This is a genomic window from Flavobacterium zhoui, from assembly GCF_042787235.1.
Classification (GTDB): Bacteria; Bacteroidota; Bacteroidia; order Flavobacteriales; family Flavobacteriaceae; genus Flavobacterium; species Flavobacterium zhoui.
Genome location: NZ_JBHZPY010000008.1, coordinates 1 through 57,671, shown reverse-complemented (window position 1 = coordinate 57,671; position 57,671 = coordinate 1). Strand labels below are relative to the sequence as shown.

Genomic DNA, 57,671 nt, shown 5'->3' with positions numbered 1-57,671 from the left:
TATTTGTGCTCAGCTAAACATTAATATAGACTTTAAAGCCTTCCTTTAAGTGAACTAAATACCCAAGCATTAGCTAAAAATCCAACACCAACGGCAGCAAATCCCCATCCTGAAACATCGCTGTAACGGAAAGCTCCTAATCCTATTAAGAGTAATCCCATCAGAATCATTATTAAAGTTGCCCAACCTAAAACAGTGTTTTTATTCATTCCCATAATTGTGGTATTTTATTTTTTTATCGCCGACTCTGAAACGTCGGAACCCAAATGCAAATATCGGGATTTTTTACACTTTAATTAAATATTTTATAAAGCATTTCTCTTAATAAATCCGATTGAGATAAGGCATTAGCCCCGACACCTTTACTTTTTACATCAATATCTCTTAAAGCTCCCACAATTTGACTTACTTTTTTCATTGGGTAATTTTTTAGAGCTACATCATATTCCTTTAAAAAAAAAGGATTAACGCCTAATACAGCCGCCACGTTTTTAGGATTTCTATCTCTTAATCCGTGGTATTTCAATAACTGAATAAAAAAACCAAAAACCAAACTCGTAGTGACCACCATGGGATTATCTTTAGGATTTTGCGCAAAATTTTCGGCAATGGTGTAGGCTTTCAATTGGTTGCGTTCTCCCAAAGCTTTTCGCAATTCGAAAACATTAAAATCTTTACTGAACCCTATATTTTCCTCAATATGCTTAGGAGTTATTGTACTTCCAGCGGGTAGGATAATTTGTAATTTTTCGAGTTCGTTGTTTATCTTACTCAGATCTGTTCCAAGAAATTCCACTAACATGGCATTTGCTTTAGGTTCAATCAAATACTTCTTACCTGATAAAACACGTTTAATCCAGTCGCCAACTTGGTTTTCATATAATTTTTTACTTTCGTAAACGACACCCGATTTAGCTAAAAGTTTGGTTAATTTTTTACGTTTATCCAACGTTTTATATTTGTAACAAAAAACTAAAACGGTTGTTGGCATTGGGTTTTCAGCATAACTTTCCAGTTTATCTATCGTCCGAATTAAATCTTGTGCTTCTTTTACAATAACCACTTGACGTTCCGCCATCATCGGATAACGCTTGGCGGTCGAAATAATGTCTTCTATCGAAACATCTCTTCCGTATAAAACGGTTTGATTAAAACCTTTTTCCTCCTCGGTTAGTACTTTTTCTTCTATATAATCAGATAATTTATCTATATAATAAGGTTCTTCTCCCATCAAAAAATAGATGGGTTTAATGTTACCGCTTTTTATATCATTTACAATTTTTACAACCTCGTCCATTTCTTTTTGTTTAAAGTTTGAATTTTAAAGTCTGTAGCTTCCAATGAAACTTTAAACCTTAAATTTTAAACTTATTTAATACTTTTGCTTTATGCAAAAACTAAATTTTCAACTTTATAACTTTCGGTTCAAAAATAGCGAAAATAAAGTATCCATTTTTGATGAAATCAGGAAAAAATTTATCATTCTCACACCCGAAGAATGGGTTCGACAGCACGTAGTTCAGTATTTATTGGATGAAAAAAAATATCCTAAATCATTAATAAATGTTGAAAAAGTTCTAAAAGTCAATGGTTTGCGAAAAAGATACGATGTTGTTGTTTTCAATCCTGATGGTTCTATTTTTATTTTAATCGAATGCAAAGCGCCAGAAATAAAAATTGCACAAGCTACATTCGACCAAATTGCACGGTACAATATGACTATGCAGTCCCAATTTTTGATGGTGACCAATGGTTTGAATCATTACTTTTGTCAAATGGATTATGAAAACGAGAAATATACTTTCCTGGAAAATCTGCCGAATTATAATAGCTAGATTATTAAACTTCTTAGATTTTAAGAATCTAAAATGTCGAAAAATCTATAAATCTAAAAGTCAAAATGAAAATAGCTGTTGTCATACTCAATTGGAACGGAGTACAATTATTAGAACAATTTTTACCATCAGTGGTAGAATACTCGCTTGAAGCTACAATTTATCTTGCCGATAATGCTTCAACAGATGATTCCATTTCATTTGTAATGGCTAATTTTCCTTCGGTTAAAATAGTTAAAAATGATTCCAATTCAGGTTTCGCTGGCGGATACAATAAAGCATTAAAGCATATTGATGCCGAAGTATATGCTTTGGTAAACTCAGATATCGAAGTTACCAAAAATTGGCTGCAACCCATTATTAAAGCATTCGAAAATGAATCTCAAACGGCTATAATTCAGCCTAAAATATTAGATTTTAAACGTAAAGAATATTTTGAATATGCTGGTGCTGCCGGAGGATTTATTGATAAATATGGCTATCCATATTGTAGAGGTCGCATTTTTGATACTTTAGAAAAAGACAACGGTCAATATAATGATAACTGCGAAATATTTTGGGCATCGGGCGCTTGCTTTTTTATACGAAGTTCTGTTTATAACGAATTGAAAGGTTTTGACGCTGACTTTTTTGCGCATCAGGAAGAAATTGATCTCTGTTGGCGCGCTTTTAATAAAGGCCATCAAATAAAATACATTTCGGAATCAGTGGTTTTTCATGTTGGCGGCGCTACATTAAAACAGGGAAATCCAAAAAAAACGTATCTGAATTTTAGAAATTCATTATTAATGTTGAGCAAAAATTTACCTAAAGATAAATTATATTGGATATTATTTTGTCGAATGGTATTGGATGCAATTGCAGGATTACAATTTCTTTCACAAGGAAAATTCAATCATTTTTTAGCGATATTAAAGGCACATGGTTCGTTTTATCTATTGTTTTTAAGTAATTTAAAAAAAAGAGATAAATTTCAATCAAAAAAATACTACAATACAAAAAGCATCGTTTACTCGTATTACATTAACAATGGCAAGGTTTTTGTGAAATAATTTTAACATTAATTTAGGTATAATTTCTAATTTAAAAACTAATTTTACAAATCAAATTTAAAAAAAATTTATGAGAAAAATCGTAATCGCCTTATCCGTATTAGCACTTTTAACTTCTTGTGTTTCTAAAAAGAAATATACCGATCTAGAAGCAAGAAATAAAGAAACTCAAGATTTATTAAATTCTGCCACCGTAAAATTGAATTCTTGTTTAGAAGAAAAAGCTGGACTTACAGCTACTGTAGCAGGTTTAAAAGAGCAAAATACAGGATTAATCAGTACTTCCAAAGACATGACTATATTGTCTACAAAAGGTGCTGAAAACATTGAGAAAGCTTTAGAATCAATTAAAGAGAAAGATTTAAAAATTAGCAGAATGCAAGACGCATTAACTAAAAAAGACAGTGTAACACTTGCTGTTGTAACTAGTTTGAAAAGTGCTGTTGGAATTTCTGACCCGGATATTGAAATCAATGTTGAAAAAGGAGTGGTATTCATATCTATTGCGGACAAATTGTTGTTTAAAACTGGAAGCTACGATGTAACGGACAGAGCAAAAGCAGTATTAGCGAAAGTAGCTAAAGTTGTGAACGACAAACCTGATTTTGAATGTATGGTTGAAGGACATACAGACAGCGTTCCTTATATTGGAAACGGTGTTTTATTGGACAACTGGGATTTAAGTGTGAAACGTTCTACTTCAATAATTCGTGTATTAACTAATCAGTTAGGTGTTAAACCCGAACAATTAATTGCTGCGGGAAGAAGTTCTTATGTTCCTTTAGTTGCTAATGATTCTGCTGAAAATAGAGCTCGTAACAGAAGAACTCGTATTGTTGTATTGCCTAAAATCGATCAGTTTTACGATATGATTGAAAAAGAAATGAAAAAACAAAAACAATAAAACAGTGTTCAGTTTACTTATAATAATAAAAACGTCTCGTTGTATCGAGACGTTTTTTTATAGTTATTACTGAACACTAATTTTGAGGCTGCGGCAACTGAACACTGTTTTTCTGAACACTGAACACTTCCTTAGAGAATATCCAAGCTCCCTTTACCTTCCCTTACCACTATTGGCTCATCTCCTGACAAATCAATAATGGTGGAACCTATATTGTCGCCATACCCACCATCAATAACTATATCAACTAAGTTTTGCCATTTCTCAAAAATGAGCTCCGGATCTGTGGTGTATTCTATCACATCATCATCATCGTGAATCGAAGTGGACACAATTGGATTTCCAAGTTGCTTAACGATTTCTAAAGCTATCGCATTATCTGGAACCCTAATTCCGACAGTCGTTTTCTTTTTGAATTCCTTAGGTAAGTTATTATTTCCTGGTAAAATAAAAGTATAAGGACCTGGCAAAGCTCTTTTTAATATTTTAAAAGTTGCCGTATCAATTTGTTTCACATAATCGGATAAATTACTCAAATCGTTGCAAATAAAAGAGAAATTCGCTTTGTCCAACTTAATCCCTTTTATCTTAGCAATGCGTTCCAACGCTTTGGTATTTGTAATATCGCAGCCTAATCCATAAACAGTATCGGTTGGATAAATTACCAGTCCGCCATCTTTAAGCACCTTTACGACTTTGGCAATTGCCGCTTCACTAGGTTTGTCTTCGTAAATTTTTATAAATTGAGCCATTTAATTTTTAGTTTAAAGTTAAAATGTTTAAGGCCTAAAGTTCCTCTAAAAGACAACTTTAAACCTTAAACCTGAAACAAATTTTTACCCAATAATATCCAGTTTTGCAAATCGTAATAATAATTTCTTTATTCCTCCCACTTCAAACTTGATTTCGGCTTTTTTGTCAGCACCAACACCTTCCATATTAACGACTTCTCCTTTCCCAAAGCGTTCGTGCATAACAATATTTCCAGCAACTAGTTTATTATCAAATAGATTAGCAATTCCTGAAGGTGCATTTGTATTAGACATCGGTTTTAATTTCCGAATATTTATATCCGATTTAAGTTCATTTTCGGTAACCTGTTTTGGTGGTGTCCCTCCTATTGGTTTTGCGAGACGCAATTTGGATTTATCCACATCACCAAAAATATCACTGTCGATCATTGGTTTGTAACGGTAGTTATTTTCTGGCGGTGTGATATATTCTAAATACTGACTATCGATTTCCTCAATAAAACGGGAAGGTTCACTGTCAGTTAATTTCCCCCAACGGTAACGCGATTGCGCATAAGTCAAATACGCCTGATGCTCAGCACGCGTTAAAGCTACATAAAATAAACGACGTTCTTCTTCCAGTTCGCTTCTGGTACTCATACTCATCGCACTTGGAAACAAATCCTCTTCCATTCCTACCACGAAAACATGGGGAAATTCCAATCCTTTAGCCAAATGGATAGTCATTAAAGCTACACGATCTTCGTCACTTGTATCTTTATCTAAATCTGTTGCTAAAGCCACATCTTCCATAAACTCAGCTAATGCACCTCTGGCACCATCAACTTCTTTTTGTCCTTCGGTAAAATCCTTGATACCGTTTAATAATTCTTCAATATTTTGGATTTTAGCCATTCCTTCCGGAGTCGCATCTTTCTTTAATTCTTGTACCAATCCTGTTTTTTTGGCAACATGATCAGCAAGATAAAAAGCATTCTGATTTTCATTTATGGCTTGAAAACTCTGAATCATAGTCACAAAATCAAGAAGTTTTTGTTTGGTTCCTGAATTCAGTTTTAAGTCAATTTTTTCAATATTCTGCATCACTTCAAATATCGAACGCTTGTAATGATTGGCGGCAATGGTTAACTTCTCGATAGTAGTATTCCCAATTCCACGAGCCGGATAATTGATTACTCGAACCAAAGCTTCCTCATCTTTTGGATTGATAACCAATCGCAAATAACACAATACATCCTTTACTTCTTTCCTTTGATAAAATGAAAGTCCACCATAAATTCTATACGGAATATCTCTTTTCCTCAATGCATCTTCCATCGCACGTGACTGTGCATTAGTACGATACAAAATAGCAAAAGCCCCATTAGGCAACTGGTTTTGCATTTTTTGTTCCCAAATGGTACCGGCAACAAATCGACCTTCTTCGTTATCGGTTAAACTACGGTGTACTTTTATTTTTGGACCAAAATCATTGGCTGTCCAAACTATTTTATCCAGTTTAACTTTATTTTTATCAATGATGGTGTTCGCCGCTTCTACAATATTTTTTGTCGAACGGTAATTTTGTTCCAATCGAAATGTTTTCACCCCTTCATAATCTTTCTGAAAATTCAGAATATTGTTGATATTGGCACCTCGAAAGGCATAAATACTTTGCGCATCGTCGCCTACCACACAGATATTCTGAAATTTATCAGATAATGCTCTAACAATTAAATACTGGGAGTGATTTGTATCTTGATACTCATCAACTAATATGTAACGGAAACGGTTTTGATATTTAGCTAAAACTTCTGGAAAACGAGTTAACAATTCATTCGTTTTTAATAACAAATCATCAAAATCCATTGCTCCTGCTTTGAAACATCGGTCTACATAATTTTGATAAATTTCCCCCATTCGAGGTTTTTTAGACATAGCATCAGCTTCCTGCAAATCGGGGTCATTAAAATACGCTTTTACTGTAATTAAACTATTTTTGAAATTGGAAATCCTGCTTAAAACCTGTTTTGGTTTGTAGACGTCCCGATCCAACTGCATTTCCTTGATAATTCCAGAAATGGCACGAAGAGAATCTTGAGAATCATATATGGTAAAATTCGAAGGATAGCCTAAATGTTCCGCTTCTGAACGAAGAATTCGAGCAAAAACCGAGTGAAAGGTTCCCATCCAAAGATTTTTTGCTTCGCCAGCACCTACGATATCAGAGATACGTTTTTTCATTTCTCGAGCTGCTTTGTTGGTAAAAGTCAGAGATAATATGCTAAACGCATCTACGCCCTGATTCATCAAATAAGCAATTCTAATGGTCAACACCCGCGTTTTCCCAGAACCTGCTCCTGCGATAATTATCATAGGACCGTCTTTTTGTAAAACGGGTTCGCGTTGCGCTTCGTTAAGTTGATCGATATATTTGTGCATGGAAATTTTTAAATTTTATTATGCAAAAATAGCGATTTTGAATGAGGTTTTCAGTACCAAAAAACAACAATTGGCTAATTCATTTTGCTATTCATCTTAATAAGATATTCCTGTATTTATTATCTCAAAAACACATCGTAGGCAAATCGGATTAAGGTACCCACAACAACTACCAAAAAGAAAATCCGAATGAAACTATTTCCTTTATTTATGGCGAGTTTTGCCCCAATCCATCCGCCACAAGCATTACTGGCGGCCATTGGTATGGCTATGGCCCAAATAATTTTGCCTTTCAAAATAAACAGACAAATGGAACCAAAGTTAGTCGACAGGTTCACCATCTTAGCATTTGCGGAAGCGTGCAAAAAATCAAATCCCATAATAGCGATAAACGCCATTACAAGAAAACTACCTGTTCCAGGACCAATAAAACCATCATACAGACCCACTACAAAACTGATTGCAATTGCATTGAAGATTTGTGTTCTGGGAGAATGTTTTTTTTCAACATGTTGACCAAAATTCTTTTTGGCGTAGGTATAAACCACTAAAAATGAAAGAACAACCAGCAATAATGGTTTCATAAAATCATTACTCACATACGTCAATAATGTAGAACCTAAAAATGCCGAAGGAAAAGCCAAAAGCATCATAATTCCTAGCAATTTCCAATTCATGTCTAACTTTTTAACATATTGATAGGCCGCAAAAGAAGTGCCGCTGAAAGCAGGAACTTTCAAGGTTCCAATAACTGTTGAAACTGGTAAATTAGGTAATAATATCAATCCCATCGGCGTTTGTATCAGTCCGCCACCACCTACAATTGCATCTATAAATCCTGCGGCAAAAGCGGCTAAACAAAGTAAAACCAATACGTACGTTTCCATTCTAAAATGATGAGATTAAATATTCAGTATAAATGGTAAAAATACTATTCGAATTGATTTATTGCTAATAAAATGAAGTTATTTTGTAGTCAAAAAAGTATATTTTTGCTTTTAATAAATTTTACACAGAAAATGGAATCATTACCAATCATAGAATTACTAAGTTATACTTTACCGGCAGTTGTTACAGGGGTTGTTGCCTATTATTTTTTTGATCTCCATACTAAAAACGAAGAGGGAAGACGTCGTTATTTGTTAAACAAAGAGGCTCAAAAAAATGCTTTACCCTTGCGATTACAAGCTTTTGAGCGCATGACGCTTTATATGGAACGCATCAATCCGACCAAATTATTGATTCGAATTTCTCCCCTTTCACAAGATAAAAACGATTATGAAAATCTTATAATTGCACAAATCGAACAGGAATTTGAACATAATTTGACACAACAAATTTATATGTCTGATGAATGTTGGACTATTATTGTGACAGCTAAAAATGCTACAATTCAAATGATTCGTAAGGCAAATATGAGCGACCGTGTTGATAGCGCAGATAAATTGCGTGAAGTGCTTTTGAATGATTTAATGGAAAAACAATCTCCAAGTAATGCGGCTTTGGCTTATATTAAAAACGAAGTAGGGCAATTGTGGTAGGAATACCATTTCTTACATGGACTTATATTTCTTATATGGTTATAAATACTAATCAAATAAAGAATATAAGTCCATGTAAGTTAAAAAAATCTATGTTTAATTGATATAAACCATTATTCTTTTAATAATCGATTCAATTGAAATTGCTCGGTTTCATTTAAACTAGGTAGAATTCTTTCAAAAGAAACTCTCATTTCTTTGTTTTTCAATAGTCTTCTGATATTGTCTCTTCCAAATTTCGAAAATTGCCACATATGATGAGTTGTAGCTTTTACCAAATTTTGTAATACTTCATCATTGATTATATTAAAAGCAAGTAGTTTCTCTAAAGCATCTTGACGAATGGTTGCTTCGTAATTAGACGATGAATAATTAATTAATTCATCTATCAATTGTTCTTTATTTATTGAATAATTAGATGTCGATAATGCTAACGATAACCATAAAGTTCGCAGATTAAAGTCACTAAAACCGATCCATTCTTTTGATTTATCCAAATATCTAGCGCGTTGTTCCGGAAAATTATTCCATAAATTATATAATACTATTTCTTGTGTTTCATAGGATTTATCATCCAATAATGTTTCATATTGTGCTCTAAAACTTTCAGGAATGTCGTTTAGTGTAGCCCCAACCGCTTGACGAATTTGAATGTTTTTGGTTTCCAAAGCCAAAGTTAACAGGGCTACTTTATCGTCAAATTTTTCTAGTTTCAATTGATTGACTATTGCTTCTTTAACCGTAAAATAAACATCAGATTGTAGTATTTTAGCGAAAAAAACTTCTTTCTCCGACAAGGATTTGTTTTTTAATTTTTCTACTTGAAACAATACCTGAATTGATTTATTTTTATTCAATAAAACATTGGACTCTATTGTATTAAACACACTTGATTCAAGCCAAACTTTATTAAAAATATGTAAGCCATAATCCGATACTTTTTTAATTTCAGCAAAGAAATCTGGTGTGTTTACGGTTTGAAATAAATGTTTTTTCAAATAACATTTTACCGCTTTTTTAAAAGCCTTATCTCCTATCGCCTCGTGCAAAACAAAAAGTGCCCAAGCGCCTTTTTGATAGAAAGTCAACGAACTCGCTTTGGCATTCAAAACAGGAATCGTATCGGTTCTTGAAGCAAATTTTAATTGTTGTGCTGATTCATATAATTTGGAATAAAAATAATCTTCGCCATAAATTTCCTTCTCAGCCAGTAAAGCATAATAGGTTGCAAAACCTTCTTGAAGCCAATGGTGCATACTACTTTCTGCAGTGACTAAATTCCCAAACCATTGATGTGCCAATTCATGTGCATTGACATTCGTATAGCTTCGATCTTCAAAACCTGTATCATCTACCACATATCGTGTGGAGAATAAAGTTGCTGAAGTATTTTCCATTCCTGCGTATAAAAATTCTCGAACGGGAGCTTGCTTATAAATTCCCCAAGGATACTTCACCCCTATTTCCTTTTCCAAAAAATCAAATAGCCGCTTTGAATATCGATACGTGGGTTCAAATTTAAATTTGTCTTTAGGTTCATAATACATTTCTAAAGGAATTCCCGAATTTGATTGCTGTGTTTGTTTCTCAAATTTCCCGATGGCAAGCATTAATAAATAAGAACTCATTGGTTTTTGCATGTTGAATCTCCAATAAGTCATCGAATTATTATCCACTTTGCTTTTTAAGATTCCGTTAGAAATTACTTGGTACTTGGAATCCACAACCACTTCCAGACTAAAAATCACTTTCTCATTGACATCATCAAAACTCGGAAACCAATTACTGGTGCTTTTTCCTTGTCCTTGCGTCCAGATTTGGACATTATCTTTTTCCTCAGAGCCAACAAAATAAAGCGCTTGCTTTGGTTTGGCAACATAATTAAAACTAACATTATTTTTTCCTTTTTTGAAGGACGAAATCAGTAAAATTTGCTTTCCATCAGTGGTAAATTGAATTTGTTTCTGATTCAATTCGACATCAGTAAAAGCCATGTTTTGCGCATCAATTTTAATGGTATCTACTGGTTTTAAAACATTAAACCAATAACTAACCGCTCCTCTTACTGATTTATCTTGAGTATTAATTGTTATTTGTCCACGAACCGATTTAAAATCAACGGATTGGGTTTGCTGAGCGAATGTTATGGCGGATAATAAGAGGAAAAGGTATTTCATGGATTTCAAAGGTTAAAACTGGGATTTCCAAAGTTACAAAGGTTTCCTAAACTAATATTATAAATTTTGTAAGTTTACCCGCAGAAAACCTCAAGAAAATCCCATTGAAAAAGAAAGCCCTATTTAATTGGAGCAGCGGAAAAGATTCTGCGCTTGCCTTATACAAAACATTCCAAAATTCAGAATTCGAAATTACATGTTTGCTTACCAGCGTAAACCAACAGTTCCAACGCATTTCCATGCACGGCGTTCGGGTAGAATTATTGAAACAACAAGCCCAAAGTATTGGATTACCTCTTGAAATTATGCAAATTCCTGAAATGCCTACGATGGAAGTCTATGAAAAAGTCATGCAGGAAACATTGACAAAACTAAAAGAGCAAGGTGTCACGCATTCGATTTTTGGAGATATATTTCTAGAAGATTTACGAAAATACAGAGAAGACAAATTAGCAGATATAGGTTTTGAAGGCGTTTTTCCGCTTTGGAAAATTCCAACTCAAGATTTGATTCAAGAATTTATTAGTTTAGGATTTAAAACGATTGTAGTTTGCGTCAACCAACGGTTCCTGGACAAGAGCTTTGTTGGTCGCATTATCGATCAGGATTTTATCAATGATTTACCTGAAACTGTAGATGTTTGCGGAGAAAACGGAGAATTTCACACCTTTACTTTTGACGGCCCGATTTTCTCTAAACCCATAGATTTTGAAATTGGCGAAATCGTTTATAGAAAATACGAAAAACCAAAAGAAGAAGATTCCTCTGACACTGCTTGCGACACCAGCGCTTCTGATGCGTTTGATTTCGGGTTCTGGTATTGTGATCTGGTTGAAAAATAATCTATTTAATGGCTAATAAATTCAGCGCTTTAGAACGAACTTCACTTTTATAATTAGGGTTTAAAAACAGAAAAAAGTACCAAAAGTTTTTCAACTCCTGAGATCTCTTTCGCAAAAATGCTTCATAATCCTAAAATTAACCAAAACTAAACCTTATGAAAATGTTCAATAAGCACTTATAAATTACTTTTTTAACTAAAATTGTATTTGACTTCGCTTACACAGATATTTTTAAAATGATTCTTCCTGTAAAAGATTGCGTCAAATTATAAATATTTTATTTCTAAAGAATAAACATCATTACACTGATATATTAACGGTTTACAATTAGTTATCATTAAATAGCCACGGATTCACTGATTTATGAATCTGTGAATCCGTGGCTAAATTTTTCCTTGTGAAGAGTTGTACTTATCTTTCTTTGAACATTTTAAGCAATTGCGCCACAGTATTCCAATTGCGGATTGTTGCAATAACGTTTAGTTTTTTCTCGATGTATTTTTGATCGAATCGGGTTTTTCCGGCGCCAACAGCGTATTTAATAAAAATTCTGCTGCCGTCAATACTGGCTTCATCCGGCTTGAACTGACTTATTCTCAAATCATTCATACTGCTACTTTGCAACGTAGTCGAAATAAAAGCCACATATAACTTCTTAGTATCAATATCTTTTTCCTTCAAGAAAGGATTATTCTTGAAACATGCTTCTAAATCTGCATAGCTAATGACTACAACCGGCACTTCATGACCAAAAGCCTTGAAAATTTCCTGTTTTATTTTGAATCCAACAGCAGCTGAACTTTCTTCTTCTGTATCTACAAAAACATTTCCCGATTGAATATACGTTTGTACATTTTGAAAACCAATGGCTTCCAAAGTCGCTTTTAGTGCCTCCATTTTTATCATACTATGACCTGAAACATTTATGCCACGGAGTAATGCGAGATGAGTTGTCATTTTTTAAGCTTTTTTATTTTTGCGAAGGTATTGTGTTTGGAGGGAATTTTTTTTTATTTAATTAAATCAGGAAATTTTGTCTATTAATCAAAAAAAAACTGAAACTAAAAAACGTTGGATAGATGACCTTATTTTTTATACTTATTTTTCTTTTCATTCGCTCGCAATAAATTTAAAGTATGCTTTAAGGAATATATACTTTTCCAATCATGGTGTCCTGTAATTATAAACTTCGGTTTATTAAATTTAGTTTGAACTCGTTTAATCGTATTTGGCCATTCTGTAACATTTGCTTCCCCTACATATTCTAAATCTTTAGCATCAATGCTTTTTACTAAACAACCACCATAAAGAATTTTCTGTTTCTCAAACCAAATTACAATGTTATCTTTTGTATGTCCTTCTCCAGCATAATAGGTTTCAAATTTAAAGTCTCCCACATTAAAGACGGTATCTTTTTCAATCAAAAATTCGGCTCTTGGTCTTTCATATTCTATCGAAATTTCATCCGTTTGCTTAGTTGTGTAAGTTTTTATTCCAAGTTGTTTATAAAAGTCAAGTCCTGAAGTTCTATCTTCATGGGAATGCGTAGCAACTGCTAAAATTATCTTTTTATGATGTTTTGCTTCAATCGTGTCTAGTAGCGACTGAAAAGGAAATGTATCCCATGGAGAATCAAAAAGGATAACACCTTCAGGAGTCACGACATACATGGCATTAGCATCTTGCTTTTTGGTTCCAAACATTTTATATGTAGTGTACACGTAAAAATCACCTGTGATTTGTGTTATTTTTAATTCATTGTTTACTGTTTGTCCAAAAGAAATATTAGAAGAAAATAATAAAAATAAGGTCAATACAAGTGATAAAACAGGTTTCATATTTGATTTTTTTAATTTAATTATTTAAACGGAGAAGATTACATCATAAGTAACAGCCACTGTATAATGTCGTGTTTTAAAATTAGACAAAATGACGCAACAGATTGATTTTAAACTACTGTTTGCAATAGTGTTCCTTTTGACTTTACGACGTTTAAACTTTCGACTTACTTATAATTAAATATGTTGCAACAATTCCTCAAATATAACAATTTTCCTATGCTATTTCCAAACATTCTCATTTCCAAATTTCCAAACAAAAAACTATCTTCGCTTCATCAAATTAAAAATCCGTATTGATCTGCGTTTTTGCTTTTGCAAATCCGTTTCATCCGTGTCCAAAAAAATCTAAATGAGCAACCTCCTACTTACTCCCATAGAATACCTCAAAGGCGTTGGTCCCAATCGGGGCGAATTGCTTCGTAAGGAATTGGGCATTTATAAGTATGTGGATTTGGTTAATTTTTTTCCAAATAGATACATTGACAGAACACGGTATTACAAAATTAACGAACTGCAAAATAATAGTGCCGAGGTTCAGATTATCGGTAAAATTATCAACATCAAAACCGTTGAATTTGGAAGAAACCAAAAACGCTTGGTCGCAACTTTTGTGGATGATACAGGACAAATGGAACTCGTTTGGTTTCAAGGTCACAAATGGATTCGGGAGAGTTTAAAACTCAATGAAATTTGTGTTATTTTTGGGAAATGCACATCTTTTGGAAATGCGTTCAATATGGCGCATCCGGAAATTGAATTGATGACAGAGCATGAACAAAGTCTGCGTTCAGCGATGCAACCCGTTTATCCTTCGACAGAAACTTTGACTAATCGCGGAATTTCAAACAGGGTGATTAATAAACTGATGCAGCAATTGTTTCTGGAAACACAAGCGTTATTCACGGAAACTTTACCGGATTATTTGATTAACGAATTGAAGCTGATTCCTAAAAAAGTGGCTTTATTCAACATTCATTTTCCAAAAAGCGCTGATGTTTTGGCAAAAGCCAAATTCCGATTAATATTCGAAGAATTATTCTTTATTCAGTTGCAATTAATCACGAAGAATCTGATCAGGAAACATAAAATAAAAGGCCATCCATTTGATAAAGTAGGAGAATATTTTAATGATTTTTATTTGAATCATTTGCCTTTTCAATTGACAAATGCCCAAAAAAGAGTAATCAAAGAAATTCGAACGGACATGGGCAGCAATGCACAAATGAACCGATTGTTGCAAGGCGACGTAGGTTCCGGGAAAACCATTGTCGCTTTTATGAGCATGCTTTTAGCACTCGATAATGGCTTCCAAGCCTGCTTGATGGCACCAACGGAAATCCTCGCCAACCAACATTTTATTGGTTTATCCGAATTGGCAGAAACTTTAAATATCAATATCAGAATTTTAACGGGTTCCACCAAAATAGCGCAACGCAGAATTATCCATGAAGAACTGGAAAACGGAACGTTACATATTCTCATCGGAACCCATGCTTTACTGGAAGACAAGGTGAAATTTAAGAATTTAGGACTGGCCGTGATTGATGAACAACACCGTTTTGGCGTAGAACAACGCTCTAAATTGTGGAAGAAAAATGTGATTCCGCCACACGTTTTGGTGATGACCGCCACCCCTATTCCCCGAACTTTGGCGATGAGTTTGTATGGGGATTTAGACATTTCAGTGATTGACGAATTGCCGCCGGGACGAAAACCAATTCAGACCGTTCATCGTTTTGATAGCAATAGATTGAAAGTTTGGAAATTCCTTCGGGACGAAATTGCTTTGGGCCGCCAAATCTATATTGTGTATCCGCTGATTCAGGAATCCGAAAAAATGGATTTCAAGGATTTAATGGATGGATACGAAAGTGTTTCCAGAGATTTCCCATTGCCACAGTATTCGATTTCAATTTTGCATGGAAAGATGAAACCAGCGGATAAGGATGCGGAAATGAAACGTTTTTCGGAAGGAAAAACCAATATTATGGTCGCTACAACGGTAATTGAAGTCGGTGTGAATGTTCCTAATGCCAGCGTGATGATTATTGAAAGTGCGGAACGTTTTGGATTGTCGCAACTCCATCAGCTTCGAGGTCGCGTGGGTCGTGGTGCGGAACAAAGTTATTGCATCCTGATGACAAGCCACAAACTGAGTTCTGACAGTAAAACCCGGATGGAAACAATGGTAAAAACTAATGATGGTTTCGAAATTGCCGAAGTCGATTTGAAGCTTCGTGGTCCGGGTGATTTGATGGGAACACAACAAAGCGGCGTACTTAATCTTCAAATTGCCGATTTGGTAAGAGACAGAGATACCTTGGCATTAGCCCGAAATTATGCTTTAAAACTTCTGAAAGAAGATGCAGGGATGCAAAAACCGGAACACGCTGCTTTGAGAGCCGTTTTTATCGAAATGACGAAAAAGAAAAACATCTGGAATTATATTAGCTAATCACCACTGCTTTTTAAAACATAAGAAATGTAAATCAATTAAGTTAGGTTATTATTAAATCTTTACCAATTCATAAACATTAAATTCACCTTAAGACATTGATAATAAATGCTTTATTTAATTGACTTGTTTTTAAATAAGAAACCTTTTTTGTCTCTTCAACTGGTTAAAACTTATATGTTTTTATATTTCTTATCTGTTTAATTCCATTTCATAATTCCTCCCCACTGCATAAATTCTGCTAAAAAAACTTCTTTTTTTTTAATTTCGTATTAAACCTTTTCATTTTTTGGCAGTCGAAGTAAAAAAAAGTTCCGCGGATTTAGTTTTGATTTGCCCGCACTGTATTTTTTAAAAGTAATATTTGTATGTACAAACGTTAAATTAAAATTAACAAAACAAATATTCCCAATAGTTAACCCTAATTTTGTTAAATCATTCTTAAATAATAATCTTCAACACTACAGTACCCCTATCTCATGAAAATAAAATATTTAGTCTACGCCTCACTTATTATTGGAATCATTGGTTTTATTGGTTATCGAATTTCGGCCAATAGTGCTAAAAATGAAGAAGGAAAAGATAAAGGCGGAAAAGACAAACCCGTAAATGTTACAGGAATTATTGCCAAACCGCAAACATTTGATAATAATTTATCACTTTCCGGTTCGATTGAGGCCAATGAACAAGTAGAAATTAGAAGTGAAGTCTCTGGTATTGTTGAAGGCATTTATTTTCAGGAAGGCAGTAATGTGAGTAAAGGTCAAGTGCTTTTTAAAGTAAATGACATTGAACTGAGAGCACAATTAAGACAGATGACTACCAAAGAAGGTCTTGCGTCAGAAAATGAAAGAAGAGCCAAACTATTATTACAAAAAGAAGCGATCAGCCAGGAAGAGTACGATATCGCAAGAGCAGATCTAAAATCGGCACAATCGCAAAGCCAATTGATAAAAGCGCAAATTTCTAAAACAGCTGTCCGTGCACCTTTTTCAGGGAAAATAGGACTGCGCTCTATATCTCCGGGAACTTACATTACACCAACGATCTTAGTGGCCAAATTAGTTAACATTGGCAAACTAAAAATTACATTTTCAATTCCCGAGAAATATGCGAATCAGATACGCACCAATGCTCAAATAACATTTACTGTTACCGGTTCCGATGAAAAATACACTGCAAAAGTATACGCCATTGAACCTGAAGTTGCCATTGCTACAAGAACGCTTCAAGTTCGTGCAATTGCTGAAAACAGAGACGGAAAATTACTCCCGGGGACATTTGCTAATGTCGAATTGCCTTTGGACATCATCAAAGATGCTATCGTAGTTCCAACAGAAGCTATTATTCCAGTACAGAACGGTAAAAAAGTATTTATTTCCAGCAATGGTCAAGCCAAAGAAATAATGGTGGAAACAGCCACGAGGACTGATGCTTCTATTTTAGTGCTTTCCGGTTTAAAAGCAGGTGATACCATTATAACGAGTGCTGTAATGGCATTGAAAAATGAAACTCCTGTAAAGGTCAAAATTAAATAGCGATACGATATCTGATTCCTAGTAGCAATCTATATCCTTACATCAGCAATAAAAATCTAAAATATAAATGAGTTTATCAACTACAAGCATAAGAAGACCCGTATTTACTATTGTAATTAATTTAGCAATTGTATTGTTTGGTATTATCGGGTATAGTTTTCTGGGTGTTCGTGAATTTCCATCTATTGATCCGGCTCAAATTTCGATTCGTACCAACTACGCTGGAGCGAATTCTGATATTATTGAATCCCAAATTACGGAACCACTCGAAAAAGCAATCAATTCTATAGACGGAATTAGGAATGTAACATCTTCCAGTGCACAAGGAAGCAGCAACATTACAATCGAATTTAATCTGGATAAAAATCTTGAAGAAGCGGCAAATGATGTTCGCGATAAAGTTTCTCAAGCCGTGAGGAATCTACCGCAAGATATTGATGCTCCTCCGGTAGTTTCTAAGGCTGATGCCAATGGAGATGCCATTATTTCAATGACGGTACAAAGTGATACCAGAAATGCATTAGAATTAAGTGATTATGCCGAAAATGTTATTTCGCAACGATTGGAAACCATTCCTGGAGTAAGTGGAGTTCAAATTTGGGGACAAAAACGATATGCGATGCGTCTGTGGATAGACCCAATAAGACTCGCTTCTTATGGCTGTACGGTTTCTGAAGTAAGGGAAGCTTTGAACAAACAAAATGTTGAATTGCCATCTGGGAAATTAACGGGTAAAAATACCGAATTGACCGTAAAAACGGTTGGTAATTTATCAACTGCCGAACAGTTCAACAATATCATAATTCGTTCCGACGGGGAAAAAATCGTTCGCTATAGTGATATAGGAACGGCAGTATTAGGTCCTGAAAATACAGAAACCCAAATGACGCAATCAGGAACGCCATTAGTTGGAGTTGCAATTGTTCCGCTGCCGGGCGCCAATTACTTAGATATTTCAAAGGAATTCTATAAAGTTTATGAATCCTTAAAAAAGGATTTACCCAAAGATATAAAACTGAATATTGCCATAGACAATACCATATTTGTAAAAAAATCGGTGATTGAAGTAGCGGAAACCTTAGGAATTTCAATCATTTTGGTGATTTTAATAATTTATTTATTCTTTAGAGATTGGGCTATTGCTTTTAGACCTTTAATCGATATTCCCGTTTCCTTGATTGCGACTTTCTTTATCATGTGGCTTTTTGGTTTTTCGATTAATGTATTGACTTTATTGGCGATTGTTTTGGCAACAGGATTAGTTGTAGATGATGGAATTGTAGTCACCGAGAATATTTTCAAAAAAGTAGAGGAAGGAATGACACCGATTGAAGCGGCAATTAAGGGTTCAAATGAAATATTTTTTGCGGTAATTTCGATTTCGATAACCTTAGCTGCGGTGTTTCTTCCTGTAATATTCTTAGAAGGATTTGTAGGCCGACTGTTTCGGGAATTTGGCGTTGTAATTGGTGCTGCCGTATTAATTTCGGCGTTTGTATCACTGACTTTAACTCCTATGCTGAACGCCTATTTAATGAAAGGTGGAGAACAAAAGAAATCAAAGTTTTATATTCGTACTGAACCATATTTTCAAAAACTAAATAGCGGTTATGCTGACGCATTGCAACGTTTTATGAAGAAAAAATGGTTGAGCTTTCCTATTTTAATTGCTTGTTTTGGTTTGATTTATTTGTTTTTTAATTTAATTCAAAAGGAAACGGCACCCTATGATGATCGAAGCGGATTTGTTATGCGTATGTCAACTCCAGAAGGTTCCTCTTATGAATATACAGATCGTTTCATGCAAGAAATGTCTAAACTAGTAGATGATTCCATTCCAGGAAAAAAAGTTAGTTTGGTAATTACTTCTCCTGGTTTTGGTTCCTCATCTGTCAATAGTGGTTTTATCAGGGTTTCTTTGGTAGAACCAAATGAAAGAAAAGATTCCCAAAAAGAAATTGCACAAAAACTTACTAAATGGTCTAAGAAATATCCTGATGCTAAAACATCTGTAATTGAACAACCAACAATTGCCGTTAACAGACGAGGAGGATTGCCTATTCAATATATTATTCAGGCACCTAACTTTGAGAAATTACGTGAAAAAATTCCTGTGTTTATGGATGAAGTGGGGAAAAACGAAACTTTTGCAGTTAGCGATGTGAATTTAAAATTTAACAAACCAGAAATCAATGTAACAATCAATAGAGAAAAAGCAGAAAGCTTAGGGATTTCAGTTATTGATATTGCACAAACACTACAACTTTCCCTAAGTGGTCAGCGTTTTGGTTACTTTATGAGAAATGGAAAACAGTACCAAGTCATTGGGCAATTTGATCAAAAAGACCGTTCAAAACCACTTGATTTAACATCTATGTATGTCAAAAACAACAAGGGAGAGCTCATACAGATGGATAATGTGGTTACGATAGAAGAGAAAAGTAATCCACCACAATTGTACCACAACAACAGATACATGTCGGCAACAGTTTCTGCTGGTCTTGCTCCAGGCAAAAGTATCAGCGATGGTATCGATGCCATGAATGAAATAAAAGCCAAAGTGTTAGACGATACTTTTACTACTGATTTAGGCGGAGAATCCAGGGATTTTGTAGAGAGTAGTTCAAATACAACATTCGCTTTTGGATTGGCGTTATTGTTGATCTTTTTGATACTGTCAGCACAATTTGAAAGTTTTATCGATCCCTTTATAATAATACTGACAGTACCGATGGCAGTTGCCGGCGCTTTATTTTCTCTGTGGTTATTTGACCAAACATGGAATATTTTTAGCCAAATTGGAACCGTGATGTTAATTGGACTGGTAACCAAGAACGGAATATTAATCGTCGAATTTGCTAATCAGCTGCGAGAACAGGGGAAATCTAAAATTGATGCAATTCTGGAAGCTTCAGAAGCACGTTTGCGTCCTATATTAATGACCAGTTTAGCTATTTCATTAGGAGCATTGCCTATTGCGATGTCGCTTGGGGCCGCTTCAACAAGCAGAATCGGAATGGGAGTTGTCATCGTGGGAGGAACCATTTTCTCTTTGGTATTGACTTTATTCGTGATTCCGGCAATGTATTTAATGTGGTCGAAAGCAAGAAAGCATTATCCTGAATTTGATCATATCGAAGAATACGAAAAGGAAAGTAAGTAATCTATTTCAGTTAAAAATTGAAAGGAACAAGATGATGCGGATTAAACAGATTTAGACAGATTTTATATCTAAAATTTGTCAATCTGGGGAAAAAATATATAATTATGATGAATACTAAAATACTATTTCGAAGTTTAATTTTAATACTTTTTTGCGTTGTAAAAACCAATGCTCAAGAAGTATTAACGGTTGAAGATGCCGTGAAAATTGCTTTAGAAAATAATTACGAAATAAAAATTGCTTCTAATAATTTGCGGATTGATAAAACCAATGTAAGTCCTGGAAATGCTGGTATGCTGCCCAAAGCGACTGCTACAATTGTGGATGCAAATGGGATTCAAAACATTTCGCAAACAAGATCTGACGGTACGGTAACAAAATTGGACAATGCCAAAAATAATAGTTTTAATTACGGAGTTGGATTGGATTGGACTATTTTTGACGGGTTCAGAATGTTTGCAAAAATGGACCAATTGAAAGAATTGCAAAAACTAGGTGAAGCCCAGTTAAAACTAACAATAATTACAAAAATAAGTGATGTAAATGCCACTTATTTTGACTTAGTTCAACAGCAACAGCAGTTATCTGCATTAGACTCTACAATCGTAATTTCAAACCAACGATTGGCATTGGCACAAAACCGATTTACGATAGGAAAAGCATCAAAACTAGAAGTTTTAAATGCACAAGTGGACTTAAACACGGACAAAGTAGCTTTGTTGAGACAAAAAGAATTATTTGCCAACACTAAAATCATGCTGAATCAAATATTGTCCAGAGATGCAACAATTGATTTCAAAGTAGTTGAAGTAATTGTAGTGGATGATAAATTAGTCCTATCCGAATTGAATACTTTAGCAGAAAAGCAAAATCCACAATTAGAAGCTCAAATAATCAATAAAAATGTTGCCGAACTGCAACTGAAACAAATAAAAGCCGCTAGATATCCAACCGTAAAACTAAATACCGCTTACAATTTTTCTGAAAGCCAATCAAGTCTTGGTTTTACCACGCAATCATCATCAAGAGGATTGAATTATGGTTTTAGTGCTTCATTAAATTTATTTGATGGATTTGCACAAAACAGAAATGAAAAAATTAGCCAAATTCAAATTGACAATTCGAAAATAGCGTATGAGCAACAAAACCTGGCGCTACATTCTCAATTAGCGGCTTCCTATCAAACCTATTTGACCAATTTAGAACTCATTGCTTTAGAAGAAAAAAATGAAGTTATCGCCAAGCAGAATTTAAATATTACATTAGATAAATTTAAAATAGGAACAATAACTACCTTAGAGTTCAGAACAGCACAATTGAATTATGTCAATGCAAAAGTACGTAACAGCAACGCTCAATTTCAAGCTAAATTATCTGAAATTGCGCTGAAAGAATTAGCAGGAACTATTACTTTTTAAATTAAATTTGTGGAAAATTTAGCCTAAAATGATTTCATACAATACTAAGGACTGGTTTACTTTTATCTTTCGTTTTCACAAAGCTGATACCTTTCGAACTTTGTTTCCGGTAATGCTTGCGATAGGTGTTTACGCTGGAATTATTGGATATCTGGAAGTAGAATATTGGCAATTAGCGGATAACAGTTACGTGAAGAATATTACCATCATGCACGGAATGTTGGGTTTTGTGATTTCGTTATTATTAGTTTTCAGAACCAATACTGCCTATGATCGTTGGTGGGAAGGACGAAAACTGTGGGGCAGTCTAGTTAATAACAGTCGGAATTTTGCTATCAAATTATCGGTAATGTTAGAGGATGAAAAAGATCGTAGTTATTTTAGAAAAATGATTCCCAGTTACGCATCGATTCTACACAAACATCTGAACGATGCTGATACCAGTAAGCAGTTGTTTGATGATGTCGATTTAGAAATTGATCATCACAAGCACAAACCCAATCAGGTCGCAAAAATGCTCTTTCAAAAAATTAATGATTTATATAGTTCAAAAAAATAACAGGTGATCAATTGATTATTTTGAATGCTGAAGTATTGTCCTTTACCGAAATTTGCGGCGCTTGTGAGAGAATAAAAAACACACCTATTCCCTACTCTTACAGAGCTTTCCTTAAAAAATTTATCTTCTTTTATGTGATGACTTTGCCATTTGGTTACTCATTTAGTTTAGGTTATTATGTAGCTCCAGTTGTTGTTTTTATTTTTTATGTTTTGGCTAGTTTAGAATTAATTGCTGAGGAAATAGAAGATCCCTTTGGTACAGATGAAAATGATTTACCTACAAAAAAAATGGCCGCAAATATTAAAAAACACATAGAAGAGTTAATTTAAATGGCATCGAAAAATAAATTAAGGTTTTAAAACTTTGTTAGCTACGAACTTTGAACCTCAGGAAACATTGATTATCTTTGCAACCTCATTAAAATTGACAGATGAAAATATCTTACAACTGGTTAAAACAATTCATTAAAATAGACTGGAAATCCGAAGAAACAGCAGCATTGCTAACAGATTTAGGTCTGGAAGTAGAAATTGTTGATAAATACCAATCGGTAAAAGGAGGATTAGAAGGCATTGTTGTAGGACATGTTCTTACTTGTATCCAACATCCGGACGCTGACAGATTAAAAATCACGACAGTAGATCTAGGTAATGGAGTTCCAGTACAAATAGTTTGCGGTGCCAGTAATGTTGGCGCAGGCCAAAAAGTTCCTGTAGCAACAATTGGGACTACGCTGTATGACAAAGAAGGGGTCGCTTTTACGATAAAAAAAGGGAAAATACGTGGACAGGAAAGTCACGGTATGATTTGCGCCGAAGATGAATTAGGTCTTGGCGAAAGCCATGACGGTATTATGATATTAGATGACGCTTTAATACCCGGAACTCCTGCTGCGACAGTATTTAAAATTGAAAATGACGAAGTATTCGAAATTGGATTAACGCCTAATCGTGCTGATGCCATGAGCCACCTTGGAACAGCCAGAGATTTAAGAGCTGGAATGTTACAGAGTGGTGTGAATGTTGAATTGATTACACCGTCGGTAAGTAATTTTAGAGTTGATAAAAGAACTTTAAAAATAGATGTTGATGTAAAAGAACCTAAACTAGCGCCGAGATATTGTGGTGTGACTATTTCAGGAATAACTGTAAAACCTTCACCAGAATGGTTGCAAAACCGTTTAAAAGCGATTGGATTAAATCCAAAAAACAATATTATTGATGTAACGAATTATGTTTTACATGAATTAGGTCAGCCTTTACACGCTTTTGACGCTTCAAAAATTAACGGAAAAGTAATCGTTCAAACTCTTCCTGCAGGAACAAAATTTACAACTCTTGATGATGTAGAAAGAACATTGCACGAAGAGGATTTAATGATATGTGATGAGAAAGGACCTTTATGTATTGCAGGAGTTTTTGGTGGAAAAAAATCAGGAGTTTCTGAAAATACAAATTCTATTTTCTTAGAAAGTGCTTACTTCAATCCCGTAAGCATTCGTAAAACAGCCAAAAGACATCAGTTAAATACGGATGCTTCTTTCCGATTTGAAAGAGGAATTGACCCAACTATTACTGAATATGCATTGAAACGCGCAGCGTTATTAATACAAGAAGTAGCCGGTGGCGAAATAACATCGGATGTAATTAATGTATATCCAAAGAAAATTGAAGACTTCTCTGTATTTTTAAATTTTAGCAAAGTGGCTAAAATTATAGGTCAGGAATTGCCAAAAGATAATATTAAGAAAATATTGGTTTCATTAGATATAAAAGTAAACAGCGTTTCTGATGCCGGATTAGGATTAACAATTCCTGCTTACCGTGTTGATGTACAAAGAGAAATTGATGTTATTGAAGAAATACTTAGAGTATATGGGTATAACAATATCAATTTTTCTAAAAAACTAAATGCTACGGTTTCTAATTCTCCAAGAAACGAAGATTATAAAATACAAAATACGATTGCCACTCAATTAAATTCTCAAGGATTTAATGAAATGATGGCTAACTCATTGACTACAGCATCTTATGTTGAACTTTCTGAAGTATTAAATGCAGCGCATAATGTGACAATGCTTAATCCTTTGAGTAATGATTTGGCAACAATGCGTCAATCGCTATTATTCTCAGGATTAGAAGCAATCTCTTATAATATTAATCGTAAAAATGCTGATTTAAAATTATTTGAATTTGGAAAAACGTACCATAATCTTCCATCAGGTTATGAAGAACGTAAACATCTGACTTTATTTCTTTCCGGAAACAGAAATCAGGAAAGCTGGACCAACGCTCAAAAACCTTCTGATTTCTTTTTGTTTAAAGGTTATGCAAATGCGATACTTTCAAGATTAGGTATTCAAAAAACACAAAATCTCCCGGTAACTTCGGATGTGTTTTCTGAAGGAATTGCTATTGGCTTTGGCCAAGAAATAATAGTGGAATTGGGTGTTGTGAAAAAATCAATTTTGAAAAATTTCGGAATAAAACAAGAAATATTTTTTGCCGATTTTAACTGGGCTTTGATTTTAAAATTAATTTCTACTAAAATAAAATATACTGAGATTCCTAAATACCCTGAAGTTCGCAGAGATTTAGCTTTATTGATTGATCAAAACGTAACGTATGACAGTATTTATTCAGTTGCAAGACAAACGGAGAAAACACTATTAAAAGATATTAATTTGTTTGATGTATATGAAGGGAAAAATCTTCCTGAAGGGAAAAAATCATATGCTTTGAGCTTTACCATTCAAGATAATTCAAAAACATTGACCGATGCTCAAATTGATAAAATCATGAAGAAATTGCAAAATAATTTTGAAACTGAGCTTGGAGCAAGCCTTAGATAAAAAGTAACTGTATTCCATAAAAAAGTCCCAATTCTAATTAGAATTGGGACTTTTTTATTTGCAATAGCGATGGTAAACTAAATTCTGATTGCCTTTATTATGAGTTTTAAATATTTATCAGAACTATAAATTTTTAATTACAAATTCACTTCGTCTGTTCAATTCATGTTGTTCTTCGGTGCAAGATTCACTTGGCTCACATTTTATGATTTGAACAGTTTCTCCATATCCTTTTGCAATAATTCTCTTTTCAACTATTCCCTGATTTATGAAATACGCTCTTGTTGATTGAGCTCTATTTGTAGAAAGGTTCCTATTGTAATTATCATTTCCTCTATTATCAGTGTGACATCCAATTTCGACAACCATATCTGGATATTTTTTCATTATTTCAATAACACGATTTAGAATTGGTTTTGATTCTTTACGAATGTACCATAAATCATAATCAAAATAAATAGGATCCGTTTTGATGATTAAACGGTCTTTATCTCTTACCACATCTTTTTCCGAAGCGATAATATTATCTATTTTTTCTTTTTTCTTAATTTGGGCAATTTCAATTTCTTTTTGAGCAGCAATTTGTTTGTTCGTTTTATCTTTTTCAAGTAAGGCAATTTCCTCATTTTTCTTTTTCTGAATTGCTATTTCCTCTTCTTTTTTAATCATCGAAACAGACTTTAAAGTCATCGATGCATCGCTGCTTTTATTTCTTTCTTTGTTGAGTTTGAAAGATCTTGAATCCTTTGAATAATCTTCTTTGGAGGCCAAAACAGAATAACCCTTTTCACAAGCAACGGTAAAGCTGAATTTCCCCTCTTGAGTAGTTAAAATTTTTTGAATTTCAACTTTATCAGAATTCCGTAAACTTACCAAAGCGTTTTCTAAAGGCAGTTTTGTATCTACATCTGTAATTATTCCTGCAATTAATTGCTTACAATCCTCTAATACTAAAGGTTTCGTTTCTTTTAACTCGTAAATATCATCATTCCCTTTTCCACCCGGTCTGTTGGACGAAAAATAACCATCTTTTGATTCTGAATCAATAGTAAACGAAAAATCATCAAAGCCTGAATTCACCGGAAGTCCAATATTTAATGGTTTTGAAAAACTATTATTCTCTATTTCAGATACAAAAACATCCAAAGAACCATATCCTGTATGACCATTAGATGAAAAATACAGCTTATCGTCTTTTGAGATAAAAGGGAATTGTTCTTTTTTTGGAGTATTTATTTTATTTCCTAAATTTTTCGGGGTTCCATAATCGACACTATTTATTGAAATACTAAAAATATCAAACGAGCCCAAAGTACCAGGCATATCTGAAGCAAAATACAATGTTTTTTCATCATTGCTTAAAGCTGGATGTTCTGTAGAATAATCATCGCTATTGAAAGGTAGCGACACAATAGAAGTCCATTTATTATTAATTAGTTCTGCTTTAAAAATCTGTAAGTTGGAGATTTTATTGCTATTTTTTGCTCTTTTTCCTTTTTTAAAATTATTTCTGGTAAAATAAACCGTTTTGCCATCTTTTGTAAAAACAGCATTTGCCTCGTGCATCGATGTATTTAATTCATCCGAGAAAAAATTCACCACTGAATCTTTTGAATTACTTTTTTCTAAACTTACTGTCAGTAAATCGAGATAAAGTTCATTATTCCATTTGTATGTATTATCAAATAAACCTTCTTTCTTTTTAATACCTGAAAAAATTAGATTCTGTCCTTGTTTCACAGCTCCAAATTCGGAATTAACTGTGTTTACAGCTAAATTTTTAATTTCAAATCTATTTCCAATAGCACCCACATTTTCTAAATTCTTATTCTCTTTTTCAAAATTCACCAATCCCTCCTTATCGTTTGTGCTAATCAGATATTCACGGATGACTGCCTTAGATTCTTCATAATCTCCTGTCGCTTTCAGTGTTTGAGAAAACCGGAAATAATATTCTTCCTCAAGCCCCGTTTTGAATCTAGACATCAGAAAGCGGTATTGTCTTTGGGCATTTTCATAATCATTTGTATAGTAATAACAATCCGCTAAATTTTTTACGACCTCAATAGAACGTTTTTTTTTAATACTACTTTCATACAAAGGGATGGCTTCGCTATAAAAAGTTCTTTCAAAAAAGCGATTCGCTCTTTGCAAATCCGGTGTTTGTGCATTTATTAGTTGTAATGAAAATACAATTATAATTAGAAATATTCTTTTCATATTTATTTTTTTAGAAGAATCTCGGTGATTTATCAAACCCTTTGCCTAATAAATCTAAATTAAATAAAAGAAAAATTTCATGTGTTCCTGAATTGAACGGGCCCAGATTAGAAATCGTATAATCATAAGCATACCCTACTCTGACACTCGGAGTTACTTTTACGTTTACCAAAGTGCTAATTGCATCTCCCACTCTATAAGCCGCGCCAAGTTCAAATTTGTCGTTATACAACACATTAGCAGAAATATCTACCGCTATTGGTGTTCCCTTTACAAATTTTGACATAAAAGCTGGTTTCAATTTGAATGAATCAGACAAGGTAAATACGTATCCACCTGTAAAAAAAACATGAACATTTTCTGAACCATAATTACTAATTCCAGAACTTTCTTCTATGTGTTTTGAATTTAGAAGATTGGGAGCAGATAATCCAATATAGTAGACATCTTTAAAATAATAGGCACCAATTCCAATATTTGGTTTTAAAATATCTACATTTTCAAAGGCGAAATCCGGAGATGAACTTTCAAACTTAAAACCATTAAAATTAGTTTGTATCGATGTTGCACCAGCTTTCAATCCCAAAGAAAGCCGTTGCGAATCATTCAGTTGAAGTACATAAGCAAAATCAACATAGAAGTTATTTTCTTTTTTTGCTCCATCGCCAATATCATCAGAAATCAAAGAAAAACCCATTTCTATTTTTTTGTTTACGGGCATGTGAGCAAAAACGGATAATGTCTTTGGCGCGCCAACCGCGCCAACCCATTGTGTTCTGTATACTGTTCCTATCTCCAGCATCGATTGCATCCCTGTTGCATACGCTGGGTTCATCACATTCATATTATACATGTATTGTGTGTATTCCGCATCTTGCTGAGCAGAGACCCTTATTATAAAAAATAAAAAAATTATAATTAGTATTCTTTTTTTCATTTGAGATTTAGTTTAATATAAAGAGGAACACTTATCTATTCAAATAAAGTCGTCCTTGTTTGGGAAATCTGTTCCCTTTATTAAAATTGATGATATAAAAATAGATGCCATTAGGAGCAATCCCATCTAAATTCATATTTGAATCCGAATTTTTCCCATCCCATTCGGCTTTATTTTTATTTGCCGTAAACATTAAACTACCATATCTATTGTAGATTTCCAGAGAATAATCTGGATAAATAAACTCGATATCAGGAATCCTGAAAGTATCATTTACCGCATCTCCATTTGGTGAAAACCCGTCCGGAATAAAAAAATCTGGAGTCACATTACAATTTGCAAGTGATACAGTTACTGCTAATGGGTCAGAATAACAATTTGTACTACTTGAAAATTCAAAACCATAATAGGTAGTACCGTCAACAAGTAATTGTGCCGAATTTAATTTTTTCCCATTTATAGCTGCATCAAACCATACTAAATTCCCGTTTGTAACGGTATTATTTGTCAAACTTTGCAAAGTAGGATTATCTAAACCACAAAATTTATCTCCCTCTTGGTTTAATGCAGGAGCTGTAACCTCGTTAACCAAAACCACTGCTGAAGTTCTGCCAGATTCACAGCCAGTGGCCGAATTGACCTCCTTAACGTAATAATTTCCCGAAACCAAAAGAGTACCAGTATTCAAAGTAGTTGTACTTGTTGCTGAAATGAACCATTGGTATTTTGTTCCGCTTGGCGTTAAATCGGCAACTGTTTTTTTATCATTTTTGCAAAAGATCTCGTCCTTAGTCAGAGGAGTATTAGGAACGGTATTAATCATAAGGCTCTTTGTTCCATTCATTATTTTTGATCCGCATCCACCTACATTATCAATAATATCATTAATTATCAGAGAAGTATTCCCGGGATTTTTTAAAGAACCCGCAGGGATTATAAAACTTGTATTTCCGGCGTTTACTGGTACGATGGCCGTTTGGTTTGTTGCATTATTTACTCCCGTTAAATTATAATTTATGGTAATATTAGTTAAAATCCCTAATCCACTTAACGAAACAACAGCGGACTGATTTTGACAAACATCTTTTATATCTAGCTTAAGATTTGCAAAATCTGGCAATGGTTTAACACCAAACTCTTTAGTTATATTTGCAACATTTGTGCAGCCCGTAGAGAGATTCGTGATATTTGTAATTGAAATTGTGATGTTGCCAACAACAGGAATCAAATTTGCCGGAATAACAAAAGCTCCAGTTCCTGTTGCAACTTTAAAAAAAGCTTGCTGCGCAACGGCTATATTACTGTCTAATAGATTATAAACAATACTGTAATTCCCCTCGGTTAAATTTGTGTCCCCTGAGATTTTTACCGTAGCATCATTGCCTTTACAAATTGGGCCAATCGTCAAGGTTGCATTATTGATTTTTGGTAATGGAAAAACATTTAAAATATCAGAAATAGAACCTATTATACTTTTGCAAGCTCCTAAACTGCCTACCCTTGCAAGATCTAATATACGAATCGTATAACTGCCAATTTGCGGAAAATAAAGTCGATTTATACTAAAGATCAAAGCTCCATTATCGAAATTCGCAATAATGGTAATTGGTTCAACAACTTCTGAAATAGTATAGGTTACAAAATAACTTCCATTTGTCATTTTTTGAATTCCTTGATTCAAAACAGCATTATAGGTTGCTGTAGCAACTTCGTTTTCACATATGTCAGAATTTACTACTAATCTAGCGCCAGTTAAATCAAGCTGTTTTTCTATGATGATTGTTACCGCTGCAGTTTTAATTTCACAAATGGGATTTGAAGGCAAAACAGAATAAATGAACTTATACGCTCCATTACCTAAAGTAGTATAGATATGACGAACATCAATTGTAGAATCAAAAGAGCTTGACAATTCTGAGGTACCAGAGACCTCCATCCATTTACCATTTGCATCTTCTCCAATCAATATATCATTTAAGTTTAAATTGGTATTAAAGGTTAAATAATCAGAATCACACAACAATACAACATTGCCAATCCCGGGATCCGGAGCTCTAAATACGGTTACATTAACAGTTGAAGATTGTGTTGGACACGTTCCTATTGCAGGAATAGTGTAGGTAAAAGAATGTGTTCCTAAACCTGCCTTAGTTGCATTAAGAAAGTTATCCGTTAATGCCCGTGTTCCATCATTATCTGACCAAGTTCCATTAGATTGAGGGCTAAGAAAATTTCCATTAAAACCCTGGAATAAATTAAACTTAAGGTCATCACTACAAGCAGAAACATTAGGACTTGATATTCCAGAATAACCACCGATTATCACTGTTATGGTAGCAGAATCTTTGCATCCTATACCGTTATCAACAGTATAAGTATAAGTGTAAACGCCACTTTTATTGATCATTTGAGCGTTTAAAATTCCCGTAGAAACGTTTAATCCTCCAGAAAAAAAATTATCTTTCCAAATACCACCTGTAGTATAAGTTCCCAAAAGACTAAAAAGGTTAATCGATCTACTATTTGGATCCGTAATATTGCAAACAGTTATACTATTATCGCTTCCTGCACATTGTGCATTACTATTTATTGCAGAAAAAAATAACAAAAGGAGAATGATATAATGTAAAAAGTTAGCTTTGGTAGAGAAGAGTATTTTTAAAGTCATAAAAATTCCTTAATTTTAAATCCAAATTTAAACTATTTCCTCACTAAATTTTATAAATACTATAATTATTAAATAAACCAATGAATTCTCTTTACCTTAAAATATAATTGTAAAATAATTATGAAAAAAAGACACTTGAAACCAAACACGAACTTTTGATTTGTGGTCGTTTTCATAATTATGTTTTTTTATGCAGCATTATTTCCGGACTAGACAACATTAAACAAAAAAAGCCCCGCAAATTGCGGAGCTTTCTATATTTAAAAAATCAAGAAATTATTTTTTCTCTGACTTTTCCATTTTAGCTTTCAATGCTGCTAATACATCATTGTTATCACCTAAAGTTGCAGCTGCTGCATTAGTAGATGTTGAAGCTGATGAAGTATTTTCAGTAGCTGTTTTCACATTTTTCTCTTCTTCTTCACGGAAGATAGCTGTGTGAGAGGCAACAACTCTTTTGAATTCTTTGTTGAATTCAATTACTTTGAAATCAGCTGATTCTCCTTTTTTCAATTTCTTACCATCTTCTTTTTCAAGGTGACGAGTAGGAATGAAAGCAACGATATCATCTCCGAATTCTACAGTAGCTCCTTTGTCAACGATTTCAGAAATTTCACCTGTGTGGATAGTTCCAACTGCGAAAGAATCTTCATATTGATCCCAAGGATTAGCAGTAGTTTGTTTGTGACCTAAAGATAATTTACGTCCTTCAACATCTAATTCTAATACTACTACATCAAGTTTCTCACCAACATTTACAAATTCAGATGGGTGTTTGATTTTCTTAGTCCAAGATAAGTCAGAGATGTAAATTAATCCATCAATTCCTTCTTCTAATTCTACGAAAATTCCAAAGTTTGTAAAGTTTCTAACGATACCTGAATGTTTAGAACCTACAGGATATTTAGAAGTTATATCAGTCCAAGGATCTTGAGACAATTGTTTGATACCTAATGACATTTTACGGTCATCTCTATCTAATGTTAAGATAACAGCTTCAACAACATCACCTACTTTTACGAAATCTTGAGCAGAACGTAAATGAGTAGACCAAGACATTTCAGAAACGTGGATTAAACCTTCCACACCTTCAGCAACTTCGATGAAAGCACCGTAATCAGCGATTACAACTACTTTACCTTTTACTTTGTCTCCAATTGCTAATTTAGCATCTAGAGCATCCCAAGGGTGCGCGTTTAATTGTTTCAATCCTAATTGTATTCTTGTTTTCTCATCATCGAAATCAAGGATTACAACATTTAATTTTTGGTCTAATTCAAGAACTTCACTTGGGTGGTTAATACGACTCCAAGAAAGGTCAGTAATGTGAATCAATCCATCAACTCCACCTAAGTCAATAAACACACCATAAGAAGTAATGTTTTTAACAACACCTTCTAATACTTGTCCTTTTTGTAATTGACCGATGATTTCTTTTTTCTGGATTTCGATATCCGCTTCAATAAGCGCTTTATGAGAAACAACAACATTTTTGAATTCGTGGTTAATTTTTACCACTTTGAATTCCATCATTTTGTTTACATATACATCGTAGTCTCTAATTGGCTTAACATCAATTTGAGATCCTGGTAAGAAAGCTTCAATTCCGAAAACGTCAACGATCATACCACCTTTAGTTCTGCATTTTACAAAACCATTAACGATTTCTCCTGTTTCGTTAGCCGAAATAACTCTATCCCATGATTTGATAGTACGTGCTTTTCTGTGAGATAACACTAATTGACCTGTTTTATCCTCACGGATGTCAATTAATACTTCAACAGTATCACCTACTTTTAATGCTGGGTTGTAACGGAATTCGTTCAATGAAATAACACCTTCCGATTTTGCGTTGATATCAACGATAACGTCTCTATCTGTAATTCTAACAACTGTACCATCAACCACTTCTTCTTGATCCGTAGCGATAAATGTTTTTGAAACTAGTTCTTCGAATTCTAATAAGTTTTTCTCATCAACAGCATCAATACCTTCTTCGAAATTGTGCCAGTTAAAATTTGCTAAAAACTCTTCTTGTGATTTTACTTGTTCAGACATGCTGATTAAAAATTTGTATTCTGTATTCTCTCGAGTTTCTTAATGTGCTAGAAAACAACAGAAGTTGTTTGTATAATTAATTGATACCTAAAGGAAACTCTTATTCACCAAAAGGTCTGCAAAAGTAACACTTTTATATCAAATGACAAAATATTTACGTGTAGATAATAAGCAACAAGCCAAAAGATAATTATCTGATAATCAGCATCCTTTCTTTTAACTATTCGAATCGAATTATTGGGGCATTTTTAGAGCCAAAATTCCCGCTCTCGCCTTTATCTCTCCACTGCGCTACGAGGATATCGGCTCTATCGGGGATAGTTAGGTTTTATGGCGATTTTTCAGCACTAAAAAACCCGATATCTATAAAAGTTATCGGGTTAAATTTATAAGAAAAAGTATTTTAGTGATTAATTTCTCCCAAAACTTTTGGCCCAAATTTATCTTTAAAAACAAAAGGAAAAATTATGGCAAGAACTAAAGCATACGCTGCAAAAGTGATCCAGATATGAAACCAGTCTTTACTTCCATCAGCCATAGTAAAATATTTTTGAATAATATAACCACTCGCAAAACTACCAATTAAGGCGCCAAAACCATTAACCATCATCATAAACATACCTTGAGCACTTCCTCTAATTTTTGAATCCGTTTGTGTTTCCACAAACAAAGAACCTGAAATATTAAAAAAGTCAAAAGCCATTCCGTAAACGATACATGACATAATAATCATCCAAAGACCATCCGATGGATTTCCAAAAGCAAACAGTCCAAAACGCAATACCCAAGCCAGCATACTAAACAGCATAACATATTTAATACCAAATTTTCTCAGGAAAAATGGAATTGCCAATATAAATAAGGTTTCTGAAACTTGTGAAATCGACATGATTATTGCAGGATATTTAACCGCAATAGTATCTTTATAAGCATCAACCGTACCGAAATCATGGATATAAGTATCTCCATAGGCATTAGTCAATTGCAAAGCAGCTCCTAATAACATTGAAAAGATAAAGAAAATAGCAAATTTTTGTTGTTTAAACAATTCAAAAGCATTCAGTCCCAAAGCTTGTGTAAAAGAAGCACCTTTTTCTCCTTTACACATTGGAGGACATTTAGGAAGTGTAAATGCATAAATTCCTAATAGTATAGAAACGAAACCTGCAATGTAAAATTGATTTGCAGAAGTTTCATTATGCGTTAAACTAACCACCCAAAGTGCAACAATAAAACCTATGGTTCCCCATATTCTGATAGGCGGATAATCTTTTACCACATCCATATCTTTTGCAATTAATGCATTATAAGCAACCGTTATTGATAAGGAAATTGTAGGCATATAGAAAAACATATTCGCTAACATAACCCAGAAAAATGTGGTCGGATTATCAACTTGCGGCAAATAAAATAAGGCTATTGCACCAAAAAAATGAAGCAAACCATATAATTTTTCCGCATTTATAAATCGGTCTGAAATAATTCCTGTTAAAGCGGGCATAAAAACCGAAGAAATTCCCATTGTCGAAAATATAATTCCAAACTCAGTTCCAGACCAATGTTTGTTATTAAACCAATACGCCCCAATAGTAAGTAACCACGATCCCCAAATAAAAAACTGAAGAAAGTTCATTAAAACCAATCTATTTTTAATTCCCATAAGTTGAGTTGTATTTTTATTTTTAAAAATTAACAGGGCGTAAATCTAGTATTAAAAAAGAGATTTCCAAAAAATTATATCGTTTTAGTACTATCATTTACTAAATCTAAAACAATTTGAAATTGTTCTTCGCGGTTCAGATAAGAATTATCAATTTCTATTGCGTCTTCCGCCTTTACTAATGGCGAGTCAACTCTATGAGTATCAATATAATCCCGCTCTTCCACATTTTTCAAAACAGCGTCATACGTCACATCATCACCTTTTTGCTGCAATTCATCAAAACGTCGTTGTGCTCTTGTAGTTGCGCTTGCTGTCATAAAGATTTTTAGTTCTGCATCCGGAAAAACAACAGTCCCAATATCTCTGCCGTCCATCACAATTCCTTTGTCTTTACCCATTTCCTTTTGTTGTTCCACTAATTTGGAGCGAACTTCAGAAACTTCAGCAACCTTGCTGACAAAACTGGAAACTTCAATTGTTCTAATTGCTGTTTCTACATTCACGTCATTTAAATACATTTCGGCAAAACCCAAATCAGGATTGAATTTGAATTGCAGTTTTATAAACGGCAAACTATTTATTAATGATTGTTTATCAAAAGAATCTGCATTTATGTATCCGTTTTGCATGGCAAAAAAAGTTACGGCACGATACATCGCTCCCGTATCTACATATACGTATCCTAAATGTTTGGCGAGTTGTTTCGCTAAAGTGCTTTTTCCAGTTGAAGAGAATCCATCTATCGCGATAGTAATTTTTTTATCCAAAATGATATTATTGTAAGTTAATAGTTAATCCAAATAAGCTCGTATTTCCTGCTAATGTATATCTCGAATACGAATAATTAAATTTTAATTTGTTCATTTTTAGTCCAAAACCAACTGAAATCCCCGAGAAATTCCGTTGTTCCTCAAGCCTTAATTCTTCCGCTCTTCGAAAATTATATCCCAGACGCAAATTAAATGCTTTTTTAGGAAAAAGCTCTACTCCCACAATTACGTGACGTAAAGCATTATTTATTGTTGAAACCTTTTCCTCAGTAGAACTTCCATCAATGGATGATTGCGCTCTTACAGGATTAGAAAAAGCAAGATTCCATTGTTGCAAATTTTCTAAAGTAAGATGCCATCTTATAGGCACATTATCTAATTCCTGAGAAACACCTGCAATAATTTCTAATGGCAATTTTTCTTTTGTACCGGAATAAGTGGTGAATTGTGTGCCTATATTTCGTATGGATAAACCCCAATTTACATCGTTTTTTTCGTCAATAAAAAGAGCACCTATATCAATTGCACCACCAAGTGAACTATAACTTTCTAAAGTTGAAGATATTAACTTTGCGTTAGCGCCTAAATGAATAGTAGTAGTTGGGATGTTATAGGCATAACTGAGCGAAAGGGCAATTTCACTTCCGGTAAATTCTGATGTAGGCTGACCATTTTCGTCATAACCCTCAAAATTACCATAATTCACATAATTCACACCAGCCTGAAAAGTTTGCAAATGCCGATCGTAAGTGTAAGCATAAGAAGCGGTCCCATAAGTCACTTCTTTATAATAGCTTCCATAATTCAAAGCTAAATGATTGTCCATCTCTACATTCAATGTTGCGGGATTAAAATTGACAAGATTTACATCTTCGTCATATATTGTAATCGTTTTTCCTCCCAACGCCGCTTGTCGAGGAGATGTAACTAAATTTAAAAACTGATAAATATACTTCCCTCCTATCTGACTGTGGGACACAGAACAAACTAAAAATAAAGAGAATAATAAAAGTTTTTTGAGCATGCTTGAATAGCTGTTTTTGTATAGTAAATCGCAAGTGCGAAGATAAAATTATAATATAAATATAATCCTGTTTTTAGACCTAAGTTTTAGATTAAAACGGAATTAAAATAAAAATTCCAAGTTCAAAACTTAAAAATTAAGCAATGAACTTGGAATTCAAATTATACAAAAAAAGGTTTTACAATACTTTTGCGTTTTTAACTTTCTGATCAGTCAAAGCAAATTTCAATACTTCATTCATTTCCTTCACATAATGAAAAGTTAGCCCCTCAAGATATTCCGGTTTTATTTCATCAATATCACTTTTATTATCCTGACATAAAATAATTTCTTTGATGTTTGCTCTTTTAGCAGCCAATATCTTTTCTTTAATTCCACCTACAGGCAACACTTTTCCTCTCAATGTAATTTCCCCAGTCATAGCCATATTTTTCTTCACTCTCTTCTGCGTAAAAAGCGAAACTAATGAAGTCAACATTGCAATTCCTGCACTTGGTCCATCTTTAGGAGTAGCTCCTTCCGGAACGTGTAAGTGAATATTATATTTTGACAATATCTCTGAATCTAGTCCTAACAATTCGGTATTGGCTTTAATATATTCCAATGCAATTGTTGCTGATTCTTTCATTACTGTTCCTAAATTCCCAGTAATAGTCATTGTACCTTTTCCAGGAGAAAGTAACGATTCAATGAAAAGAATATCACCACCAACAGAAGTCCAAGCTAAACCTGTTACTACTCCGGCAACATCATTATTTTCGTATTTGTCTCTTTCTAATCTAGCAACACCAAGTGATTTAATTATATCCTGATCCGTAACCTTCTTGTTATATTCCTCTTCCATTGCAACTGATTTTGCTGCATTACGAATTACTTGAGCAATTTTAGCTTCTAGACCACGAACTCCAGATTCACGAGTATATCCTTCTACAATTTTTTCTAATTGTTTTTTTCCAATAGTCAAATCTTTAGAAGTCAAACCGTGTTCTTTCAATTGTCTTGGAAATAAATGCTGACGTGCTATTTCTACTTTTTCTTCAATAGTATAACCTGACATATTGATGATTTCCATCCTGTCTTTCAAAGCAGGTTGAATAGTAGCCATATTATTGGAAGTGGCAATAAACATGACTTTTGACAAATCATAACCCATTTCTAAGAAATTATCATAAAATGAATTATTTTGTTCTGGGTCTAAAACTTCCAATAAAGCAGAAGATGGATCACCGTGACTGCCGTTTGATAATTTGTCAATTTCATCCAAGACAAAAACAGGATTTGATGTTCCCGCTTTTTTCAAACTTTGAATTATTCTACCCGGCATCGCACCGATATAGGTTTTTCTATGTCCGCGAATCTCTGCTTCATCACGTAAACCTCCCAATGAAATTCTGACATATTTTCTACCCAATGCTTCGGCAATTGATCTTCCTATCGAAGTTTTTCCAACTCCCGGAGGTCCTGTCAAACAAATAATTGGAGATTTCATATCATTTCGCAATTTTAAAACTGCTAAATGTTCGATCATTCTTTTCTTGACATCTTCAAGACCAAAATGATCTCGATCGAGAATTTTTTGTGCTCGTTTTAAATCGAAATTATCTTTTGAAAACTCATTCCACGGCAAATCTAAAAACAACTCTAAATAGTTTCTTTGGATTCCAAAATCAGGCGCCTGCGGATTCATTTTACGCATTTTAGCCAATTCCTTATCGAAATGCTTTTTCGTTTTTTCGTCCCATTTTTTTGATTTAGCTTTAAAGGTCATTTCATCCATTTCCTCTTCCTGTGAAACGCCACCCAATTCTTCTTGAATGGTTTTCATTTGTTGGTGAAGGAAATATTCGCGTTGCTGTTGGTCTAAATCAAAACGAACTTTAGATTGAATGTCGTTTTTTAATTCGAGCTTTTGCAACTCGATATTCATATAACGTAATGTCTCTAAGGCTCTTTCTTTCAATTCATTAATTGCCAGTAAATCTTGTTTTTCTTTAACAGACAAATTCATGTTTGAAGTAACAAAATTGATCAAAAACGATTGGCTTTCAATATTTTTTATTGCAAAAGTTGCTTCCGTTGGAATGTTTGGGCTTTCTTTAATAATTTGAATGGCTAATTCCTTAACTGAATCAAGAATTGCTACAAACTCCGTGTCGTGTTTTGCAGGTCTTTTTTCTGAAACTTCCTTAATATTTGCGGTAATATATGGATTTTCCGAGACAACACTGTCAATTTCAAAACGCTTTTTCCCTTGAAGAATTACTGTTACGTTTCCGTCAGGCATCTTTAAAACACGTAGTATTTTAGCTACAGTACCTATTTTATGGATGTCATCAGTTGTAGGATCTTCATCCTGCTCATTTTTTTGAGCTACAACACCTATGATTCTGCCAGCTGCATTGGCATCATTAATTAATTTTATGGATTTATCACGTCCAGCCGTAATAGGAATCACAACGCCAGGAAACAAAACCATGTTACGCAACGGTAAAATAGCCAACGATTGAGGCAATGCCTCATTATTCATCTCCTCCTCGTCTTCAGGAGTTAATAATGGTATTAAATCTGCTTCAGTATCAAATTCTTGAAGTGACAGATTGTCAATAGTAAGTATTTTATGATTTGACATATATTTATTTAAGTCTTTTTGTCATTAAAAATTTTCATTTGCCAAGCAAATATAAGATATCATAGTATTAATTTAAATAAAATCGTTGTATGACACTAATAATTTGTACAACCCTAAAGAGACAATCATTATGCCAAAGTGAAAGCAAAATTAATTCTATCTTCCTACAAATAAAGAAAAAAGCATAACAAATATTTAAAGAAAAATCTATTTCCTCACAGCATAATTAAAACAAAAAATAATGAAATCTATTATGAATTTATATTAGCAAGATGGTATTAAAATCCGAAGAAAATTTTGCTTTTTATTAATTTAAAAACACCTTTTTTTGGCACTCTTTTTAATAAAACACCTTTTCTTATTTAATAATAATTATATACTACTCTTTTTCGTCTTCATTTTTACTCATAAAACTAAGAGCAATATAACCCAATACAAAGAAAATCGCCAATATAAAAATTGAATTCCTAATCGAATTTGTAATTGAAGCTACAAATCCAAAAATAAAAGTACCAACTACGATGGCAATTTTTTCAGTAACATCAAAAAAACTAAAGTAGGTAGCGTGATCTTCCGTTTCAGGCAATAATTTTGAATAGGTAGAACGTGATAAGGATTGGATCGCTCCCAAAACCATTCCTATCATTCCTCCCAGAGCATATATTTGGATATCAATATATATACTTTTAGCATCTAAAAAGTACACTGTAAACCAAATAAATGCCCAAATTGCAATAGTCAGTTTTAGTGTTTTTATATTTCCAATTTTCTCTGATATTCTTGAAAATAAATAAGCTCCAAAAATAGCGATTACATTTATTAATAAAATTATAATGATTAATTTACTAGTGGTAATTCCCAATTCTTTTTTAAAAAAAATACCAGCCAGTAATATCATTGTTTGTACACCTATGCTGTAAAGAAAAAAAGCCGTTAAGAATTGTTTTAATTTTGTTAGTTTATTTATACTTTTTGAAACAACTTTAAGCTCTCTTAATCCTTTAAAAATATAATCTTTTTGGGGTTTTTTATGAAATACATTATTAGGTAAATAATAAAAAGTCACTTGGGCAAAACCAATCCACCAAATACCAACAGATAAAAACGAAATTCTCGCCGGTAAAGAAGAATCTGTTATCCCATACCATTGAGGCATCATAACCATCGTCAAATTAAATGCCAATAAAATTACAGAACCAAAATAACCATACATAAATCCTTTTGCACTTACTCGATCATGTTGTTCTGGAAAAGCAATTTCTGGCAAATAAGAATTATAAAAAACAATACTTCCCCAAAAGCCAACACTGGCTAAAATGGTACCTAAAATTCCAATCCACAATGTGTCCTGTCCCTTAAAAAAGAATAAACTCATGACTGATAACGAACCCAAGTAACAAAAAAACTGCATAAATCGTTTTTTGTTACCGGTATAATCAGCAATTCCAGACAATATTGGTGATAATAGCGCGACTACCAAAAATGAGAATGATAAAGAATAAGATAACAAAGTTGAATTAATGAATTCTGTTCCAAAAAAATGAACAATACCATTGTTTCCGCTTGTTACCGTTTCATAATAAATAGGAAAAACAGCTGTCGAAATTACCAAACTATAAACGGAGTTAGCCCAATCATAAAAAGCCCAAGCGTTAATAAGCTTTTTATCTCCTTTTTGTAATCCTCTCATATTTCATTTTTTTATGATACGAATTTATTTATTTTTTGTTTAACATTACACAAAACGGGATGAAATCGTACATTAATAATTCGTTATCATAAGTATGCCGTTAGGATAAACCAAAAAAAGCTATTCTAAAAAAGAATAGCTTCTGTATAAAATTAGATGTACTAATTAATATGATTATTATCTGTAAATAATTCCAACTTTTGCAGCTGTTGCTTTAGCTTCAGGAATTAATGCTTTCAAATTCGCAATTCGGGTAGCATCAGACGGGTGTGTACTAAGGAATTCCGGTGGAGCCTGACCATTTGATTTTGCCGCCATTCTTTGCCAAAAGACAATCGCATCATCTGGGTTATATCCTGCAATTGCCATAAGTGTAAGTCCTATTTTATCAGCTTCACTTTCATGACTCCTGCTAAATGGAAGCATTACTCCAACTTGAGAGCCTAATCCATAATATTGCTGCCACATTTGTTGATTTTCGGCACTTTGGCTTCCTGTTGCAACGGCAACTCCAACCGCTCCTAATTGTTGCAATTGAGCAGCACTCATTCTTTGTGCACCATGATTTGCTAAAGCATGAGAAACTTCATGTCCCATCACAGTCGCTAAACCTGTATCATCTTTAGTAATAGGTAATATTCCGGAATAAACAACAATTTTACCTCCTGGCATACACCAAGCATTCACTTCTTTATTATCTATTAATTTGTATTCCCAGCGATAGTCGTTTAAATATTGGTTTTGTCCTAAATAGGTCAAATATTTTTCGGCTGCTGCTTTAATCCTCATTCCTACAGTTTCAACTCTTTTTGCATCGGCTGTTCCTGTAATTACTTTGTTTTCTTTCAAGAAAGTGCCATATTGTTGAAATGATGATGGAAACAACTCACTGTTTGAAACAAAATTTAGACTTTTCTTTCCTGTAAGAGGATTTGTAGCACAGGAATAAATTAGTCCAAGCGCAAAGACTCCTAATAATAAGTATTTTTTCATGATTTTTAAGTTTAATTTAGTATACAAAAATACAAATAATTATGAATTTTTCTCTTATATAATTAAATTCAAAAGTATCAACTTTTTTGTTTATTCACCAATAATGTGCAACTCTGTAAATTCTTTATCTATTATTAAATAATTATCGTCTTCAAATGATTTATGATCGAATGAAATTTTTACATTATCAACTTCAATAGTGCTTATCTTAAATGGCAACCCAATTAAATTTATTTTATACTTAGAATACGGAGTATCATATTTTCCTTCTTTATGCAATTGAATGATTAATTCTTTCTCTTTCCCAGTTGTTTGAAAAGATAAAAAGCTATATCGTCCTTTTTTATAATCATATCCATCTTGAGCATCCTCATAAACTACGGATTTTTCTTTTCCTTCTTTATAATAAATCTCCAATGACAGCTCGTCAAATTCTAGCTCACCTACGTACTGCTGTACAGGATATTTAGGAATTACCGAACCCGCTTTTACAAAAAGTGGTATTTGATCGAATTTTGTGTCTATCCAAACTTCTTTCCCTCCTTTTACTTCTTCGTTTGTCCAATAATTATACCATTGTCCACGAGGAATATACATTCTTCTTCCTAAAGCATTTGGCTCTAAAATAGGGCAAACTAAAATTTGGTTTCCAAAAACAAACTCGTCATTTCTATAATGTGTTTGAATATCCTCTTGATCATAATATACCAAAGGTTTCAGCATAGGAATTCCTTCTTCAATATATTGCCAAAACATCGTATATAGGTACGGTAACAATTGGTAACGTAAGTTGACAAACTTCCTTGTAATATCAATAACTTCCTCGTCAAATGCCCAAGGTTCCTGGTTACCGTGATCACCAGAAGAATGTGTTCTGCAAAAAGGATGAAAAACGCCTAATTGAATCCAACGTGCATATAATTCACCGGAAGGCTGCTCTGCAAATCCACCAATATCAGATCCTGTGAAACCCATTCCTGAAATAGACATCCGTTGTACTTGAATATTGGCAATCCATAAATGTTCCCAAGTTGCTACGTTATCTCCTGTCCAAGAGGACGTGTATCTTTGCGCACCAGAATAAGCAGATCTTGTTATGATAAAAGGTCTTTTTGGGTAAGAAAATCTCTTTACACCATGATAAGTGGCTCTTGCCATTTGTGTTCCATAAATATTATGGGCTTTTCTATGACTACACGGATTTCCATCATAATCATGACGAACATCCATTGGAAATGTTTTGTTTGGAACCTCCATAACGGCGGGCTCGTTCATATCATTCCACACTCCTTTTACACCAATATCCGAAATTAATTCTTTAAATAACCCTGCCCACCACTCTCTAACTGCTGGGTTTGTATAATCCGGAAAGTTACATTCCCCCGGCCACACTTTTCCTTTCATATAAGGACCATCTGCTCTTTTGCAGAAATAATCTTTTTCTAAAGCTTCTTTATAAACAGAGTATTCTTTGTCAATTTTTATTCCAGGATCAATAATTACAACGGTCTTGAAACCATCTTCCATAAGCTCACTCACCATTCTTTTTGGATCAGGAAAATATTCTTTATTCCAAGTGAAACAACGAAAACCCTCCATATAATCAATATCCAAATAAATTGCATCACAAGGAATTTTAAGTTCTCTAAATTTAGCTGTTACTTCTTTTACGTTGCTTTCCGGATAATAACTCCATTTGCATTGATGATATCCCAGTGCCCAAAGCGGTGGCAATTCTGGTTTACCAGTCAAATGTGTATATGTAGTGACAACATCCTGCATTTCTGGTCCGTAAATGAAATAGTAATTCATTTCACCACCTTCAGCCCAATAACTGGTTACATTTCTTCTTTCGTGACAAAAATCAAAATAAGTGCGAAAGGTATTGTCAAAGAAAATTCCGTACGATTGTTTGTTTTGCAATCCAATATAAAATGGAACTACTTTATATAATGGTTCTTGATCTTTTTGAAATGCATATTGATCCGTAGCAAAATTTTCCAGTCTTTTCCCTTTCAAATTTAATTGCGTCGCTTTGTCTCCAAGTCCGTAAAAGCATTCACCATCTTTGGAAGCCTTACTCATTTTTACGATATTCCCACCGTATTCATAGCTTTCTTCCCAATGGAAACCCAATTCATCCTCTAAAATAATAGTACCCTCCAAATCAAAAATAGATAATCTCATATCTGCTTTTTGAATTCTACATTGTACTTTACTGGTTTTTATCTGATAATAATCCGCAACTTCAGAAACTTCAAGAAAGTTATATCCATGAGAATGACTTTTATCAATAGCATAGGAAAAATCATTACTGAAATATCCTTTTGTAGTAAATCTAAAACGGATTAGACTATCTCTTAATACGGTCACTTTTAGTATAACACTATTATCAGTGTGAAAACTTATTGAATCTACTTCATGCTCAAATGAAACTATTTTTGTAGGATATAAATCCCCTTTATATTCTAATTCTGTATTTGTAATCATTTTGTATCTGAATTAATTATAGTAGGTTTTTGGTGTTCAAAATTACAAAAAATACTTCGTAAGCACGTGTATATCTGATGCTTATTAACGAAAACGTTGTAGTTATTTAACAATGAGACTATGAGATAAAGAGAGATTAGTTTTGCTTTTTGGCATGGAATTTTATACACTTAAAGGGTTGAGATTTGGACTTAATTTTATTTAGGACAATTGATTGTAATGTTCGTTTAGAAATACAAATTTGCCTTCTGACATTATATTTTTAACATTAAAGTTTACAAGAATTCCTTTTGGTGCTTTTGCGATTTTCATTTGACTAATTAGTTTTGTTTTAAAATAGGGAATAATCTCTTCAACTGCTTTTAATTCTAGCATAATACAATTTTCCACAAACAAATCACATCTAAAATCAGTTGTTAAATTTAAATCTTTGTTGTTAAAATCAAATGAAGCTTCAGAAGTAAAACTAATATTTCTCAATTTTAATTCGTGGGCCAAACATTTATGATAAATGCTTTCTATCAAACCAGGACCAAGATTCTTATGAACTTCAATTATTGAAGCAAAAATTTCATAACTTAAATCATCTACAAATTCTTTTGTAACCATAGGAATATCATTTTGTATTCGATTTTTAACAACGATTTTTAGAGATTAAGAGCTAATTTAATTAGTTCAGGATTTATGGTCTTAGTTTTTTTTATAAAAATCTATTTATTTTGACTATCTCTTAATCTCAAAATCTCTTTGTTAAAAAATCAATTTATATTTGTTTAAAACAAATTACCCAATTTTAAATACAGTAATACTCAAAGGTGGCAAAAGCAATTCAGTTGAATAATCTCTTCCGTCATAAGGCATTGCTTCAATTAATAGTTTTTTAGGGTTTAACACTCCACTTCCACCATAAATTGTCGCATCACTATTAAAAATCTCTGTTAATTTCCCTTTTTTTTGTAAACCAATACGATAATTAGGGCGAACAACTTGAGTGAAATTGCAAACTACAATAACATCTTCTTTTGGGTTATTTCCTTTTCGAATGAATGACATTACCGCATTTTGATGATCAGAGTAATTAATCCATTCAAAACCTTCAGGACTAAATTGTTTTTCATGCAAAGCAGGTTGTGTTTTGTACAATTTATTCAAATCAGTAATCAATTTTTTGACACCTTCGTGAAAAGGATATTGCAACAAATGCCAATCCAAACTTCCTTCAAAATTCCATTCGCTGCTTTGTCCAAATTCACTCCCCATAAACAATAATTTTGTTCCCGGATGCATAAACATATACCCATACAGTAATCTTAGGTTTGCAAATTTCTGCCATTCGTCTCCAGGCATTCTACCTGCTATAGATTTTTTTCCGTAAACGACTTCATCATGAGAAAGTGGCAACATAAAATTTTCAGAAAAAGCATAAGTCATTGAAAAAGTCAAATCATTTTGATGGTATTTTCTGTAAACTGTATCTTTTTTAAAATAATCCAAAGTATCATGCATCCAACCCATCATCCATTTCATTCCAAACCCTAATCCACCAACGGATGTTGGTCTCGAAACCATAGGGAAAGAGGTGCTTTCTTCAGCAATGGTTTGCACTCCCTCAAAATTTGAATAAACAGCTTCGTTGAATTCTTTCAAAAAACTAATAGTATCAAGATTTTCTCTTCCTCCGTAAATATTTGGTTCCCATTCGCCTTCATTTCTGGAATAATCCAAATACAACATAGAGGCTACAGCATCAACACGAAGCGCATCAGCATGGTAATGTTGCAACCAAAATAAGGCATTACTTATCAGAAACGAACGAACTTCATTTCGTCCATAATTAAAAACTAAACTTTTCCAATCAGGATGATAGCCTTTTCTACGATCAGGATGTTCAAATAAGTTTGAACCATCAAAAAATCCTAAACCATGTGCATCATCAGGAAAATGAGAAGGAACCCAATCCAGAATTACTCCAATTCCAGCCTCGTGTAATTTATCTATTAAAAACATAAATTCCTGCGGGTTTCCAAAACGAGAAGTTGGTGCAAAATACCCCACTAATTGATAGCCCCAAGACGGATCGTACGGATATTCCATTATTGGCATGAACTCCACGTGAGTAAATCCGGTTTCTTTTATATAATTTACTAAATCTTCCGCAAATTCCAGATAGGTTAGAAAACGATTGCCATCAGCATGACGTTTCCATGAACCTAAATGTACTTCATAAACGGAGTAAGGATTGTCCAGACCGTTGTGGTTTTGACGCGTTTCCATCCAGTTTTTATCTTTCCATTTATACTCTAAATCCCAAACTACTGAAGCGGTATGTGGTGGTTTTTCGCAATAAAAAGCAAAAGGATCTGCTTTCTCTGTAATAATTCCTCCATTATTAGATTGTATCTTATATTTATAGGTTGACCCTTTTTCTACATTGGGTATGAACCCTTCCCAAATTCCTGAAGAATCCCAACGAACTTCCAACAAATGTTCGCCTTGTGTCCAAAAATTAAAGTCACCAACTACAGAAACGGACTGAGCCGTGGGCGCCCAAACTGCAAAATATACACCTTTGACCCCATCAACCTCAATAAGATGTGCACCTAGTTTTTCGTAAAGTCGGAAATGTTTCCCAGCTTTAAATAAATCAATATCAAAATCTGTAAAAAGGGAATGCGAGATAACTTTACTCATATAACAATTGTCTAATTCTATTTAACGAAAAACAGAATATTAATTTTAATAAAAAAACAGTTTCGTACTCTACTTTATGATATAATTGTCAGGTATAACTGCACCTTTTTTGATAACAACAATTCCGTCTTTAATGGCATACAATTCATTCGAAAAATCTTCTAAATGACTACCACCATGTATATAAACATCATTACCTATCTTACAATTTTTATCAACAAGCGCATTACTTATAAAGCATCTTTCGCCAATTCCTACCAATTGTTTACCATCTTTGATATCTTCATTCATATCATCAATATTCTGATAGAAATCATTACCCATTACATAACTGTTTTGAATTATTGTTCCTTCCCCTATTCTGGATCGAATACCTATCACCGACCTATTAATTTCTTTGGCATTCAAAATACAGCCTTCCGAAATTAATGATCTATCAACTATAGTCTTCTGGAATTTTGAAGGTGGTAACAATCTTGGTCTGGTGAATATTTTATTATCGTTATCAAATAAATTAAATTTCGGTAAGTCATCTGTCAATCCAATATTAGCTTCAAAAAAGGAATCAATATTACCAATGTCAGTCCAATATCCTTCGTATTGGTAACTTAGTATCTTTTTATGACCAACAGCTTGGGGAATAATTTCTTTACCAAAGTCTTTAGTTTCTTTATTTGACATAATCTCGACCAACAATTTTTTGTTAAAAATGTAGATACCCATGGACGCCAAATAGTCTTTCCCTTCGCTTTTCATCTGCTCACTCACATCTGATTTCCAGTCTGGTAAAAGTTCTTTGGCTGGTTTTTCAATGAAGGACTCGATACAACTTTCGGAATTAGTTTTTAAAATTCCAAATTCAGGTGCATCTTTGTCATTTACCGGTAGTGTTGCAATTGTAATATCAGCATCCTTCAAAATATGAGCTTCAAGCATTTCATTAAAATCCATTTGGTACAACTGATCTCCTGAAAGTATCAAGGCATAATCAAAATCATGATTCAAAAAATGAGGCATACATTGTCTTACTGCATCTGCAGTACCTTGAAACCATGTTGGATTATCAGGAGTTTGCTCAGCAGCAAGGATATCAACAAAAGCATGACTAAAAATACTAAAATTATAAGTGTTTTTTATGTGCGCATTTAAAGAAGCAGAATTAAACTGTGTCAATACAAACATTCTATAAATATCTGAATTCATGCAATTTGAAATTGGAATATCAACCAATCTATATTTTCCTCCTATTGGTACAGCTGGTTTTGATCTTGATTCTGTCAACGGATATAATCTGGAACCTTGTCCTCCACCTAAAATAATTGCAATTACATTTTTCTTTTTAGCTTTCATTTCTTGTTAATTATTAGTTTGTACATTTCTATATATTCCTGACAAACACGCTCCCAAGAATGGTCTGTGTTCATTCCTATTTCTCTGATTTTATTTAAATGTTTTTTATCATCATATAAATCTACTGCTCTTTGAATCGAGTAACAAATATCTCCGACACTTGCCTGATCATGGCATATCCCGTTTCCATCATCTCCAAAATCAATCACCGTATCTTTCAATCCTCCTGTTCGTCGGACAATGGGAATTGTTCCGTAACGTAGGGAATACATTTGGTTCAAGCCGCAGGGTTCGACTCTTGAAGGCATCAATAAAAAATCAGAACCTGCGTAAATCAGATGAGCTAATTCTTCATTATAACCAATAAAAGTATTGTAGTTCCCTTTATAATCAGTCAATAAACTATTTAATTGGTCTTCTATTACCGCATTTCCAGATCCTAAAATCAAAATGTTTATTTCTTGAAATTTTTCAGACAATGCAAGCGCCGACGCATGCGGTAATAAATCTCCCCCTTTTTCTTCTAATAATCTTCCAATGAAACTAAACAATGGTTTACTTGGGTCTAAATTAAAGAGATTACACAATTTTTCTTTATTTTCCTGTTTCCCTTTTTCGAAATTTTTAAGCGAATAGTTTTTTTCTAACATTGCATCAGTTGCCGGATCCCAAACTTCTATGTCGATTCCATTCAAAATTCCTTTTGACTTATATCTTACTAAATTGAATAAAGATTCTAAACCATTAGCCGAATAATTTATTTCATTCAAATAATTTGGTGAAACTGTCGTTACAGCCCAGGCACACTTTATTGCTACAGCCAAAGAATTGATACAATTGTCCCATTCTAAAACTTTGACGTGTGCTAAATCAAATTCTGGTAAATAATACAATTTATCAAAACCAAACTGTCCCTGATATAAACCATTATGGATGGTAATCATACTAGGTGTATTTTGTAATTTTTGATATTTATCGCAATACAACATCATGAATGGAATTAATCCGGTATGATGATCGTGACAATTGATAACATCTGGAATCTCGTTTCTACCAATAATCCAATCTAAGGCGGCCATTTGGAAAGACAAAAAGCGTTCAATATCATCTTCATAACCATATACTTCTTTTCGATAAAACAATTCAGGAATTTCTACTAAATAAAGCTCAAATTCTAACTTATCTGTTTGCTCTTTTAGAATATTAAACGAAAAATTAAAATTCCCTAATTTCACATGTCCCCAATGAACACATTCGAACTCATTCTCTTTCCTGAATTTTGTATCATAACAAGGCATAACAACTCTTACACGATGTCCCGCATTATTCTGATATTTTGGTAACGCCCCAACAACATCTGCTAAACCTCCTACTTTTGCCACTGGGTAACATTCTGCACTGATATGAAATATTTCCATTTATGAAATTTTTTGTTCACTAATTATTGCTTAAACAATAGTACATTTAATTACTTTATTAACTTTTAAGTAATCGCTAAGAATTCATTAATTTTTTTAGAAAAAATACTACTTTTATGTTTTTCTAAATTTAGTGAAAAATAAATAAAATAGTATCACCGTTGAAAATTTATTGTAATGACAAAAAAAACTTCTATTCATACTCAATCATTGAAAATTCCTAGATTTATCATACTAACAAGTAAATTTTTCTCTATTATTTCTCCAAAATTGGTAACTTTATTTGCAGCAAAATTATTCACAACGCCTATAAAACATAAAATTCCGAAAAGGGAATTAGAGATGGACCATAAAAGCATTCAAAAATTAATTCCTGTTCCAGCAATCAATAAAGAGGTAATGGTTTATAATTATGGAAAAAGTGATAAGAAAGTATTATTAGTTCACGGATGGTCTGGAAGAGGCACTCAATTATTCAAAATCGCGGATGAATTACTTAAAGCGGGATATTCAACCGTTAGTTTTGATGCACCCGCACACGGAAAATCCCCGGGAAAAACGACTATTATGGTTGATTTTATAGCATCCATTTTAGAGATTGATAAACATTTTGGACCTTTTGAAGCTGCTGTTGGTCATTCATTAGGGGGAATGTCAGTTTTGAATGCCATAAAAAAGGGACTCAAAGTAAATCATGCTGTTGTTATTGGCAGTGGAGATATTGTTCAGGATATTATGGATGATTTTGTGGCAAAATTAGAATTGGATCCGAAAATAAGCACACGTTTACGTCTCTTTTTCGAAAAAAAATATAAGGAAGATATGAATAGTTATTCTGCTTATTTAGCAGCAAAAGAAACTGCTATTCCGGTTCTGGTAATTCATGATAATAATGATCCCGATGTTCCGGTAACAGCAGGAATACACATTCATAAATACTTGCAAAATGGGGAGTTACTTTTAACGGACGGATTAGGACACAGAAAAATTTTGGGTAATCATAAAGTTATTGAAAGAACAGTTCAATTCATTCAAAACAAATAACCTGTTTACAATTATTTAAATGAAATATAAATTTCAGAATCATATCAATAAGAGGTGAAAATATAAAGAATAATATTTTTAATAAAATTAACAAATCATGAAATATCCTTTAGAAAAAACAGAACAAGAATGGAAAGAGCAATTAGGAGAAGAACGCTACAGAATTCTTCGTCAAAAAGGCACTGAATATCCACATACAGGAACCTACAATTTGCATTACGAAAAAGGATCTTACTGCTGTGGAGCATGCGGAGAACCTTTATTTGATAGTAATTCCAAGTTTGATGCGCACTGTGGTTGGCCGTCTTTTGATGAATCAATTCCTGAAAAAGTTGAATATATTTCGGATGTTACACACGGTATGAAACGCACAGAAATACTTTGTGCAAATTGTGGTAGTCACCTTGGGCATGTATTTGATGATGGACCAACTAAAACCGGGCAACGATATTGTGTAAATTCCTTATCCGTGGACTTCAAAGAATAATGCTATGGATTTATTTGGAAACTCAACTGATTGGGCTAAGAAACTAGAGCCTATTCTAACAAAATACAAAGGCAAAAAACATCCGTTAGACCATCATAATTTGTATCAGCTTTTGGTGATGGTGGTCCTATCCGCTCAAGACTCTGACGCCCATATAAATAAAATAGCTCCTGCTTTATTTGAAGGGTATCCTACTATGGCAAGTTTGGCAGTATCAAATTTTGATGCGCTAATTCCTTATATCTCCAATGTCAGGAATTTTGGAAATAAAGCTAAATGGTTACTCGAAATTGCTCAAATTATTAAAAAAGACGAAAATATTCCGCTAACGATGGACGATTTAGTTGCTCTAAAAGGCATCGGACGGAAATCAGCCAATGTAATCATGCGGGAAGCAAAATTACCAGCAGAAGGAATTATAGCCGATTTACACGTCATTCGGGTAGCCCCAAGAATTGGCTTAATTACCGAAACCAAAGATGGCATCAAAGCCGAAAAACAGCTTATGCAAGTGCTACCAAAAGAAATTTGGAGCGAAATTGGAATGGCTATATCATTTCTGGGAAGAGAAATTTGCAGACCACAGCCCAAATGTGAAGAATGCCCAATTAATGAAGTTTGTAATTATTACAATACCGTTTTCAAAAAAGATCCCATTTAGTCAAATCGTATTTGATTAAATGGAATCTTATATAATTATAGCTAAAAATCTCTAAAAAATTACAAACATAACTTATCAATTATTTTAGATACAGCACTTATTTCAGTAGTGTTTTCAATAGTTGGGCCAGCAACCCAAACCGTTTTATAAGTAACTTCAGTGGCGGCTTTAGTGACTGCATTTGATCCTATCATGTATCGAATCATTTTTACCCACTTTTTTAAAGTTTTATTTTTATTTAAAGTTTGTTCTAACCAAGTCTGTTTAGTTCCCACTTTTTTAACATAAGGCGTATTAATAACAGTACAAGGTGTTCCCGATATTTTCTCCGTCAAAACAATATCATTTGCACCATAATCAACACACGCCTGTTTATATTCCTGTGAAACTCCAGATTCAAACGATGCAATAAATGGACTTCCAACAGATACTCCCACTGCACCATAGGATAACATCTTCTCTAATTCTTTTTTAGTACTAACACCACCTGCAGAAATAACAGGTAATGACGTATTTAAATCTAATTCTTTAATCAATTCCTCTGGACCAAGATTACCTCTATGACCACCCGCCAGATTATTGACAGCTATTAAAGCATCCGCACCCAAACTTTCCACTTTTTTGGCAAAAGCCAAGTCGGTAACATCGCAAAAAACTTTAATTCCTACCTTATGAGCTTGATTAATAGTCTCCTCGGGTGACCCCAAAGAAGTAATTATAAAATCTACCCTTTCCTCGCACAATACAGCTAACTGATCTTTGTATTTAATATTCGATTTATTTACAATTAAATTATAACCAAAACTCCCACCAGCGACTTTAGCAGCTCTAAGTTCAATAACTGAAGTACGTAATTCCTCTAATGTGCGATAATTTAATGCAGGAATACAACCCGCAACACCCGATTTCATTCCTTCAATAACCATTTTAGTATTCGAAACTAAAAACATTGGCGCCATAATCAGTGGACGATTAATATTCAGAAGGGAAGTTAGCACAGGTTTTATCATCATTTATAATTTTATTGAAAACAAATATAGCAAAATATACTATGCACGCCTAGTATTTGAAATTAAAACAGAAAATGTGATTATATTCGTAGATGATCTTTCTGAAAAAGGAACCAATCTTCAAGAGTGACCTATTAATTAAATTTCCAAGTATTAAAAAAAACTGAAGGCAAAGTGTGGATTACACTTTACCTTCAATTGATTATTGCTATTTTATAAAAAAGAAAGCTTAAGAGCTGGTTTTACTCGTTTTTTAGAAGCTTGCTCATAAGCAAATCCCAATCCTATCAATTTACCTTCTTCATAAGGTGTTGAAAAAAAGGATAATCCAACAGGCAAATCATAAACCATTCCGCAAGGAACAGTAATATGTGGATATCCACTTGCCGCCGCGGGAGTTGTCAAGGCGTATCCCCAGCGGTCTCCATAAATCATATCGATGCTGCATGCCGGCCCCATTGTTATTCCGCAAATGGCATCTAATTGATTTTCTTTAAAAACTGTATTTAAAATATTTTTACTTCCCTCAAAACTTTTTGCCAATGCATCCACATATATCTTGTCATCTAATCCTTTTTTTGCATCAGAACTTTCCAGTGTTTCTTGCTTAAAATAAGGCATAGCTTTATCTTCATTGCTTTTATTAAAGGCAATTACTTCTTTCAAAGTCTTTACTTTAGCATTGGCTGTAGCCAAATATTTATTTAATCCATCTTTAAATTCGTATTGGAGGACTTCGAATTCGGCTTGACCTAACGCGTTAATTTTATCCAGATAGTCAATTTCGATAATGATAGCACCCTGTTTTTTTAAGAGGTTGACGGCATCTTCTAAAAGTGCATTAATATATTTATTATCGCCTTGTGGTTTTTTCTCAATTCCTATACGCTTGCCCTTCAAAGCGTTTACATCTAAAAACTTCGTATAATCCTTTTGAGCCTTTCCTTTGCTTTCAAGCGTTACAGTATCATCTTGGTCAATTGCAGCCATTGCTCCTAATAAAATGGCAGCATCAGTTACGGTTCTAGCCATTGGCCCTGCAGTGTCCTGTGTTTTTGAAATAGGAATTATTCCAGATCTGCTAACCAAACCTACTGTTGGTTTAATACCTACAACACCATTAACGGAAGCTGGACAAACCACAGAACCATCCGTTTCTGTTCCGACAGCAATTACGCAAAGATTGGCTGACACAGCAGTACCTGAACCCGCACTGGAGCCACATGGATTGTGATCTAAAATATAAGGATTTTTAGTCTGACCGCCTCTGCTGCTCCATCCTGAACACGATTGGGTTGAACGAAAATTTGCCCATTCACTCAAATTGGTTTTACCAATGATTATTGCTCCAGCCTCCCTTAGTTTTTTAACTACAAAAGCATCTTTTGAAGCAATATTCCCTGCCATTGCCAAAGATCCTGCAGTTGTTTGCATTTTATCGGCAGTGTCAATATTGTCTTTTATCAAAACTGGAATACCGTGCAAAGGTCCTCTGCTCTTACCTGCCTTCAATTCTTTATCCATTGCAATAGCAATAATAACTGCATCTGGATTAATTTCGATAACCGAATTCAATTGAGGTCCATTTTTATCGACAGCTTCAATGCGTTTCAAATACAATTGTACTAATTGTTCCGAAGTATATTTTCCGGAAGTTAATTTCTCTCTTAAACTACCGATGGTTTCTTCATCCAGTTCAAAGGCTTCATTAGAATATTCTGTTGATACTGAATCTTCATTCTTTTTGGTGCTGGAGGTGCAACCGGTACCCAAAAGTGTAGTAAACCCTGCTGAAGCAAGAGTTGTCGCAGTTAAAAAAGATCTTCTTTTCATAGATTAATCATGTATTTGGATAACTTTTTATTAAGTCATTCACTAAAGTACTTTATTTTTACTAAATACAATAAATAATCAAATTGAACAAAAGTTAAAGTTTTAGATTCAATTTGGAATGGGAATAGAATTTTTTATCTGATTCGATTATTGATCTTATAAAAAAGAGTTTGAAGTGTGCACTTATTTACTTATTATAATATCTTGATATAAAACTTTTCGAATATTCATCATTCTGTCTATAAGTAGGTCAAATATTTTGTCCTTGTAAATTGACCTATTAATTCGGTAACTAAACTCGTCTAAATACTTCTGAATATGCTCTTTATGAAACCAAGGAAAAGTACTTCTCAACCACGATTTTACTTGATGAATAATAGTATGTAATTCTTTTGAAGATTTTCCTTTGTCACTCTTAATCTGTTTTGTAACTATTCAGCCTGTAATACAGCAATAGTTTTAAAAACGTCCAATATTTTTTGACCGTTTTTAATACAGGTGTCAGTTACCGAACGGATAACCGCATAGATTTGAGCACCATTTTCAGTTTTGAACTGACCGGATACTTTTTGTTTAACTTTTACATTTCTGATCGCTCTTTCCGATGCATTATTGTCAGGAGGTACGTGGAAATGCGCAAGAAAAGTAAGAATATATTCTTTGTGTTTTATCATTGGTTTATGGAATGCACGCAGTTTCTTTTGATTTTCAGGAAGTGGATTTTCTAGTAAAGCTTCTAAAGAGATTCTTATTTTATCCCTTTCTAAGATTGGCTTGTTATATTGCTCTTGGTTTAAATTTTTCTTAAGTTCTATAGCTTCATACAATGTTCTTTAGAAGTTTGTAGCCCAATTGGACTCAAAGCGTTGTTCAAAAAATATAAGTTCTCGCAATAAATGTGCAATGCATAATTGGTGCGTTTTGCATTGGGTTTGAAAATGACTTGCCCAACAATCATGGACTAAAACTGCATCATGAAAACCTTGGGAAAAATTAGTATCAATAGTAGCTGTTCCTCTATTTTTTGAAAACACTACAAATGTAACGAACCTGCTTTGCCAAGTCCAACACCAACCATTTTTGCCATTTACTCTAATACCTGTTTCATCAGTACCAACAACTTTTTCATTCGATACTTTTTGAGCAATTAAATCATATGCGGGTTGTGCTTTTAATGCAAAACCATCCCAGAGATTGCAAATTGTACTTTGTGAAATAGGCAGATTACAAACGTCTTTAAAATATTCGCTCATTCTCTCAAAAGGCAAGTATTGACGAGTATGCATATAGGCAATTGTCGCTTGAATATTAGCGCCGTAACTTATTGTTGCTCTTACATTTTCTGGAAAAACAGACTTGTTTTGATGACCACAAGAGCACGACTTTTTAAAAATTCGATGCTCTGTATATTTTGGAAAAATAACTGGAATTTCAACCACTTGTCTTTTTAAAAGCAACTCTTCTGGCTGGTCGGATAAATCATTTCCGCAAAAATTACAAAAATCAGGTTTGTGATTGATGATTTGATCTGGATTATCAACCATTTTTAGCGTAGTGCCTTTGTGTCCTGGTTGTCCACCCGCTTTTTTGCTAGATTTAGTGCGGAGACTTTGGTTTTTCAAAGGCCTATTCTCATCTTTAGAAGGTGAAACTGAACTATTACGACTGTTTTTTCGATACGTTAAGTCCTCGATTTTATCAAGTAATTTTTCAAATGAATTACCCCGAGCCAGAGCCTCGAGGTATCGTGTTACTCGAAAGTTAAGCGCAGCTGGTTTTTGTTAAACAATTTGTAAACAGTCTTTTCTTCTCTTTGATTTTGAATGTATTTCTGAATTACATTCTCATTTCCATATTGACCCACTGTATTTATATAATATCCACTCGTCCAAAAATTACCACCCCACAATTTACTTTTAACTTCTGGATGCAATCGGAAAATTTCTTTTGCAGTGATACTTTTTACTGTTCTAACAATGATTTCAACAGAAATTTTTGGTACACTCTGTATCAAAAAATGAACGTGTTTTTCATCTGCCCCAATTTCGACAAAATGAATTTCATACCGTTCTGAAATGTTTTTACAAATTTCTACCAAACTTATTTCTACTTCTTCAGACAAAACATTTCTTCGATACTTTACAGGGCAAACTAAATGATAAAGTAACAAACTTTTATTGTGCCGTTTGAAAATATGTTCACTCATCAAACAAATATACTACTCTTTTTCTTGTGACCCCGAGGCAGAGCCTCGAGGAATTCTTTTGATTAAATTTTAATTGAAGTTTTCTAAAAATAAAAAAAACTTCACCAGTACTAAACTAATGAAGTCTCTTTTGTACTCAGAGCGGGACTTGAACCCGCACGAACATTGCTGTTCACTGGATTTTAAGTCCAGCGTGTCTACCAATTTCACCATCCGAGCATTTGTGGTACCTCCAGGGATCGAACCAGGGACACATGGATTTTCAGTCCATTGCTCTACCATCTGAGCTAAGGTACCATTATAATTTTCTTATAATGAAGAAGTATGAATAAAAAACCCCGTTCGTTAGAACGGGGTTTTCAAAGAAAGGCGACGACATACTCTCCCACATAACTGCAGTACCATCTGCGCAGGCGGGCTTAACTACTCTGTTCGGGATGGGAAGAGGTGAGCCCCGCCGCAATAACCACCTTAAGA

At 33.6% G+C, this 57,671-nt stretch carries 39 protein-coding genes, 2 tRNA genes, 1 rRNA gene and 3 pseudogenes; 14 read left to right on the top strand and 31 right to left on the bottom strand.

Annotation, left to right across the window (positions count from 1 at the left end; all coding sequences use genetic code 11):
- Positions 1-32: 32 nt before the first annotated feature.
- Positions 33-215 (bottom strand): CAL67264 family membrane protein, encoded by a 183-nt coding sequence (locus ACFX5F_RS10280; RefSeq protein WP_039108177.1) that lies wholly within the window; start codon positions 213-215, stop codon positions 33-35.
- A gap of 77 nt (positions 216-292) precedes the next feature.
- Positions 293-1,297, bottom strand: a complete 1,005-nt coding sequence (gene holA / locus ACFX5F_RS10275) for a DNA polymerase III subunit delta (protein ID WP_379851956.1) — start codon at positions 1,295-1,297, stop codon at positions 293-295.
- Positions 1,298-1,388: 91 nt separating this feature from the next.
- On the opposite strand from holA, the gene ACFX5F_RS10270 reads away from it, so the two are divergent.
- The 3 genes from ACFX5F_RS10270 (at position 1,389) to ACFX5F_RS10260 (ending at position 3,791) form a co-directional block, all read left to right on the top strand.
- On the top strand, positions 1,389-1,835 hold the full coding sequence (locus ACFX5F_RS10270; protein WP_379851955.1) for a type I restriction enzyme HsdR N-terminal domain-containing protein: 447 nt from the start codon (positions 1,389-1,391) through the stop codon (positions 1,833-1,835).
- A gap of 65 nt (positions 1,836-1,900) precedes the next feature.
- Complete coding sequence (locus tag ACFX5F_RS10265; protein ID WP_379851954.1) at positions 1,901-2,887, top strand: glycosyltransferase family 2 protein; 987 nt, start codon at positions 1,901-1,903, stop codon at positions 2,885-2,887.
- Between the two features lie 70 nt (positions 2,888-2,957).
- Positions 2,958-3,791, top strand: a complete 834-nt coding sequence (locus ACFX5F_RS10260; RefSeq protein WP_379851953.1) for an OmpA/MotB family protein — start codon at positions 2,958-2,960, stop codon at positions 3,789-3,791.
- Between the two features lie 131 nt (positions 3,792-3,922).
- Here ACFX5F_RS10260 and ACFX5F_RS10255 read toward each other — a convergent pair whose 3' ends face one another.
- The 3 genes from ACFX5F_RS10255 to ACFX5F_RS10245 form a co-directional block, all read right to left on the bottom strand.
- Positions 3,923-4,543, bottom strand: a complete 621-nt coding sequence (locus tag ACFX5F_RS10255) for an L-threonylcarbamoyladenylate synthase (protein WP_379851952.1) — start codon at positions 4,541-4,543, stop codon at positions 3,923-3,925.
- An 84-nt stretch (positions 4,544-4,627) separates the two neighbouring features.
- Positions 4,628-6,964 carry an ATP-dependent helicase gene (locus tag ACFX5F_RS10250; RefSeq protein WP_379851951.1) on the bottom strand — a complete coding sequence of 779 codons (2,337 nt, stop codon included), beginning with the start codon at positions 6,962-6,964 and terminating at the stop codon, positions 4,628-4,630.
- A 119-nt stretch (positions 6,965-7,083) separates the two neighbouring features.
- Positions 7,084-7,851 carry a sulfite exporter TauE/SafE family protein gene (locus ACFX5F_RS10245; protein ID WP_379851950.1) on the bottom strand — a complete coding sequence of 256 codons (768 nt, stop codon included), beginning with the start codon at positions 7,849-7,851 and terminating at the stop codon, positions 7,084-7,086.
- 132 nt (positions 7,852-7,983) lie between these two features.
- Here ACFX5F_RS10245 and ACFX5F_RS10240 point away from each other — a divergent pair, with 132 nt between their 5' ends.
- Entirely contained in the window at positions 7,984-8,505 is a 522-nt protein-coding gene (locus tag ACFX5F_RS10240; RefSeq protein WP_035672229.1) for a DUF7935 family protein, read from the top strand.
- A gap of 113 nt (positions 8,506-8,618) precedes the next feature.
- Here ACFX5F_RS10240 and ACFX5F_RS10235 read toward each other — a convergent pair whose 3' ends face one another.
- Positions 8,619-10,682 carry a M1 family metallopeptidase gene (locus ACFX5F_RS10235; protein WP_379851949.1) on the bottom strand — a complete coding sequence of 688 codons (2,064 nt, stop codon included), beginning with the start codon at positions 10,680-10,682 and terminating at the stop codon, positions 8,619-8,621.
- 104 nt (positions 10,683-10,786) lie between these two features.
- Between ACFX5F_RS10235 and ACFX5F_RS10230 the strand changes: the two genes are divergently transcribed.
- On the top strand, positions 10,787-11,524 hold the full coding sequence (locus ACFX5F_RS10230) for a Dph6-related ATP pyrophosphatase (RefSeq protein ID WP_379851948.1): 738 nt from the start codon (positions 10,787-10,789) through the stop codon (positions 11,522-11,524).
- Between the two features lie 411 nt (positions 11,525-11,935).
- On the opposite strand, the gene ACFX5F_RS10225 is transcribed toward ACFX5F_RS10230, so the two are convergent.
- Positions 11,936-12,481: a DUF1697 domain-containing protein gene (locus ACFX5F_RS10225; RefSeq protein WP_379851947.1), complete on the bottom strand. Its 546-nt coding sequence runs from the start codon at positions 12,479-12,481 to the stop codon at positions 11,936-11,938.
- 128 nt (positions 12,482-12,609) lie between these two features.
- Positions 12,610-13,362, bottom strand: coding sequence for a BlaB/IND/MUS family subclass B1 metallo-beta-lactamase (gene bla, locus ACFX5F_RS10220; RefSeq protein ID WP_379851946.1), 753 nt, complete (start codon positions 13,360-13,362; stop codon positions 12,610-12,612).
- A 352-nt stretch (positions 13,363-13,714) separates the two neighbouring features.
- Between bla and recG the strand changes: the two genes are divergently transcribed.
- The 6 genes and pseudogenes from recG (at position 13,715) to pheT (ending at position 25,352) form a co-directional block, all read left to right on the top strand.
- Positions 13,715-15,820 (top strand): ATP-dependent DNA helicase RecG, encoded by a 2,106-nt coding sequence (recG, locus tag ACFX5F_RS10215; protein ID WP_379851945.1) that lies wholly within the window; start codon positions 13,715-13,717, stop codon positions 15,818-15,820.
- 479 nt (positions 15,821-16,299) lie between these two features.
- Entirely contained in the window at positions 16,300-17,358 is a 1,059-nt protein-coding gene (locus tag ACFX5F_RS10210) for an efflux RND transporter periplasmic adaptor subunit (protein ID WP_379851944.1), read from the top strand.
- Between the two features lie 67 nt (positions 17,359-17,425).
- The gene (locus ACFX5F_RS10205; protein WP_379851943.1) at positions 17,426-20,521 is read left to right on the top strand and encodes an efflux RND transporter permease subunit; all 3,096 of its coding nucleotides are present in this window, start codon (positions 17,426-17,428) and stop codon (positions 20,519-20,521) included.
- 107 nt (positions 20,522-20,628) lie between these two features.
- Positions 20,629-21,939 carry a TolC family protein gene (locus tag ACFX5F_RS10200; protein WP_379852047.1) on the top strand — a complete coding sequence of 437 codons (1,311 nt, stop codon included), beginning with the start codon at positions 20,629-20,631 and terminating at the stop codon, positions 21,937-21,939.
- A 28-nt stretch (positions 21,940-21,967) separates the two neighbouring features.
- Positions 21,968-22,830 (top strand): annotated as a pseudogene (locus ACFX5F_RS10195) (bestrophin family protein).
- Between the two features lie 101 nt (positions 22,831-22,931).
- Entirely contained in the window at positions 22,932-25,352 is a 2,421-nt protein-coding gene (gene pheT / locus ACFX5F_RS10190; RefSeq protein WP_379851942.1) for a phenylalanine--tRNA ligase subunit beta, read from the top strand.
- 123 nt (positions 25,353-25,475) lie between these two features.
- On the opposite strand, the gene ACFX5F_RS10185 is transcribed toward pheT, so the two are convergent.
- From ACFX5F_RS10185 to ACFX5F_RS10115, 15 genes are all read right to left on the bottom strand, one after another.
- Positions 25,476-27,572: an OmpA family protein gene (locus ACFX5F_RS10185; protein WP_379851941.1), complete on the bottom strand. Its 2,097-nt coding sequence runs from the start codon at positions 27,570-27,572 to the stop codon at positions 25,476-25,478.
- A 10-nt stretch (positions 27,573-27,582) separates the two neighbouring features.
- The gene (locus ACFX5F_RS10180) at positions 27,583-28,509 is read right to left on the bottom strand and encodes a PorP/SprF family type IX secretion system membrane protein (RefSeq protein ID WP_379851940.1); all 927 of its coding nucleotides are present in this window, start codon (positions 28,507-28,509) and stop codon (positions 27,583-27,585) included.
- 31 nt (positions 28,510-28,540) lie between these two features.
- A complete protein-coding gene (locus tag ACFX5F_RS10175) occupies positions 28,541-31,177 on the bottom strand; it encodes a T9SS type B sorting domain-containing protein (RefSeq protein WP_379851939.1) in 2,637 nt (878 codons plus the stop codon).
- 276 nt (positions 31,178-31,453) lie between these two features.
- A complete protein-coding gene (gene rpsA / locus ACFX5F_RS10170) occupies positions 31,454-33,235 on the bottom strand; it encodes a 30S ribosomal protein S1 (protein WP_379851938.1) in 1,782 nt (593 codons plus the stop codon).
- 403 nt (positions 33,236-33,638) lie between these two features.
- Positions 33,639-34,895, bottom strand: coding sequence for a nucleoside permease (locus ACFX5F_RS10165; RefSeq protein ID WP_379851937.1), 1,257 nt, complete (start codon positions 34,893-34,895; stop codon positions 33,639-33,641).
- Positions 34,896-34,969: 74 nt separating this feature from the next.
- Entirely contained in the window at positions 34,970-35,665 is a 696-nt protein-coding gene (gene cmk / locus ACFX5F_RS10160; RefSeq protein WP_379851936.1) for a (d)CMP kinase, read from the bottom strand.
- Between the two features lie 7 nt (positions 35,666-35,672).
- Positions 35,673-36,692, bottom strand: a complete 1,020-nt coding sequence (gene porQ, locus ACFX5F_RS10155) for a type IX secretion system protein PorQ (RefSeq protein ID WP_379851935.1) — start codon at positions 36,690-36,692, stop codon at positions 35,673-35,675.
- 178 nt (positions 36,693-36,870) lie between these two features.
- Positions 36,871-39,321, bottom strand: a complete 2,451-nt coding sequence (gene lon, locus ACFX5F_RS10150) for an endopeptidase La (protein WP_379851934.1) — start codon at positions 39,319-39,321, stop codon at positions 36,871-36,873.
- 379 nt (positions 39,322-39,700) lie between these two features.
- Positions 39,701-41,011 (bottom strand): MFS transporter, encoded by a 1,311-nt coding sequence (locus ACFX5F_RS10145; protein ID WP_379851933.1) that lies wholly within the window; start codon positions 41,009-41,011, stop codon positions 39,701-39,703.
- Positions 41,012-41,188: 177 nt separating this feature from the next.
- Entirely contained in the window at positions 41,189-42,004 is an 816-nt protein-coding gene (locus ACFX5F_RS10140) for a M48 family metallopeptidase (RefSeq protein ID WP_379851932.1), read from the bottom strand.
- 90 nt (positions 42,005-42,094) lie between these two features.
- Positions 42,095-44,494: a glycoside hydrolase family 31 protein gene (locus ACFX5F_RS10135; RefSeq protein ID WP_379851931.1), complete on the bottom strand. Its 2,400-nt coding sequence runs from the start codon at positions 44,492-44,494 to the stop codon at positions 42,095-42,097.
- 201 nt (positions 44,495-44,695) lie between these two features.
- Complete coding sequence (locus ACFX5F_RS10130) at positions 44,696-45,103, bottom strand: GxxExxY protein (RefSeq protein ID WP_379851930.1); 408 nt, start codon at positions 45,101-45,103, stop codon at positions 44,696-44,698.
- Positions 45,104-45,277: 174 nt separating this feature from the next.
- Positions 45,278-47,185, bottom strand: a complete 1,908-nt coding sequence (gene glgB, locus ACFX5F_RS10125; RefSeq protein WP_379851929.1) for a 1,4-alpha-glucan branching protein GlgB — start codon at positions 47,183-47,185, stop codon at positions 45,278-45,280.
- A gap of 69 nt (positions 47,186-47,254) precedes the next feature.
- Positions 47,255-48,535, bottom strand: a complete 1,281-nt coding sequence (locus tag ACFX5F_RS10120) for a glucose-1-phosphate adenylyltransferase (protein ID WP_379851928.1) — start codon at positions 48,533-48,535, stop codon at positions 47,255-47,257.
- Complete coding sequence (locus tag ACFX5F_RS10115) at positions 48,532-49,953, bottom strand: glycogen synthase (protein ID WP_379851927.1); 1,422 nt, start codon at positions 49,951-49,953, stop codon at positions 48,532-48,534. The genes ACFX5F_RS10120 and ACFX5F_RS10115 overlap by 4 nt, the downstream gene beginning before the upstream one ends.
- A gap of 177 nt (positions 49,954-50,130) precedes the next feature.
- On the opposite strand from ACFX5F_RS10115, the gene ACFX5F_RS10110 reads away from it, so the two are divergent.
- The 3 genes from ACFX5F_RS10110 (at position 50,131) to ACFX5F_RS10100 (ending at position 52,145) form a co-directional block, all read left to right on the top strand.
- A complete protein-coding gene (locus ACFX5F_RS10110; RefSeq protein WP_379851926.1) occupies positions 50,131-50,997 on the top strand; it encodes an alpha/beta hydrolase in 867 nt (288 codons plus the stop codon).
- A 97-nt stretch (positions 50,998-51,094) separates the two neighbouring features.
- Positions 51,095-51,484, top strand: a complete 390-nt coding sequence (msrB, locus tag ACFX5F_RS10105; protein ID WP_379851925.1) for a peptide-methionine (R)-S-oxide reductase MsrB — start codon at positions 51,095-51,097, stop codon at positions 51,482-51,484.
- Between the two features lie 4 nt (positions 51,485-51,488).
- Entirely contained in the window at positions 51,489-52,145 is a 657-nt protein-coding gene (locus ACFX5F_RS10100; protein ID WP_379851924.1) for an endonuclease III domain-containing protein, read from the top strand.
- 59 nt (positions 52,146-52,204) lie between these two features.
- On the opposite strand, the gene ACFX5F_RS10095 is transcribed toward ACFX5F_RS10100, so the two are convergent.
- From ACFX5F_RS10095 to rrf, 8 genes and pseudogenes are all read right to left on the bottom strand, one after another.
- On the bottom strand, positions 52,205-53,155 hold the full coding sequence (locus ACFX5F_RS10095) for an NAD(P)H-dependent flavin oxidoreductase (RefSeq protein ID WP_379852046.1): 951 nt from the start codon (positions 53,153-53,155) through the stop codon (positions 52,205-52,207).
- A gap of 213 nt (positions 53,156-53,368) precedes the next feature.
- Positions 53,369-54,988 (bottom strand): amidase, encoded by a 1,620-nt coding sequence (locus ACFX5F_RS10090; RefSeq protein ID WP_379851923.1) that lies wholly within the window; start codon positions 54,986-54,988, stop codon positions 53,369-53,371.
- A gap of 183 nt (positions 54,989-55,171) precedes the next feature.
- Positions 55,172-55,411 (bottom strand): annotated as a pseudogene (locus tag ACFX5F_RS10085) (IS1595-like element ISSwe1 family transposase); the annotation flags it as partial.
- Positions 55,412-55,419: 8 nt separating this feature from the next.
- Positions 55,420-56,721: pseudogene (gene tnpC / locus ACFX5F_RS10080) on the bottom strand (IS66 family transposase).
- 17 nt (positions 56,722-56,738) lie between these two features.
- On the bottom strand, positions 56,739-57,194 hold the full coding sequence (tnpA, locus tag ACFX5F_RS10075) for an IS200/IS605 family transposase (protein ID WP_379851922.1): 456 nt from the start codon (positions 57,192-57,194) through the stop codon (positions 56,739-56,741).
- Between the two features lie 133 nt (positions 57,195-57,327).
- A tRNA-Leu gene (locus tag ACFX5F_RS10070) sits at positions 57,328-57,413 on the bottom strand.
- Positions 57,414-57,418: 5 nt separating this feature from the next.
- Positions 57,419-57,491, bottom strand: a tRNA-Phe gene (locus ACFX5F_RS10065).
- A 67-nt stretch (positions 57,492-57,558) separates the two neighbouring features.
- Positions 57,559-57,668: ribosomal RNA gene (rrf, locus tag ACFX5F_RS10060) — 5S ribosomal RNA — on the bottom strand.
- Between the last annotated feature and the right edge of the window lie 3 nt (positions 57,669-57,671).

What these genes read in the sequence shown, in the direction of transcription:
- ACFX5F_RS10280 (WP_039108177.1), bottom strand. Translation starts at nt 215, where the DNA reads ATGGGAATGAATAAAAACACTGTTTTAGGTTGGGCAACTTTAATAATG.
- holA (WP_379851956.1), bottom strand. Translation starts at nt 1,297, where the DNA reads ATGGACGAGGTTGTAAAAATTGTAAATGATATAAAAAGCGGTAACATT.
- ACFX5F_RS10270 (WP_379851955.1), top strand. Translation starts at nt 1,389, where the DNA reads ATGCAAAAACTAAATTTTCAACTTTATAACTTTCGGTTCAAAAATAGC.
- ACFX5F_RS10265 (WP_379851954.1), top strand. Translation starts at nt 1,901, where the DNA reads ATGAAAATAGCTGTTGTCATACTCAATTGGAACGGAGTACAATTATTA.
- ACFX5F_RS10260 (WP_379851953.1), top strand. Translation starts at nt 2,958, where the DNA reads ATGAGAAAAATCGTAATCGCCTTATCCGTATTAGCACTTTTAACTTCT.
- ACFX5F_RS10255 (WP_379851952.1), bottom strand. Translation starts at nt 4,543, where the DNA reads ATGGCTCAATTTATAAAAATTTACGAAGACAAACCTAGTGAAGCGGCA.
- ACFX5F_RS10250 (WP_379851951.1), bottom strand. Translation starts at nt 6,964, where the DNA reads ATGCACAAATATATCGATCAACTTAACGAAGCGCAACGCGAACCCGTT.
- ACFX5F_RS10245 (WP_379851950.1), bottom strand. Translation starts at nt 7,851, where the DNA reads ATGGAAACGTACGTATTGGTTTTACTTTGTTTAGCCGCTTTTGCCGCA.
- ACFX5F_RS10240 (WP_035672229.1), top strand. Translation starts at nt 7,984, where the DNA reads ATGGAATCATTACCAATCATAGAATTACTAAGTTATACTTTACCGGCA.
- ACFX5F_RS10235 (WP_379851949.1), bottom strand. Translation starts at nt 10,682, where the DNA reads ATGAAATACCTTTTCCTCTTATTATCCGCCATAACATTCGCTCAGCAA.
- ACFX5F_RS10225 (WP_379851947.1), bottom strand. Translation starts at nt 12,481, where the DNA reads ATGACAACTCATCTCGCATTACTCCGTGGCATAAATGTTTCAGGTCAT.
- bla (WP_379851946.1), bottom strand. Translation starts at nt 13,362, where the DNA reads ATGAAACCTGTTTTATCACTTGTATTGACCTTATTTTTATTATTTTCT.
- recG (WP_379851945.1), top strand. Translation starts at nt 13,715, where the DNA reads ATGAGCAACCTCCTACTTACTCCCATAGAATACCTCAAAGGCGTTGGT.
- ACFX5F_RS10210 (WP_379851944.1), top strand. Translation starts at nt 16,300, where the DNA reads ATGAAAATAAAATATTTAGTCTACGCCTCACTTATTATTGGAATCATT.
- ACFX5F_RS10205 (WP_379851943.1), top strand. Translation starts at nt 17,426, where the DNA reads ATGAGTTTATCAACTACAAGCATAAGAAGACCCGTATTTACTATTGTA.
- ACFX5F_RS10200 (WP_379852047.1), top strand. Translation starts at nt 20,629, where the DNA reads ATGAATACTAAAATACTATTTCGAAGTTTAATTTTAATACTTTTTTGC.
- pheT (WP_379851942.1), top strand. Translation starts at nt 22,932, where the DNA reads ATGAAAATATCTTACAACTGGTTAAAACAATTCATTAAAATAGACTGG.
- ACFX5F_RS10185 (WP_379851941.1), bottom strand. Translation starts at nt 27,572, where the DNA reads ATGAAAAGAATATTTCTAATTATAATTGTATTTTCATTACAACTAATA.
- ACFX5F_RS10180 (WP_379851940.1), bottom strand. Translation starts at nt 28,509, where the DNA reads ATGAAAAAAAGAATACTAATTATAATTTTTTTATTTTTTATAATAAGG.
- ACFX5F_RS10175 (WP_379851939.1), bottom strand. Translation starts at nt 31,177, where the DNA reads ATGACTTTAAAAATACTCTTCTCTACCAAAGCTAACTTTTTACATTAT.
- rpsA (WP_379851938.1), bottom strand. Translation starts at nt 33,235, where the DNA reads ATGTCTGAACAAGTAAAATCACAAGAAGAGTTTTTAGCAAATTTTAAC.
- ACFX5F_RS10165 (WP_379851937.1), bottom strand. Translation starts at nt 34,895, where the DNA reads ATGGGAATTAAAAATAGATTGGTTTTAATGAACTTTCTTCAGTTTTTT.
- porQ (WP_379851935.1), bottom strand. Translation starts at nt 36,692, where the DNA reads ATGCTCAAAAAACTTTTATTATTCTCTTTATTTTTAGTTTGTTCTGTG.
- lon (WP_379851934.1), bottom strand. Translation starts at nt 39,321, where the DNA reads ATGTCAAATCATAAAATACTTACTATTGACAATCTGTCACTTCAAGAA.
- ACFX5F_RS10145 (WP_379851933.1), bottom strand. Translation starts at nt 41,011, where the DNA reads ATGAGAGGATTACAAAAAGGAGATAAAAAGCTTATTAACGCTTGGGCT.
- ACFX5F_RS10140 (WP_379851932.1), bottom strand. Translation starts at nt 42,004, where the DNA reads ATGAAAAAATACTTATTATTAGGAGTCTTTGCGCTTGGACTAATTTAT.
- ACFX5F_RS10135 (WP_379851931.1), bottom strand. Translation starts at nt 44,494, where the DNA reads ATGATTACAAATACAGAATTAGAATATAAAGGGGATTTATATCCTACA.
- ACFX5F_RS10130 (WP_379851930.1), bottom strand. Translation starts at nt 45,103, where the DNA reads ATGGTTACAAAAGAATTTGTAGATGATTTAAGTTATGAAATTTTTGCT.
- glgB (WP_379851929.1), bottom strand. Translation starts at nt 47,185, where the DNA reads ATGAGTAAAGTTATCTCGCATTCCCTTTTTACAGATTTTGATATTGAT.
- ACFX5F_RS10120 (WP_379851928.1), bottom strand. Translation starts at nt 48,535, where the DNA reads ATGAAAGCTAAAAAGAAAAATGTAATTGCAATTATTTTAGGTGGAGGA.
- ACFX5F_RS10115 (WP_379851927.1), bottom strand. Translation starts at nt 49,953, where the DNA reads ATGGAAATATTTCATATCAGTGCAGAATGTTACCCAGTGGCAAAAGTA.
- ACFX5F_RS10110 (WP_379851926.1), top strand. Translation starts at nt 50,131, where the DNA reads ATGACAAAAAAAACTTCTATTCATACTCAATCATTGAAAATTCCTAGA.
- msrB (WP_379851925.1), top strand. Translation starts at nt 51,095, where the DNA reads ATGAAATATCCTTTAGAAAAAACAGAACAAGAATGGAAAGAGCAATTA.
- ACFX5F_RS10100 (WP_379851924.1), top strand. Translation starts at nt 51,489, where the DNA reads ATGGATTTATTTGGAAACTCAACTGATTGGGCTAAGAAACTAGAGCCT.
- ACFX5F_RS10095 (WP_379852046.1), bottom strand. Translation starts at nt 53,155, where the DNA reads ATGATAAAACCTGTGCTAACTTCCCTTCTGAATATTAATCGTCCACTG.
- ACFX5F_RS10090 (WP_379851923.1), bottom strand. Translation starts at nt 54,988, where the DNA reads ATGAAAAGAAGATCTTTTTTAACTGCGACAACTCTTGCTTCAGCAGGG.
- tnpA (WP_379851922.1), bottom strand. Translation starts at nt 57,194, where the DNA reads ATGAGTGAACATATTTTCAAACGGCACAATAAAAGTTTGTTACTTTAT.